The organism is Catenulispora sp. MAP12-49, from assembly GCF_041262705.1.
Taxonomy (GTDB): Bacteria; Actinomycetota; Actinomycetes; order Streptomycetales; family Catenulisporaceae; genus Catenulispora.
Map to the genome: position 1 here is coordinate 1 of NZ_JBGCCP010000045.1, position 56,493 is coordinate 56,493.

Here is a 56,493-nt window from a genome sequence, read left to right on the forward strand (position 1 = left end):
AAGAAACCGGCCGCACCATCAAGCCTGACAGCACCCTCACACCCACACCACCCCAACAACACAATGGGCAACAGGATCAACGGATCCCGCAAACCCTGCGCGAAGCCGTCAACAAACGCCTGTGACTGTCAACCCACCAACAAACCGCAACCAGCCACACCCACCCACACACACAAAAGTCAGGGGCGCCGAAAAACCGCGCGGAGGACGAGCGCCGACGACTTAGGCCAGCATCTCCCGCGCGACCCCGCGCAGCAGCCGCACCAGTTCGCGCGGTGCCGCGGCCTTCGCGTCGGCGCGCGTGGCCACGCTGACGATGCGGCGCGTCGGGGCGTGGGGGCCGAGGCTCTCCACCGTCACGCCGGCGACCGGGCCGGTGACGGTCAGGCGGGGCAGGATCGCCATGCCGACGCCTTGCGCGATCATCGACAGGACCACGCCGTCGTCGGCGACCTCCAGCGTCGCTTTGGGCAGGAAGTCCTGGGTGCGCCACCAGTCGCGGGTGTACGAGGAGCAGTTCTCCGGCCAGTCGATCAGCGGCAGGCCCTGCGGTTTTCTGCGCGTGGCGGGGTAGGCCAGCACATAGGGCTCGCGCAGCAGCTCGCCGACCACCAGGCCGTCGGGGGCTGCGGTGTCTTCGTCGAGGGTGGCGATGGCCAGGTCCGCGCGGCCTTCCTCGACCTCGCCGACGGTGCCCGCGCCGAGTTCGGGCACGACCAGCACGCGCGGCGTGACGCCCGGATACCGTGCGCCGAGCCCGATGATCGCCGGCGGCAGCAGTACCGCCGCGGCGCTGCGGAACGCCGCGACCCGCAGCGTGCCGCTGACCGTGCCCTCCTCCGCGCCGCGCGCCTCGGCGCCCAGAAGCTCCAGCTGGCGCAGCACCTGCCGGGCCCGCACCACGGCCCGCTCCCCCGCCGGGGTCGGCCGCGCACCGGCGCGGCCGCGCTCGAACAGCACGGCTCCGACCTTGCGCTCCACGCCGCGGATCGCGTGCGACACCGCGGACTGCGACGTCCCGCTGACCTCCGCGGCGGCGGTGAAGCTCCCCATGCGCGCCACGGCGACCAGCAGGCGCAGCTCCGAGGGAGCGAGGTCGGTCATGCGATCACTGTAAACCGAGCTACGCGATCATGAAAGCCGCTCATGGAAACGGGTTATCCACAAACGCGCGCATCTGCTTCTGAGCTGCACGGTTCCCTACTGTCATGGCCATGCCAGTCAACGCGACCTACCAAGCCATCCGCCAAGCCCGCCGCCCGCAGGGCCGCCCCGCGGCCGCCGATTTCGAGTTCGTCTCCGGGCCGATCCCGGACCTCGCGCCGGGCCGGATCCTGGTGCGGAACCTGGCCCAGTCTGTCGACCCGTACATGCGCGAGGCGATGCACTGGGGCGACTGGGAGAAGGGCTTCGGGCTCGAGGGCCGGGTGCTGGGCCGGGTCCTGGCCTCGAAGGACCCGGGGGTCGCCGAGGGCAGCGTCGTCTTCCACCGGCACAGCTGGGCCACGCACGCGGTCGTCACCGCGGCCGACATCAGGGTCCTGACCGTCCCCGAAGGCGTCCCGCTCACCGCCTACCTCGGCATCCTCGGCGGCACCGGCCTGACCGCCTACGTCGGGCTGAAGCGGATCGCGAAGCTCCAGCCCGGCGAGGACCTGTTCATCTCGGCCGCCGGCGGCGGTGTCGGGACGGCGGCCGCGCGCATCGCCCGGGTGCTGGGCGCCGGCCGGCTCATCGGCAGCACCGGCTCCCCGGCGAAGGCGAAGCACCTGGTCGAGCACGTCGGCTTCGACGCCGCCGTGGACTACCGGTCCGCGACGCCACTGGCCGACCAGCTCAGCGCCGCCGCGCCGCACGGCATCGACGTCTACTTCGACAACGTCGGAGGCACGCACCTGGAGGCCGCCATCAGCGTCCTGCGACACCACGGACGCATCGCCTGGTGCGGCGCCGTCGCGCAGTACGACGACCTGGACAACCCGCCCGCCGCGCCGGCCAACCTCTACGACATCGTCGGCAACGCGCTGCGCCTGGAGGGGTTCCTGGTGCGCGACCACCTCGACGCCCGCGAGGAGTTCGAGGATTTCCTGATCCCGCACATCGTCTCCGGCGCCGTACCGGTCGACGAGACCGTGGTGCACGGCTTCGCCAACACGGTCGACGCCTTCGTGTCCATGCTCGGCGGCGGCAACACCGGGAAGATGGTCGTCACCTTCGAAGAGGACTGATTCAAAGTGGGCTGATTCAGAGTGGGATGAGGCTCAGGCCACCCGCTCCAGATCCGACCGCACCACCTGATGCCGCAACGGAAATCCGCTCACCAGCCGCTCGACCTCGTCCACCACCGCATCGCCGATCCGCGACAGCTCGTTGCCGACGGAACCGGCGATGTGCGGGGTGAGGAAGACGTTCGCAAGCCCGTACAGCGGCGAATCCGCAGGCAGCGGCTCGGGATCGGTGACGTCCAGGACCGCGCTGAGCCGGCCGGAGACCAGCTCGGCGGTCAGCGCCTCGGCCTCGATCAACGCGCCCCGTGCCGTGTTGATCAGGGTCGCGCCGTCGGGGATCAGCGCGAGCCGGCGCCGGTCGAGCATCCCGCGAGTGGCCGGCAGGTCCGGCGCGTGCACCGTGACGACGTCGCTGCTGCGCAGGAGATCGTCCAGCGACAGCAGCACGGCGCCGAGCTCGGCGGCCTCGGTCGGCCCGACGTAGGGATCGCTCAGGAAGACCTCGAAGTCCAGCGGCCGCAACAACTCCAGCAACCGCCGCCCGACCCGCGAGGCGCCGATGACGCCGACCCGCCGGCGGTGGTTGCCGAGCGTGTCCCGCCGCCGTTCCCGATCGGGATCGGGCGCGCCGCGCGAGCCGGTGAACGACTCGCGCAGCACGAAGGCGTTCTTGCCCGCCAACAGGATCGCGGCCAGCGTGTACTCGGCGACCGGGATCGCGTTGGCCTCCGCCGCCGAGGACACCAGCAGCCCGCGCTCCCAGCACGCGTCCGTGACGTAGCCGCGCACCGTCCCGGCCGCGTGCAGGATGGCGCGCAACCGCGGTGCGCCGTCCAGCACGCTCTGCCCGATCGGCGGCGCGCCCCAGCCGGTGATCAGGACCTCGGCCGAGGCCAGCGCACGCGCCGCCTCGGGCTGCCGGAAGTCGTCGACCACCAGACAGGCGTCGATCTCGGTCAGCTCGCGCAGCCGGTCCATGGCCTGGGGCGAGAACAGCCGGGGCAGGTTCTCGTGGAGCATGGCGAACAGCGTCGTGGGGCGCGCGGTCAAAGCTCCTTCTCCTGCTCCTGATCCTCGGGCCGGGCCCCGGCCGGAACCGCCGCGGGACGCTCGCAGGTGCTGCCGATCCGCACCGAGTCCCCGCTCTTCGCGGCGGCGAGCAGCGATTCCATGACGTCCAGCACGTGGTAGGCCAGCTGACCGTTCGCCCGGTGCGGAACCCCCTCGCCGAGCGCCCGTGCCAGGTCCGAGACGCCGTAACCGCGTGAGGCGTCGCGGTATCCGCCGCGCTCGGGGACCTGTTCCCACTCCTTGGCCTCGGCTCGGAAAATGCGCACCTCCCCGTCGAACCCGTTGGGATCGGGCACCTCCAGCGATCCCCCGGACCCGTAGACCTCGATCCGCGGCAGCTGCCCGGCCCACACATCGAAGCTCATCAGCAGCGTGGACAGCGCGCCGTCCTCGTGCTCCAGCACGCCGGTGACATGTGTCTCCACCTCCACCGCGAACTCGGTGCCGGCCCGGGGTCCGCTGCCGATGACCCGTGTGGGGCGCGGAGTGGAGCTCATCCCCACCACGCGCTTCACCGGGCCGAGCAGCGTGACCAGCGCCGTGAGGTAGTACGGGCCCATGTCCAGGAGCGGACCCCCACCGGGGCGGTAGTAGAACTCCGGGGCCGGATGCCAGCGTTCGTGGCCCGGCGTGACCATGAACGCGGTCGCGGCCACCGGGACGCCGACGTCCCCGGCGTCCAGGACGGCCCGCGCCGTCTGGATCCCGGTGCCGAGCACGGTGTCCGGCGCGCAGCCGACGCGCACCCCGGCGCGCTCGGCCGCTTCCAGCACCGAGCGGGCCTCGGCGGTGGTGGCCGCGAGCGGCTTCTCGCCGTAGACGTGCTTGCCGCCGGCGATCGCGGCGTGCGCGACCTCGGCGTGCGCGGCCGGGATGGTCAGGTTCAGGACGAGGTCGACGTCCTCGGCCGTGTACAGCTCGTTCGGCTTGGCGGCGCGTGCCCCGGGGATCCGGGACGCGGCCGCAGCGGCGCGGTCCGCGTCCAGGTCGGCGACCGCCGTGATGCGCAGGTTCGGCAATCGCGGCACCGCCTCGAAGTACTGGCCGCTGATGTTGCCCGCACCGACCACGCCGACGCGCAGCGCCGGTGTCGCCGATGTCGCCGATGTCGTCGGTGTCGTCGGTGTCATCGTGTCGCCCATGCCATTCCCCTCCTGATCATCGCATCGACTTCGGGTACTTCCACGTCGGCCATCCGGTGGCCGACCGCGGTGACGAAGACCCGGCCGGCTCCCCACTCCCGGGTCCAGGTGATCGGCACGACGGCACCGGCGAGCTCGTGGGTGTCCGGGTCCTCGGCGTAGTCGGTGACCGCCAGGACCTCGACCTGCGGATCCATGTGCAGGTAGTACTGCTCGGTGGTCACGGTGAACCGCTCGATCCCGGTCATGATCGGGTGTTCGGCGACGGTCCGTACCTCGTAGGTGGTGAACTCCCGCGGGTGGTGCACGAACTGCCCGCCGGTCATGAGCTGATAACGGGTCTCGCTCCGGAAGGCATCGATGACGCCGCCGTGCCAGCCGGCGAACCCCGTCCCGGCTCGCACCGCATTGATCAGACCACTGACCTGGTCACCGCTGATCTGGCCCATGGTCCAGCACTGGACGATCAGATCGGTGCCGGCCAACAGGTCCTCGTCGAGGTAGCTGTCCAGGGTGTCGGAAACCGTGACGTCGTAACCGTCGTCCTTGAGGACGGCCGCGTACTTGTCGCTCGTGGGGACCGGGACGTGGCCGTCCCAGCCGCCCCGGACCACCAAAGCGTGCTTGGTCTGTGAAGTCATGAGATCTCCTCCGGGTTCTGTGTCACTGCCACGCCTCCACTGCCGGCCGCCGCACCGCCGGCGACGCCCTCGACCAGGTTGCGTTGCAGGAGCGCGAAGACGGCCAGGATCGGCAGCGCCACGATGATCGTCGCCGCCGCGACCAGCGGCCACTGCGAGGAGTACTGCCCGAAGAACGAGAACAGGCCGCGGGTCACCGGCCACAGGCTCTGGTCGTTGAGCATGACCAGGGGCAGGATCAGGTTGTTCCAGCCGGCGACGAAGCCGAAGATGCCGAAGGTGGCCAGCGCCGGCTTCATCTGCGGGACGACCATCGTGAAGATGTAGCGGATGTACCCGCAGCCGTCCAAAGCGGCGGCCTCGTCCATCTCGCGCGGGATGGTCTTGATGTACCCGACGAAGAAGAAGAACCCCGCGCCGGTCAGCGAGGTCATGATCAGGTAGCCGATCCGGCTGTTGTAGGTGCCGATCTTCTGGGCCTCGATGAACAGCGGGATCAGGCCGGCCGGCAGGAACCCGGAGAACACGAAGAAGCCGTACAGCAGGTTGGAGTGCTTGAACCAGCCGCGGGAGATCGGGAAGGCCAGGAACACACCGAGAATCAGGGTGATGATGTCGGGGATGACGGCGTACAGCAGGCTGTTCACCATCTCGTTCGAGAAGTCGCCCTGGCTCCAGGCGTCGCTGAAGTTGGAGAACGTCCACGAGTGCGGCAGCCCGGTCGGGTCGTTCAGGAACTCGTTGTTGGTCTTGAACGCCTGCAGCGCCAGGTAGACCAGCGGCAGGGCGAAGAATCCGACCGAGATGACCAGGCAGACCAGTTGCAGCCCGCCGGTGCGTGTCATCTCGCGCAGTCGCAGGCTCACAGCGTCACCTCCCGCCGGCGCAGGAAGACCAGCAGAGCGCTGCCGATCACCAGGGTGATCACGAACTGCGCCACCGCCAGCATCGAGCCGTAGCCCAGCGACGGGTTCACGCCGAACGCGGTGTCGAACATGTACATGCCGAGCGTCTTGGTGCCGTAGTGGCCGTCCGTCAGGACCCTGATGAGCGCGAACTCGCCGACGCACCCCATCGCGGTCAGGAAGACGTTCACCGTGGTGGCGTTCGCCAGCAGCGGCCAGGTGATGTGGCGGAACGTCCGCAGGCGCCCGGCGCCGTCGAGCGAGGCGGCCTCGTACAGCTCCGGCGGGATCCGCCGCAGCGCGGCGATGTAGACCAGCATCGTGTAGCCGCTGAACATCCAGACGTTGATCATGATGACCAGCCACAGGGCCCAGCTCTGGTCGCCCAGGAAGGCGCTCGTCGAGCCGAACAGCCCGTGGTACACCGGCTCGGCCGGGCCGTTCTGCGGGTCGAAGACCAGCGAGAACAGCACGCCCACGATGGTCACGGAGAAGACCTGCGGCATGAAGATCAGGGCGCGGTAGAGCCCGAATCCGTGCCGTCGGTGGCGCAGCAGCAGCGCGAGTCCAAGGCCGATCGCGATCTGCAGGACCGTGACCCCGGCCACGTACTTGAGCGTCACGACCACCGAGGCCGAGAAGTCGGACCAGGAGCTGTTGAACGCGTTGCTGTAGTTGCACAACCCGCAGAAGTGCAGCGGGGTGCCCGGGAAGCCGGAGTACTCGGTGAAGGAGAAGAAGACCGTCGACACCGACGGGAACAACCCGAAGACCAGCCAGCCGATGGAGGGCACGGCGATGGAGGCCCAGGGCAGCCACCGCCGTGTCCGCTTTGTGCCGAAGGGGATGGTGCTCACAGGTCAGTGCCCCACTGCCGACTTGTAAGCGTCCGCCGATTCCTTGAGCGCCTGGGCCGGGGTCTGCGAACCGAACGGCTGCATCTTGGTCCGGTCCTGGTCGCCGGCCGCCGTCGGGAACTTGGTCGACGTCCAGGGCTGCTCGGCGTTGACGAAGCCCTGCGAGGCGTGCGTGGACAGCCAGTCGGTCCAGGACAGCGCGGGCGTCGGCACCGCCGGCTCGGTGGAGATCGATCCGGTGGCCTTCAGCCACGCCGCGTAGTTGTCCGGCTGGGTGAACAGGTCCAGCCACTCCATCGCCAGCTGCTGATGCTTGGACCAGGTCGGGACCACCCAGGACAGGTCCGGCGCCAGGACGGCGCGGTTCGCGGCGGCGTCGTCGGCGCCGGGCAGCGCCATGAAGCCGAAGTTCAGGCCCGGGTTGGACTGTGCGATGGTGTTGCCGTCGTAGGAGCCGTCGAAGAAGAACGGGAAGTCGTTGGTCTTGGCGGCCCAGACTCCCGGAGCCGACTGCGCAGGCACACCCGCGGCGTTCGGCTCCATGTAGGACAGGACCTTCTCGTACCGGTTCGCGGTGTCGGCGTAGACCGGATCGGTCCAGCTCTGGGCACCGTTCCAGAAGTCCTGCGCGCGCTTCTCCCACACCGCCGGGGCGTCGGTGCTCGGCTTGTCCTGCATCAGCAGCTGGTTCATGATGCCGAACCACGCGATGCTCTGGTAGCCGTCCTTACCGGCCACATACAGCGGCGTGATGCCCTTCGACTTCAGGACGTCCATGTCGTTGATGAACTCGCTGTAGGTCGTCGGGACCGACAGGCCGTACTTGGTCAGCAGGTCCTTCTTGTAGAACATGCCGGAGTTGTTGACGTATTCAGCCGTCATCACGCCGTAGGTGCCGTTGTTGTAGCCCATGGCGTACTTCTGCGCGGCCGGGTCGAAGCGCTTCATGAACGGCTGGTTCGACAGGTCCACGAACTGGCCGGACTGGATCAGCGCCGGGGTGCCCTGCGGGATGATGCCGGTCGAGGCCGGCGGATAGGCGTGCGGGGTCGGCGGGAACTGCGCGAGCACGTCCACGCTCTTGGCCGAGACCAGGCTCTGCCACAGCGTCGGCCACGCGTTGCCGGCCGTCGGCGCGGTCTGCATCTTGATCTTGACGCCGGGGTGCTGCTTCTCGAACTCGGCGTTCACCTTCTCGGTCTGGGCGACCGCGGCCGGGTTCGTCCACATCGCGATGGTCAGCGTCTGCGACGAGCCCGAACCGCTTCCGCTGCTGCTGCCACAGGCGGCCAGACCTGCGGCGAGCGGCACGGCGGCGAGCGCCGCGAAAGCACGGCGGAAACCCACTGATTGCAAAGGTGTTGTTCTGGCCATGACGGCTCCTCGAAGAAGAGTTGGGAGGTCACGGCCGACGGGCTTCACACCGCGTTCACAGCGGTGTGACGAAGTCCTGGAGGTGTCCCGAAGTATCGGAGCGGATCGGCGGCGGGGTCAAGGTTTGTCGGCGTCAAAAGACTTCTCTGACAAGGAAAACCGCTAAAGCAATGATCTTCAACTGGCATCTGTGCAGATCAGCGCGGTTCACAACGGGGCTTCAGTGAGAAGCCTTGTCGGACTAACACTCTTGGAGTTACATACCCCTCACGTCGCCGACGGCGCGTGTCCTGGAGGAAACCAAACCACCCGCCATCTGCAAACCCCTGAAGGGGGAACTGATGCTGCGCACGGTTCGACGCGGAGCGATTCCGCTGCTGTGCGGCCTCGCCGCCAGTGTGTTCGTCGCGCAATATGCGACCGCCGACCCCGCACCAGCACACGCAACGGCACCGCGAACGGCAACGACAACACACGCCACCCCCACTTCCGACTACTGGGCCTCGCAGTTCCAGTTCGACAACAACGGAACACCGTGGTCCACGGCGGACTTCACCGCCGTCAAGGCCAAGGGCATCGACCGCGCCGAGCTCAACATGCCGTGGTCCAAGCTGGAGCCGGCGCGCGGCACCTTCGACTTCTCCGAGCTGGACACCGAACTCGCCAACGCCAAGGCCGCCGGCGTGAAGCTGGTGCCGATCTTCTGGCAGTCCGGCTGGGGCGGCAGCCCGGCGACGTTCGAGACGGACCACGAGGTGACCAGCACCGGCGCCACCGGCGTCGCCCTGGCCTGGTGGGACCAGACCGAGCAGAACGACTACTTCGCCTACGTCACCGCCACGGTCGCGCACATCACGCACAACCCGGCCTATGGCGGCTCGTTCATGGACTACGGCCACCTGGACGCCCAGTGGCTGGACGGTCCCGGCGTGGGCGGCTGGGCGCCGGCGGACATCGCGTACTTCCAGAACACCTGGCTGCCGGCCACCTACAAGACCATCAATGCCTTCAACACCAAGTACGGGACCACGTACACGTCGTTCAGCCAGGTGCCGGCCGCGCTCCCCGGCGCCCCTCTGGACAGCGTCTACCAGGCCTTCCGCCAGTGGAGTGTGCAGGACACGTACGACCGCCTCACCGCGGCCGTGCGCAAGGTCAGCGACGGGCCGCTGTTCTACTACTTCGGCGGGCACATCGCCAACGCCCCGCAGCTGGGCAACCTGCCCGACATCTTCTTCAACCTGGCCAGGAAGTACCACGCCACGGTCGTGGAGGACGCCGCCAACTCCGCGGGCCTGAGCCTGCTGTTCGGCAGCCTGGGCCGGGCGTACCACGTCCCGGTCGCGCAGGAGTGGACCGTGTTCGGCACCGACGACCAGATCCCCGCCGAGGCCACGAACTGGCTGTCGATGTACGCGATGACGCTGCCGTACGGCGGCGGCGAGGACTTCTTCATCCACGACGGCACCAGCAAGGACGTGATCGGCTACCCGATCTACACCTCCTGGCTGCCGCAGCTGAAGAAGCTGTCCGGCTCGTTCCCGACGCAGCCGGTGGCGGTCTACATCGACTACTCGCAGGCCCGCGGCAACGACAGCGGCGGCAGCCTGAACAACGTCGAGAACGACATGACCGCTCTGTGGGACGGCTACCAGGCCGGCTCCTCCGTGGTCACCAGCGAGGAGATCGCCAACCACGCCGACAGCCTGTCGCACTACCGCGCCGTGCTGCCGATGAACGGCTCCGACGCGAACATCGCCGCGTACCAGAAGGCAGGCGGAACGGTACTCAGCAACGGATCCCAGCTCGCCTCCTACGCGCCGGCCTACGCCGACCTCACCAGCCAGCACGCGCTCCAGGTCGTCCCGGCCACCGCCGCGGACCATCGCAGTGCCCAGATCACGCTGGGCGAGGTGAGCCCGAGCTTCGGCTACACCGGCTCGGTCACCCTGCACCCGAAGGGTCTGAACCTCGTCGCCGGCACCTACCACGTGGTGGACGCGCTGACCGGCCAGGCTCCGGCGCAGAAGGTGCTGGCCGACGGCAGCCTGTGCGTTCCGGTCGCGATGAAGTCGGCGCAGCTCGACCAGTGGTCGATGCTGCCGGGCGCGGCGCCGGCCGGCACCCCGGTCCCGGACCAGTGCCCGTCGTCCAGCGGCGGCGCGACGTCCGTCACCGGCACCGCCGGGCAGGGCGGCGGCGGCCTGCTGTTCCTGTCGGTCGGCGCGACCGGCCTGGGCGGCGACGGCAACCTCACCCAGGTGACGCAGGACGGCCAGACCGCTTATGAGACCTGGACCTCCGCGCAGAGCGGCGTCACGCCGGCCAACGTCTACCTGCAGCTCGATCCGTCCAGCCAGGTCGCCAAGGCCTCGACGGTGACGGCGAACGTCACCTACTGGTCGGTCGCCGGTCAGGGATTCCAGGTGCAGTACGACTCCCCCGGCGCCCCGTACTTCGGCGGGCCGACCGTGGCCGGCAGCGGCACCGGCAGCTGGCAGACCGCGACGGTGACGCTGACCAACGTGCAGTTCGCCGAGTTGCAGAACCTGTCGGCCGACCTGCGCCTGGCGGTCACCGACCCGACCAAGCCCCTGTATGTCAGCAGCGTGACTTTGTCCACGGCCGGCTGACGCACCGGGCCTGACGCACCTGACGCACTTCCGCACCACCGCTTCGAAGGGACCGCCCCACCGTGCACGACGACCGCAAACTGGTGGAAGACCGCATCACGCGGTATCTCAGCCACGTCCTCCATCCCGCTCTGCACCCCGAGCGCACCGCGCTGACCGTCAGCGCCTGGCACGTCCCCGGCGAACCCGTGCCGGTGGCCGAGGCGCTCGCCGTCCCGCCGGCCGACTACCGGCCGTTCGCGATCGGCGAGACGTGGGGCGGTCCCTGGTCCACCACCTGGTTCCGGATCGAAGGCACCGTTCCGGCTGAATGGGCCGGACGGCGCGTGGAGGCCGTGTTCGACCTCGGATTCGACCCGAACCGGGGACCCGGCGGCCAGGCCGAGGGCCTGGTCCACACCCCCGACGGCCGCGCGCTGCACGGCCTGCACCCGATGAACCGCGACGTGTTGGTCAGCACGAGCGCCGAGGCCGGCGCGAGCGTCGAGTTCCTCGTCGAGGCCGCCGCCAATCCCGGCATCGAGAGCGCGCACGGCCGCCACACCCACTTCGGCGACCGCGCCACGGCCGGCGAGGACCCGCTGTACACGCTGGTCTCCGCCGACCTCGCGGTGCGCGACGAGGAGGTCTGGCACCTGATCCACGACGTGGAGGTGCTCGACGAGCTGATGCGCGAGCTGCCGCCGGACAGCCCGCGCCGCCACGAGATCATGCGGGCCCTGGTCCGGGCCGCGGACGCCACGGATCCGCGCGACGTGTCCGGCACGGCCGCCGACGCGCGCGGCGAACTCGTCGAGGTCCTGGCCCGGCCCGCGTATGCCTCGGCGCACAAGATCAGCGGTGTCGGCCACGCGCACATCGACTCGGCGTGGCTGTGGCCGCAGCGCGAGACGATGCGCAAGTGCGTCCGCACCTTCAGCAATGTGCTGTCACTCGCCGAGGAATACCCCGAGCTGATCTTCGCCTGCTCCTCGGCGCAGCAGTACGCCTGGGTCAAGCAGTCCCGGCCCGAGCTGTTCGAGCGCATCCGCAAGGCCGTCGGCGAGGGCACGTTCGTCCCGGTCGGCGGCATGTGGGTGGAGGCCGACGGGAACATGCCCGGCGGCGAGGCGCTGGCCCGCCAGCTGGTGTACGGACGCCGGTTCTTCGCCGAGGAGTTCGGCATCGAGCAGGACGGCGTCTGGCTGCCGGACTCCTTCGGCTACACCGCCGCCTACCCGCAGCTGGCCCGCCTCGCCGGCGCCAAGTGGTTCCTGTCGCAGAAGCTGCACTGGAGCGAGACCAACGAGCTGCCGCACCACACCTTCGCCTGGGAGGGCATCGACGGAACCAGGATCCTGACCCACTTCCCCCCGATCGACAGCTACAACGCCCAACTCACCGGCCGCGAACTGGCGCACGCGCAGGCCAACTTCCGGGACAAGGGCGCCGCGACCGTGTCGCTGGCCCCCTTCGGCCACGGCGACGGCGGCGGCGGCCCCACCCGCGAGATGCTCGAGCGCGCCCGCCGGCTGCGCGACCTGGAGGGGTCGCCGCGGGTGGAGGTGCGGAACCCGTCGGCGTTCTTCCAGGAGGCCGCCGCGGAGTACCCGGACGCCCCGGTGTGGCGCGGCGAGCTGTACCTGGAGTACCACCGCGGCACGTACACCAGCCAGGCGCGCACCAAGCGCGGCAACCGGCGCTCGGAGGCGCTGCTGCGGGAGGCGGAGCTGTGGTCGGCGACGGCCGCGGTGCGGGCCGGAGCGGCTTATCCGCACGAGGAACTGGACGATCTGTGGCAGCAGGTGCTGCTGCATCAGTTCCATGACATCCTGCCCGGGACGTCGATCGCCTGGGTGCACCGGGAGGCCGAAGCCGTCTACGGCCGGATCCACGAGCGGCTGGAGGCGGTGATCGCGAAGGCTTCCGAAGCTCTCACCGCGGGTGATTCGACTGCCGTGCTCAATGCGGCGGCCCATGCTCGCCGCGAGGCGGTCGTACTGGCTTGCGCGCCGTCCACCGAGGTGGCTTCCCAGGTTCTGGCCGATGGCCGGTTCGCCGCTCTCGCCGACGTCCCGGCGCTCGGTGCCGGCGGTCTGCTGCCTGACCTCGCCGATCTCGCGCCGGTCACCGTCGCCGCCGGCGCCGACGGCGGCTACATCCTGGCCAACGGCCTCATCGAGGCGCACCTCGACGCCGACGGCGTGCTGCGCTCCGTCCGCGACCTCGCCCTCGGGCGCGACGCCATCGCGCCGGGCGGCGCGGGCAACCTGCTGCAGCTGCACCGCGACCAGCCGAACCTGTGGCCGGCGTGGAACCTGGAGCGGCACTATCGCAACGTCCGGACAGACTTGACCGAGGAGAACGGCGCCCCGGCGACGGTCACGCTGCTCGACGAGGGACCGCTGCTGGCGACGGTGCGCGTCGAGCGGTCGTTCGGGGAGTCCGCCATCGTGCAGGACATCCGGCTCGGTGCCGGGGCGCACCGGCTCGACGTCGTCACCGACATCGACTGGCGCGAGCGGGACGCGGTGCTGAAGTCCGCGTGGGAGTTGGACGTGCACGCCGAGCACACCGCGGCCGAGATCCAGTTCGGCCACGTCACCCGCCCCACGCACGAGAACACCTCGTGGGACGCGGCGCGCTTCGAGGTGTGGGCGCACCGGTGGATCCACGTCGGGGAGCACGGCTGGGGCACGGCGCTGATCACCGATTCGACGTACGGCTACGATGCTTCGCGTCTGACCCGGCCGGAGGGGGGAAGCACCACGACAGTGCGGCTGACCCTGTTGCGCGCGCCGAACTCGCCGGATCCGCAGGCCGATCTGGGGCGGCACCGGTTCGCCTACGCCGTCGTGCCCGGCGCCGACACCCGCGCGGCTTTGGCCGGGGCGCACGCGCTGAACCTGCCGTTGCGGGCGGTTCCGGCGGGCGGCGGCGCCGGCGAGCCTTTGGTGACGGTCGACAACCCCGATGTGGTCGTGGAGTGCGTCAAGCTCGCCGACGACCGTTCCGGCGACGTGGTGGTCCGGCTCTACGAGTCCCGGGGCGGCCGGGCGTCGACCCGGATCGACGTCGGCTTCCCGGTGGCCGGGGCGGCGGTGACCGATCTGCTGGAACGGCCGGAGACCCCGCTGGCGATCCCGCTGGAGTTGACGCTGCGTCCCTTCCAGATCGTCACCTTGCGCCTGTCGCCCGGTCATTCGGATGGGTGACCTGCCCGAGCACTCGGTGCTGCGCCGGTGGGCCGACGGCGACGGCCAGCAGGCGCTGCGCGCTTCGATCGTGCTGCTGGCCGCCGAGGGCCTGCGCAACGCGGACATCGCGCGGCGCCTGGGCGTCTCGCGGCAGACGGTGAGCACGTGGCGCAAGCGATACGCGGCCGAGGGCCTGGACGGGCTGCTGGACCGGGCCCGCACCGGGCGTCCGTCGGCGGTGGACGAGGGCGAGATCGTGGCGAGCATCCTGACGTCCACGCCGGACGCCAGGACCTCGCGGATGGTGGCCCGGCGCCTGGGCTGTTCGCACACCGTCGTCGCCGAGACGCGGCACCGCTGGAACCTGACCGGGAGCCGGCTGACCGTCCCGCAGATCCCGGTGGTGCCCGCGCTGGAGCCCAGCGACCTGTGGCCGGTCGGACTGCATCTGGACGCGGGCTGCACGGTGCTGGTGTTGGCGGGGCGCTCGGTCGCCAGCGTCCCGCCGCCCTCGGCCGAACCGGCGGTGGATCCGTACGCGCTGGCCGCTGTCGGGAACGCGCTCGTCGAGGCGACGGCCGCCGCGCAGACTGAGGCGGCGGCGCCCACAGCCGGTTCCGGTCCGAACCCGGAACTCGACTCCGTCGGCCCGTTCCTGGACGCGGTACGCCGAACGCATCCGCTGCCGGAACTGCACGCCGTAATCCTGCGCGCCGAGCCCTCGACCACACGGCCGTTACAGATCCAGATCGCAGAACGCTGCTCCCATCTGGGGATCACAGTCCACCAACCGCCGGAACGGACCACCAGCCTGTCGTTCACGCGCGCCGTCTTAGCCCTGGACGCCGCCCGGCATCCGGAGTCCTCCACGCGCGTACTGCTCGACGTGGCCTCGGTTCTGTCACGCTACGTCGACAGCCCGGATCCGGCCCGCGTGCGGTGGATCCGCGAACCTCTGCCGGCACCGTCGGCCGCGCCGCCGACGCTTCCGCTCCCCGCGCCGGGCCATTCGGGTCCGGCGACCGGCGGCGGGGCCAACCAGATCGACCTGGGCTCGTTCAACGAGTGCGTCGTGATCGAGACGGTGCGGCTGGCCGGGCGGATCACGCGCGGCGAGATCGCCGAGCGGACGAGGCTGACGCAGCAGTCGGTGTCGCGGATCGCGCGCTCGCTGATCCAGCGCGGCCTGCTGGTCGAGGAGCGGCAGCGGCATTCGGCCGTGGGCAAGCCGAGCAGCCCGGTGCGGCTGCGGGACGGCGCCGCGCACGCGCTGGGCATCCACATCGACCCGCACGTGCTCACGGCGGTCCTGGTCGATCTGTCCGGACGGGTCGTCGCCAGGCGGTCCGAGCCGATCACCTCCGACCCGCGGCCGGGCGCGGTCGTGACGCAGATCGCCGATCTGGGCGAGACAGTGCTCGAACAAGCCGGGCACGGCCGGTGGGAGGAGGGCTTCCTCGGCATCGGCGTGGCCACCCCCGGTCCGGTGGACACCGTCTCCGGGACGGTGCTCGATCCGCCGCTGATGTCGGTGCTGCGGGACGTACCGCTGCGCACCTTGCTGGAACGCCGTTTCTCCTGCCGCATCGTGATCGAGAAGGACTGCTCGGCGGCGGCGGTCGGCGAACGCTGGATCGGGCGCGACAGCCGGGCCTGCGATTTCGTGTACCTGTATCTGGGGACCGGCGTCGGGACCGGGCTGTTCCTCAACGGCGACCTGTACCGCGGGCTGACGGCCAACGCCGGCGAGTTCGGCCAGCTCTGCGCGGTCACGCTGGGCCGGTTCGACGCGTCGGGGCGGCCCGAGATCCTCCCGGAGTGCAACCCGGGGAGCTACGCCCCGAGCTACGCCCCGAGCCACGCGCCCTCGGACCAGCAGCCGCGCACGCTCGGGCGGCAGCGCTCGCGGCTGACCGTGCAGCAGGCGGCGAAGGCCGTCAGCCGGGGCGTGCTGTCGGTGATCGACCTGCTGGACGTCGGGCTGGTGGTGGTCGGCGGGCCGTTCTTCACCGGAGAGGTGGCGGACGTGTGGCTCACCGAGATCGAGCACGCGGTCAACGCCTACCCGACCGCGCGCCGGCTGCGCCGCATCCGCGTCGAGCGCTCGGTGAACAGCAGCGAGGCGGTCGCGGTCGGCGCCGCGTCGACCATCTTCCACTCCACCTTCACCCCGCGGCTGCGCCGCACGCCCTGAGGACCACCGCTCTCATGAACGACCCGCGCCTGCCGCCGGAAGACCGTGTCCTGTCCCCCTTCACCGGCTGGACGCGAGCGCACTGGGAGGCGGTGGCCGACCACTGGCTGCTGACCGCCCGCCGCCACGCCTCCCCCGGCGGCGGCCTGATCACGCCGCCGGGCCGGCCGTCGGCGGCCGGGATCCGGAGCGACGGGATCGAGGGCTTCGCCCGCAGCTTCCTGACAGCCGCGCCGCTGCTGGCCGGACGGCTCGACGACCCGCACGACCACGCGGGGTGGTACGCGCGCGGCCTGGCCGCCGCGATGGCGCCCGACGGGCCCGACCGGTGGGGCCGGGCGATCGGGGTCGACGAGATCCGGCAGTGGAACGGCACCCCGCAGCCGATCGTGGAGGCCGCGAACCTCGCCTTCGGGCTGGCCGTGTGCCGCACGCAGGTGTGGGACCGGCTGGACGAGAAGCTGCGCGAGCAGACCGCCGAGTGGCTGGCGCATCACGCGGCCAAGCACGGATCGGACAACAACTGGCTGTTGTTCACGGCGGTCATCGAGGCGTTCCTGCGGTCGGCGGGGTACGAGGTGCCGGGCGGGCACGCCCAGGAGGACGTGGACCTGTTCGAGTCCTGGTATCTGGGGGACGGCTGGTTCAACGACGGGCCGGTCAGTCCGACGACGCGGCACGGGAACCGGGTCGATCACTACAACTCGTGGGTCATCCACCCGTTTCTGTGGCAGTGGTATCAGCTTTCTGAGCAGCCTGCGGAGCGGCGGGAGCGGTACCTCGGGCGGTTGGGCCAGTTCGCCGACTCGTACGCGTTGCTGTTCGCCGCCGACGGATCGCCGCTGTTTCAGGGGCGTTCGCTGACGTATCGGCAGGCGATGCTGGCCGGGTTGTGGACCGCGGCGCTGGCCGGTGTCGGGGGTGAGACGGCGGGGGCCAGGCGGCGGCTGGCCAGCGGTGTGTTGCGGCGGTTCACGGTGGATTCGGGGGTCGGCGGTGGCGGCGCCGCGCCGTCGTTGGGGTGGGGCGCCGCGGAGTTCCTGCCGATGTGCCAGGTCTACAGCGGTCCCGGTTCGCCGTACTTCGCGGGGATGGGGTTTCTGGGACTGGCCGCCCCGGCCGACCACGCGTTGTGGACCGAGGCCGAGGAGCCGCAGCCTTCGGAGCGCGGCGACTGTGTCAGGACTCTGCATGGCGTCGGCTGGGTGATCCGTTCCGGCGACGGCGTGGTGCAGATCGCGAACCACGCCAGTGACCACGTCGTCGATCCGGACACCGGAAGCGGCGATCCGCATTACGCCTCGATCGGCTCCTCCACGCACACCGCGCCCGGCGTCGGCGATGCCTGGACCGCCGGGGTGGACGGGCGGGTGGCGCTGGTCGACGAGTGGGGGCGCGCGACCCGCCGGGAGGGGTTGCGGGGCACCGCGACCGGCGAGGGGGTGCGGGGCAGCGCGGGCGGCGAGGGCTGGGCCGCGTCGTGGTACCGGCCGCGCATGGGTGGCGTCGATGTGCCGGGGGCTCGGGTGGTGTCGGTGTCGGTGCTGCATCAGGGTATTGAGCTGCGTGCGCATCTGGTGACGGCGCCGCCCGGCTGGACTGTCCGCGAGGGATCGTTCGCGGTCGCGGGCGCCACCGAACCCGTCGCGGAGGGGACATCGGTGCACGGCGACGAGGTGGCGGTCCGGCTCGTACCGCTGCACGGCTGGACCGGCTCCGGCATCGCCCGCTTCCACGGCGCCAACGCCCTCGGCGAGCACAGTGCCGCGCCGTATCTCACGGCCGAGCCGGTGCCCGGACTGCCGACGGTCTACGTCTCGGCGCACTGGCTGGGGCGGAGCGCGCCGGCGGGCCCCGTCCCCGTCACCATCCCAGTCACCGTCGCAGTGGCCGGCGAATGTCTGGTCGCAACATGGGGCGACGGCCGACGTGACGAATTCGTGCTCGGCGAACTGTTCGGCTGAACGGCCGGGCTGAGTGGTGGGTGCGGGTTGGTCCCGATCTGATCAGGCCCAGTCGATACTGCTGTCCACCGTGAGCTCGCGCAGCTCCGCCGACCCGTCGTCCTCGTCGTCGTCGGCACCGTCGGCGGCGAGGACGCCCTCGTCCTCGTCCGGGTCCGCCTCCTGATCGAGCACCAGGTCGAAGATCCCGGGCAGCCAGCCCAGCGCCTGCTCGACCGCCTTCAGCGCCACCATGTTGGGCGGGTTGCCGGCCTCGACCCGCGCGATCACCACCTCGGTGACGTACGCCAGATTGGCGAGGTCGGACCGGCTCCAGCCCCTCGCCTCCCGGGCCTTGACGATCATCGCGGCCAGGCGATCGTATTTCCCGCTCACCCTCCCATCCTGGGGTATAGCAAGGCTCGGTGGTGAGGGGTTCGATCAGAGAATTGTGTGCGGGATCTTCAGAATCTCCAGAAACGCCGCAGCCGCCGGCGTCCGCGTCTCGCGACCCCAGATCGCGCACTCCACCCGCTGCGGCGCGTCGAGGACCGGGATGACCGTCACGCCGTTCAGGGACGGCGCCCACGCGGCCGGCAGCAGGGCGATCGCCAGGCCCGGGGCGACGAGGCGTGCCGTGTAGTCGGCGGTGGTCACCTCGTAGGCCACGTCGCGGGTCAGGCCGGCGGCCTCGAAGGCCTCGTCGGACTGCAAGCGGCCCGCGGTCCCGGCCGGGAGGTCCACAACGAGGTCGTCGCTGGCGCCGACGCGCAGGCTGATCCGCACCCGCGGGTAGCGCTCGTGGAAGTCGCGCAGGGCGCCTGGGATGTCGACGGCGGTGACGGTCGGGATCAGGCCGACGGCGAGCCGGCCGCGCACCTCGCCGACGGCGGCGGCCACCTCGGCCGCGGCCCGGTCGGCGGCCTCCAGGCACTGCCGGGCGGCCGGGAGGAAGGCGGCGCCGGCCGGGGTCAGGCTCACGCGGCGGCTGGTGCGCTCGAAGAGCCTGGCCCCCAGCTCGCGCTCCAGGCGGGCGATCTGGTGGCTCAGCGCGGACTGCACGACCAGGCATCGCTCGGCGGCCCGGGTGAAGCCGCCGGTCTCGGCGACGGCTATGACGTAGCGCAGTTGCTGGAGTTCCATACCGTCCATCGTGAATCACGATCGATGGCGCTGGTGGGGCTCGGCCACTCGCGCGGCGGCGCGCTGGTCGCGGCGGCGGTGTGGGGCCTGGCGTTCGGCGCGTCGAACCTGTGCCAGATCAACCTGGTGCTCTCCTCGGCGCCGGACCGGTTCGAGGCCGCGATGTCCATCAACACCCTGGGATTCAACGTCTCGATCGCGCTCGGCGCGCTGATCGGCGGGGTGTTCGCGGACCAGTCGGGGGTCTCCAGCGCGGTCTGGTTCGGCGTCGTGCTGACGGCCTGTTCGTTGCTGGTCTCGCTGGTCACCCGGCGCGAGGCGCCGAGCGACGCCCCCGAGGAGGCGCTAGCCGCGGTCGGCTGAGGGCCTGGTCGCGACGCCGAGGATGTGCGTCTGGATCGGCAGCGGGATCCGGGTCTGCGGGAACTCGAAGTAGTCCAGTTCGGTGACGGTGAAGCCGGCGGCGGCGATCGCGGCGGCGGTGTCGCGGGCGGTGTGGCAGCCGCCGGCGGCCAGCGGCCAGATCGTGGCGTCCAGGACGCGCTGCAGGCCGCGCATCCCGCCGTTGTCGGACCGCACATGCTCGAAGAAGCGCAGGATGCCGCCAGGTCGCAGAACCCTGCTGATCTCGGCCAACGCGATTCTCTGGTCCGTCACCGAGCACAGCACGAGACACGCCACCGCGGCGTCGAAGGAGCCGTCGGGGAACGGCAGCGCCTCGGCGCGGCCCTCGACGACCGCCACCGGCACGGACGCGGACCGCGCCGCCGCCTCGGCCAGAGCGCGCAGGTCCGGCTCCGGTTCGACGGCGGTCACCTGCCCGACCGTCCCCGGATAGCGGGTGAAGTTCAGGCCGTTGCCCGCCCCGACCTCGACGACGTCACCGCTCAGCCCGGCCAGCAGCCGGTCCCGGTGCACGCCGATGCCGGCCTTCTCCAAAGAGGGACCAGCGCACTTCGCATAGATCCGGGCGAAGACCGGGTGCTTGATCCTGCCGCTCATCGCCGCTACCTCCTTCTGGGTCCGGGTTCCCGTCACCTCTCATTGTGCGAGGTGACGGGAGTCCGGCGCACGGAGGCGGTCCGGGAAGGGCTCAGCCGGCGGCGGGCAGCGCGGCGAGGATCTCCGCCGTGGTCCCGTTCTCGGCCAGGCGCGGGAAGATGCGCTCCACGCTGTTCTGGTGCGCGTCGGCGTCGGAGTCGGTGACCGCGTCGGTGGCGACCGTGACGTGGTAGCCGTGCTCGTGCGCGACGCGCGCCGTGGACTCCACGCCGATGCTGGTCGCGATGCCGGTCAGGACGATCTGCGTGACGCCGCGGCGGCGCAGCTGCAGGTCGAGGTTCGTGCCGTAGAAGGCGGACCAGTTGCGCTTGGTGACCCGGATGTCGGCCTCGTGGCCGTCGAGGTCGGCGATGATCCGGTCCCAGCCCTCGGGGAACTGCCGGCCGCCCGCGCCCTGGTCGGTGCGGCCGGGCATCACGTCCGCGCCGTCCGCGGCGAAGGTGACGTTGACCAGCACGACCGGCAGGCCGCGCTCGCGGAAGGCCTGCGCCAGCTCCACGGAGTTCTTGATGACCTCGGCGGTCGGGACCGGCGCGCCGGGCATGGCGGTGATGCCGTTCTGCAGGTCGATGACGACCAGCGCGGTCTTGGGGTCGATGGTGGTGATGGCCACGGGGAGTGCCTTTCCTTGGGGACTTCAGGGTGTGTCGGAGACCTTGCCGAGCAACTCGGCCGCGATGAGGACCGCGCGGATCTGCTCCGGGGTGCCGTGCTCGGCCAGCGCGCGGGCCATCCACTCCTGCCGCGCCTGCCGCGCACCGAAAGCGCGCGTCCGGCCGGTGTCGGTGAGGCTGATGAGCTGGCGGCGGCCGTCGTCCGGGTCGGGGTCCCGGCGGACAAGGCCGGCCTGCTCGAGCGCGGCGACGGTCTTGACCGTCGCCTGGTGCGAGACCTGCTCGGCGCCGGCCAGCTCGCCGACCGTCGCGGAGGGCACCTTGGTCAACCGGGTGAGCACCGAGGCCTGCGCCGGCGTCAGACCGGCGTCGCCGGGGAGCGCGCCGAGGCGTCGGCGCAGGCGGCCGACTACGACGAAGATCTCCATGGCCGCGCGCAGCGCCTCGCCATGAAGGTCGTCATGAAGGTCCTCGGCAGGCTCGGGCACGGCCCCCACGATAGATAGAAAGGCTGGACTTCGCAACCATGGGTGCGCAGTCCAGCCTGAACAAAGGAGGGCCGCCGGGATCCTTGGATGATCCCGGCGGCCCGCTGTCCCCGAACGTCCGGCGGAGCTACTTGCCGTTGCCGGACTTGGTAGGGATCGGGGTCTCCCTGTCCGCGTGCTGGGCGAGCACCTTGCCGGACGCGTCGTAGGCCACGAGGCCCGGGGAACCGGTCATGTCCGCCGGCTCGGGCGGCAGGAGCGCGTACAGCGCGATCCAGTCCTTCATCCCCGGTGTCGAGACCAGCGTCGCGGGATACCGCTTGCCGAGCATCAGGACTTCGGCACGCACCGGGATCCCAGGGCCCTGGAACACCGCCAGGAGGCCTCCGCCTCGGGGCAGCGTCACGGCGCTGAGGTTCGCCGGGGCGCCGGGCCGCCGCCGGACGTTCGGGTCGGTGGTGTCGATGCAGCCCGGTGTGTCCGGGGTGGTGGCCGGTAGACCTATGAACGTCCGGGAAGCGGTGTAGCAGGCCTCGGTGTCCGTCACCCGGACCGAGAAGCCGTCCGTCACCGTGATCGTCGTCCCCGACGCCACCCGGACCGTCGTGCCGGGCTGCGGCGCGGTCGGGCTCGCACTCGTGCTCGTGCCTGTGCCTGTACCCGTGACCGGCGGACTGGACACCGCCGCCGGCGTCACTCCGCCTCCGACCCCGGCCGACAGACCCGGCCCGGCAGCGGCCCCGTGTCCGCCCGAGCCGTTGAGTGTCGCGACGCCGATGCCGACCGCCGCGACGGCCAGTGCGCTGCCGGCCGTGCCGATCGCGCGCATCCGGCCGCGGCGGCGGGCCGCGATCCGCGCCCCGGCCGCCGATACCGGTGCCGACGGGTCGGTGCGATAGTCCATCATCCCGGCGAGGTGTTCCTCGAAACCGTCTTCCATTCCTGATTCTCCTTCCTCATCGATCGGTGCCCTTCGTTGCGCCGCCGCGTCAGTCGACACGCGCCAGCGCCAGCCCGGGCATGCTTCTCAGGCGGGTCAGGGCCCGTGCCAAGGTGCTCTTCACGGTCCCGACCGCGATCCCGGCCTCGGCCGCGATGGCCGGCTCGGTCAGGTCGCAGTAGAACCGCAGCACCACCACCTGCCGCTCGCGGCGGGTCAGCCCGGACAGCGCGGCGAGCACGAGGTCGCGCCGGGCCTGCTCGCCGGCCAGGTCCCCGCCGGCCGCGCGGTCGGGCAGCCCGCCGGCCGACAGGCTGACCTCCTTGTGCCGCTTGCGCCGCCACCAGTCGTTCTGCTGGTTGATCATCACGCGGCGGATATAGCCGGTGGGGTCGTCGGCCTCGATCCGCGACCAGCGCGGATACACCTTGATCAGCGCCGACTGCACCAGGTCGGGAGCGTCCTGCGGGCTGCCGGTCAGCAGCTCCGCCAGGTGCACCAGGCGGGCCGTGTTGGCGGCCACGAACTCCGCGAAGCCGGCGTCGTCGCTTTCCTTGTCCGAATGCCTCACACCCCTGCCAGACGGGTCCGGGGCGCCCGATGGTTCTGTTCCCGTTCGGAGCAACGGATTGGCCGCCGGGTGTCAGGACCCTGCCCAATGAAGTCCGTGGTCGAGAAGGCGAAGAACGAAGACAGCTGGGGAGGCCCCGGGCACACCGTGGTGCTGGCGGTGGTCCTGGTGTTCCCGATCCTGAAGGTGGCCTGGACCGTCGGCGGCGGCGACGCGGCCTGGGACGTGCTGGTCGCCCTGGAGCCGAAGAACTGGCTCGACGTGCTGATGGGCATGGTGCGCAGCAGCGCTGTGCTGGCCATGATCCTGGCGCTGGTGACCGCGCGCATGACGTTCCTGGCCATGGCCGCGCGCGGCGGCCTGCCCCGCGGCACGGACCGGCGCACCCTGCTGATCGCCACCGCCATGTCGCTGATCAGCCCGCTGGCCTTCGGCCTGCTGATGACGGTGTTCTTCGACTGGCGCTGGGGCGCGGCCACCGCCGTGCTGGCCTGGCTGCTGCGGCAGGGGGTGGTGATCGAGTACCGGACCGGCCACCGCGGCCACCGGGAGCGCTCGCAGGCGCTGGCGCCGTGGCAGCACCGGCTCATCACGGCCGAGCGCGTCGCCGCGACCCTGCTGGCCGTGGTGGCGCTGCCGGTCGCGGCGTTCGCGGTGGCCCTGGACGGCCGGTCCTGGTCCTCGCTGGTGACGTGCCAGGTGCAGCTCGGCACGACCGAGCAGTCGAACACGCTCATCGAGCTGACCCGGATGGGGAACGGGATCGTCGGCTGGGACCTGGACCACAACCAGGTCGCCAACGCCCAGGGCTGTGTACCGCTGGAGAACCTCGTGATCCGTGAACCGTGGTGGCGGTCCTGATCCGCGGGACGTCCGGTCAGGAGACCGCCCGGAACGCCGGGAAGCCCGGCGCGTGCGTCACGAACGCCGGATTCCCCGACCCGTCGGCGGCGACGGACACGACGCCGGAGGACGTGGAGAACGCGACGGTCCTGCCGTCCGGGGAGATGGCCGGCTCGGTGCAGTCGGTGGTGGCGTGCGGGGTCAGGTCGCGCGCCGGCGCGGGAGCGCCGCCGGTGCTGTTCTGGATGGCCTCCACGAACACGTGCTTGTACGCGCCGACCTGTCGGACGAACACGACCTCCGGGGTGCCCTGGCTGTCCGCGGACGTCCCGACCAGCACGTATTCCGGCTCGGACGCGTTCTTGATCGCGATCCCGCCCTGCTGGCGCAGGTAGTTGTCACGGACGTAGACGTCGGCGGACGAACCGTTGTCGTGCTCATACACCGCGCTGCCGAAGCGGCCGCCGCCGGCGGGCCAGAGGTTGTCGGCCGCGGGCGGCGGGGTGTTCCCCTGCCCGGAGTAGCCGTTGAGGCTGAGCTGCGTGGGCTTCGCGTTGTGGGCGTCCGTCGGGACCTCCCACAAGGTGCCGCCGCCGGCGGTCGAGGCGAAGAAGATGTTGTTCCGCGCCGCCATGCCGTCCTGCGGATCGGCCTGCGTGGTCTGCCAGGTCGGGTGCGACCACTTCTGGCCGCCGGGGTTGTGGGCGGCCACGGTCTGGCCGCTGCCGTCGGCGTTCGCCACGACCAGGTCGCCGGCGCCGTCGATGAAGACCACCCGGCTGCCGTCCGGGGACCAGGCCGGATCGGTCACCTGCGTACCGAAGTCGACGGCCTTGCCGTTCATCAGGACTTTGCCGCTGCCGTCGGAGATGGTCAGGCCGGTGCCGCCGGTCGCGTTCAGCGCTGCGGGAGCGGAGGACGAGGACCCCGCCGCCGGGCTCGAAGCGGACGAGCCGCCGCCCTGCGCGCCCGCGCCCGCGGAGCCTCCCGATGCCTGGCTGCTCGAGGTGCCGGCCACGGCCGCCGGGCCCGAGCCCGCCGCGCTCGTCGAGCTCTGACATCCGCTCACCGCCAGCGGGGTCGCCAGCGCCGCCGCGCACAGGGCGGCCCGAGCCCACGTCTTACGTCCACGACCGGCCATCTCAATGTCCTCCCGTAACCATTGTCGCCTCTGCTAAGGAGACGCGCGGGCCCGTGTCCGGTTCCATCCCGTGACCCATCCGTTACCGGTCCCGTGCGACCATCGAGATCGTGGACCACGACGAACTCGCGGCAGCCGGGCTGCCGTCCCTGAAGAACGCGCAGCTGCGGCACATGCGCCAGCTGTTCCTGACGGTCGTCACCGCCGGGTTCGTGGTGCTCGTCCCGTGGATCGTCTACCTGGCGCTGGAGTTGCCCGACCACCATCCGGAGAACGCCTGGAACGCCGCCTGGGTCGGCTTCGACAGCCTGCTGCTGCTCGGGCTCCTCGCCACGTGCTGGGGTGCCTGGCGCCGGCGCCAGTACACGGTGATCGCCTGCGTCTTCACCGCGACCCTGCTGCTGTGCGACGCGTGGTTCGACATCTCGCTGGACTGGGGCACCCCGGACGAGACCGCCTCGGTGCTCTCCGCGGTGTTCGTCGAGATCCCGCTGGCCTTCTACCTGTTCTTCGCGGCGATGCGGATAGTGCGGATGACCGTCCGGTCAGCCCTCATGCTCGCCGGCCACCCCGGTCCCGTCCCCCAGTTCCACAAGCTCTCCATCGGCGGGCTGAACGAGCTGCTGAAGTCCGTCGACGCCCGCCGCGAGCAGTCCTGAGCCGATCATGTCCAGCAGCGTGACGGCGTCGAGGTCGGGGCTGCCGGGCATCGGGTAGTAGGCGATCATGCGCTGGCCCCCGGTGTTGGCCAGCTCCATCGCCTCGTAGTCCAGCGTCATCGGGCCGACGTCGGGGTGCTGGAAGGCCTTCGTGCCCTGGCCGATGTTCTTCACCTCGTAGCGTTCCCAGAGCCGGGCGAACTCCTTGCTCTTCACCACGAGCTCACCGATGAGGCGCACCAGCTCCGGGTCGTCGGGATCGGCGCCGGCCCGGGCCCGCAGGTAGGCAACGGAGTTCGGGACGAGCTTGTCCCACTCCGGATACAGCTGCTTGGCGACCGGGTTCAGGAACAGGTAGCGGGTGATGTTGCGCTGCCCGGCCGGCCAGCCCGCCAGGCCCGGGAACAGCGCCAGCCCCGCGGGGTTGGCGGCCAGCACGTCGTTGGTCCGGCTGACGATGTACGCCGGGTAGGGACGGATCTGCTCCATCAGGATCAACGCGCCCTGGCGCACGGTCCGTGTCCGGGACTGGCGCTGCTCGGCCTGCCGGGCCGGCCGGGCCGCGATCTCCCCGAGGTTGCGCAGATGCTGGTGCTCGTCCGGGCTCAGGCGCAGGATGCGGGCCAGCGCGTCCACCACGGCCGGGCTCGGGTTGCTCTCCTTGCCGCGCTCCAGACGGGTGTAGTAGTCGACGCTGACGCCGGCCAGGATCGCCACCTCTTCGCGGCGCAGGCCCGGCGTGCGGCGGACGCTCGTCCCGGTGGGCAGGCCCACTTCCTCCGGCCGGACCGCCGCGCGCCGTGCCTTCAGGAAGATCCCCAGCTCCGTGCCATTCGTCATACTGCCAGCGTAGAGGCAGCGCGCGAGATGTGAGGGGGTGTGTCGCACCCCGGCACCGCGCTCCCCGGCTCGGCACGGTCTGTATGGCGGTGCGGCGGACCGCGATCGTTACCGGCATGACAGCTCTCACCGCCGCCCGGCCGCGGACCGCCGGCCCCGACGCCGCCACGGCCGACGCCACCGCCAACGCCACGGCCGCCACCGCACCTGCCGCCGACGCCGCGCCCTCGGCCGCCGGCTCCAAGCGCCTCCTCGCGGCGTCCGTCTTCGGCTTCTTCCTCGTCGGCCTGGACGCCATGGTCGTCAACGTGGCGCTGCCTGCCATCAACCGCAGCCTGGCCGGCGGGATGGCCGGCGCGCAGTGGGTGATCGACGGCTACACCCTGGCCTTCGCAGCCCTCATGCTCTCCGCCGGCGCGCTGAGCGACCGGTTCGGTGCCAAGGCCGCCTACGGCCTCGGGCTGATCGGGTTCACGCTCTCCTCCGTGGCGTGCGGTCTGGCCCCGTCGCTGGGGCTGCTGATCACCGCGCGGCTGATCCAGGGCGCCGCCGCCTCGCTGATGCTGCCGGCCTCGCTGGCGCTGATCCGCCAGGGGTTCCCGGAGCCGGCGGCACGCAACCGGGCGATCGCGCTGTGGACCGCGGCCGGCTCCGCCGCCGCGGCTGCCGGACCGGTGGCCGGCGGCCTGATCACCGCCGCCGTGAACTGGCGCTGGATCTTCTTCCTGAACCTGCCGGCCGGGGCCGCGGCGCTGGCCCTGCTGGCCGGCACGCCCAAGCTCGCCCAGGCCGCGACCGCCGCACGCGCCCACTTCGACGTCATCGGGCTGGTGTCCTCGGTGGTGGCGCTGGCCGGTGTCACCTACGGCTTCATCGAGGGCGGCTCGAAGGGCTTCGGCACCGCCGGGGTGCCGGCCTCGTTCGCGGCGGCGGCGCTGGCCTCGGTGGTCTTCGCGGTGGCCGAGTCCCGGCAGGAGCGGCCGATGGTGCCGCTGGCGCTGTTCAAGTCCCGCGCCATGTCCCTGACCGCGGCCGCCGGGTTCACCGTCAACGCCGCCTTCTACGGCGTGATCTTCCTGCTCAGCCTGTACTTCCAGCAGGTGGCCCACAAGTCCCCGACGGTCACCGGCCTGCTGTTCGCCCCGATCACCGCGGTGGTGTCGGTGGTGAACGTGACCGTGGCGGCCCGGATGGTGGCCCGGATCGGCGCCCGGGCGTCGATGACGATCGGCCTGACCGGCACCGCCGGCGCGATGCTCCTGCTGCTGGCGGTCCGCCCCGACCAGCCGGCCTGGCTGCTGGTCCTGCTGCTGATCCCGGTCTCCTTCGCCGGATCGTTCGTGGTCCCGGCCCTGACCATCATGGTGATGGGCAGCGTCCCGGCCGAGCGCGCGGGCACCGCGGCCGGCATCGTGAACACCTCGCGGCAGGTCGGCGGCGCGCTGTCGGTGGCCGTGGCCGGCGCGCTGGTGGCCGGCGGCGACTTCGTCCGCGGGATGCACCAGACGCTGATCGGGCTCGCGGTGGTGCTGGCGGTCGCCGCGGTGGCGGTGCAGCTGCTGGCCCCGGGCCGCGAGCGGTAGCCGGTCCGGCCGTTACCAATCCGTGGTGGGAGCAGCGGAACCCGTCTCCCGGCGAGGGCGTCCAAGCCTGGCCGGGAGACGGTTGCTTTTCAGGGCTTTTCGGGAGGGGAATCAGGATGCGCAGGTGGGTGGCCAAGACTCTGACACTGGCGCTGGCGGCGGGCGGGCTGCAGGCGGTGTGGGTGGCCGATCCGGCGTGGGCGTGCGAATGCGGGGCGATGATCCCGGGTTCGGGCGGCACGATGAGCGTCGCGCGCGAACAGGCGGTGGTGCGGTTCGACGGGACGACGGAGGACGTCGTCATGCGGTTCTCCACGCGCAGCGACGTGACGGACGCGGCGTGGGTGATGCCGGTGCCGAACCAGGCCACGGTGAAGCTGGCCGACCGGGATCTGTTCGACGAGCTGGAGGCCGCCCAGGCTCCGGTGGCCGTGGTGCACCACTACTTCTGGCCGCACGGATCGTCCGCCAAGTACTCGGGAGCCGGCGGCGCCATGGCCGCGGCACCTCCGCCGGCCGTGCAGGTGCTCAGCGACCAGCGGATCGGCGAGTTCGAGGTGGCTAACCTGGCCTCGGCCGACCCGGCGGCGCTGGGCGCCTGGCTGAACCAGCACCAGTTCACCCTGAAGGACAGCACGGCGGCCCGGCTGGCCGCGTACACGAGTCAGGGCTGGAAGTTCGTGGCCGTCCGGCTGGCGACCGGGAGCACCGCCGATCTGAACGGGGTCCTGGACCCGATCAGCCTGTCGTTCCCGGCCAAGTCGGCCGTGTACCCGATGCGGCTGTCGGCCGGCGCGACGACGGCGCAGAACGTGCAGGTCTCCGTGCTGGCGCCGCACCGGATGGACGTGGCGAGCTCGCCGGTCCCCGACCAGGCGGCACCCTCGGCGTTCGGGGACTGGATCGACCCCTCGGACGTCGGGCCGGCGCTGGCGACCCTGGCGGCGGGGAAGATGTTCCTGACCGTGTACGACGCGACCTTCGCGGACCCGTCACTGATCACGCAGGACTACGCGTTCACTCCGGCGCGTTCGGACTGGGTTCAGCACAGTACCTACGACCAGGAGGAGCTGCTGAAAGTCGCCGGCATCCCGGCGTATCTGATCGTGCTGGCCGCGGTACTGCTGGTACTGGCGTTGTTCGCCGGGTGGTTCTGGCGGCACCGGGCTTCGAGGAACCTCAGCGTGCGTACTCAGTAGCGCGGGACTCGCGCACGACCGTGATCCGGATCTGCCCCGGGTAGGTCAGCTCCTCCTCGACCTGCTTGGCGATGTCCCTGGCGATGACCTGCGCCTGGATGTCGTCGACCGCGTCGGGGACGACCATCACCCGGATCTCGCGGCCGGCCTGCATGGCGAAGACCTTCTCCACGCCCTCCTGCTCGGCGGCGATCTGCTCCAGCCGCTCCAGGCGCTTGACGTAGGCCTCCAGCGACTCCCGGCGCGCGCCGGGGCGGCCGCCGCTGATGGCGTCGGCGGCCTGCGTCAGCACCGCCTCCACGGTGCGGACCTCGACCTCGTTGTGGTGCGCCTCGATGGCGTGGACGACGTCGTCGTGCTCGCCGTACTTGCGGGCGATCTCGGCGCCGATCAGCGCGTGGCTGCCCTCGACCTCGTGGGTCAGCGCCTTGCCGATGTCGTGCAGCACCGTGCACCGCTTGAGCAGCACCGGGTCCAGCCGCAGCTCGGAGGCCATGATCGAGGCCAGGTGCGCGGACTCCACGAGGTGCTTCAGGACGTTCTGCCCGTAGGAGGTGCGGTAGCGCAGCTTGCCGAGCAGGGCGATCAGCTCGGGGTGCATGTCGGTGATGCCGAGCTCCATCAGGGCGTCCTCGCCGGCGCGCACGCACAGCGTCTCGACCTTGGCCTTGGAGCGCTCGTAGATCTCCTCGATGCGGTGCGGGTGGATCCGGCCGTCCAGGACCAGCTCCTCCAGCGTCAGCCGGCCGACCTCCCGGCGCACCGGGTCGAAGCAGGACAGCAGCACCGCCTCGGGCGAGTCGTCGATGATCAGGTTGACGCCGGTGATCGACTCGTAGGCCCGGATGTTGCGGCCCTCGCGGCCGATGATCCGGCCCTTCATGTCGTCGCTGGGCAGGTGCAGCACGGAGACCACGGACTCGGCGGTCTGCTCGCTGGCCACCCGCTGGATGGCCAGGGCCACGGTCTTGCGGGCCCGCTTGTCGCCCTCGTCCCGGGCCTCCTGCTCGATCTGCCGGATGAGCACCGCGGCCTCGCGCTTGGCCTGGTTCTCGATCGACTTCACCAGCTCGGACTTGGCCTCGGCGGCGGACAGCGCGGCGGCCCGCTCCAGGACGGCGCGGCGCTCGTCCTCCAGCGTGGCCAGCTCGGCCTTCTTGCGCTCCAGCTCGGCGTCGGCCGCGGACAGCTCGCGTTCCTTGTCGGAGGTGCGGCGCAGGTCGGCGTCCAGCCGCTCCTCGCGCTCGGCCTGCCGGGCCTCGCGGCGCTCCAGGTCCAGCCGCAGCTCGCGGATGTCGTCCTTGAGCACCCGGGTCTCGGCCTCGGCCTCGTCCCGGATCCGGCGCGCCCGGTCCATCTCGACGCCTGCCGAGGCGGCGGCCTGCTCCCGGATCTGCACGGCCTGGGCGTCGGCCTGCTTGCGCGACTCGGCGGCCTCCCGGTGCACGGCGGCCAGGTCGCGCTGGGCGGCCACGACCGCGGCGGCGTGCTCGCCCTCCCGCGCCTGGGCGCGCTGGGCCAGCTCGGCGACCTGCTTGTCGAAGTCCTGGTACGCGCTCTTCTTGAGATTGTTGATCCGGCGGGTGCCGCCGACGTTCAGACCCACGAGCAGGCCGACACACGCCGCGACCACCGCTGCGATCGCGATCAACAGGCCGACCATTTAGTTCGCTCCCAGCGCGCTTGAGTGATCCTTCGATGATCCCTCACTGAGTGCGAGGTTAGGGCGAGGTAACAATACGGTCAAGGAGGAGTGTGGTCGACAACCGTTGGTGTCGCCGGGAAAAGCCGATGAAAACACCGGATGGGGTGGTGTTCGGGCGAACCCTTGCGCGGGCCGGCGCGCCAGGGGTACGCAGGGCCTCAGTCGAAGCCGGGGTCCCCGAGGTCGACGTCCAGCCCCTCCTCGGCCAGCGCCTCCTTGACCACCCGGAAAGCGACCGAGGAGGAGTAGCCCTTGCGCGCGAGCATGCCGACCAGCCGCCGGGTCCGCACCTGCGGGTCCAGCCCCCGGGTGGCGCGCAGCCGCGAGTCGACAAGTCGCCGCGCCGTGGCGGCCTCCTGGTCCTCGTCGAGCGTGGACAGGGCCTCGGCGGCGGTCTCGTCGTCGATCCCGCGCTTGCGCAGCTCGTAGCCCAGGGCCCGCTTGGCCAGCCCGCGCTCGGTGTGCCGGGAGCGCACGAAGGTCTCGGCGTAGTCGCCGTCGTTGAGCAGGTGCAGCTCCTCGAACCGGTCGAGCGCCGCCTCGGCGATGTCGTCCGGGATCTCCTTCTTGCGGAGCCGGTCGGCCAACTGCGAGCGGGTCTGCATCTGCCGGCCGAGGTGGTACATCAGGATGTTCTTCGCGCGCTGCTCCAGCTTCTCGCGCGAGAGCGGCGGCTTGGGCTTGTCGGCGTCGGCGTCGGCCGGATCGCGGTCCTTGCGGCGCGAGGACCAGCCGCCGGAGGACTTCTTGGCGGCGCTCGCGCTCTTTTTCGCCTTTGCCGGGGTGGCAGAGCCGCCGCGCCGGTCGTCACGCCGATCGTCGCCGAAGCCGCCCGAGGACTTCCGTTGCTGGCCGGAACGCTTCGGCGCCGCGCTCCGGCTGCCCGCCGCGTCGGCCAACGAAGCCCAGCCGCTCGGCGCGGAATCCGCACCCGGCTCGGCAGCCGCGGCCCAACCTGGCGCGCCATCGGCGGATTCACCCGGCGCGGCCCATCCCGGCGAGCCCGCTCCGGACTTCCCCTCCGGAGCGTCCCCGCCCGGCGCGGCCCAACCCGGCGCCGCGTTTTCCCCAGCCGCGTCCTCCCCCGCCGCGGCCAACCAGTCGGGACCGGCTTCCTCGTCCTGGAACCGGCCCCAACCGGCGCTCACCTACTACTCCTCCGCACCGGCCGCGGCCGCGGCGGTCTTGCGCGCGCGGGTGGTCTTGGCCGGCTTGGCCGCCGCCTCCTCGGCCGGGGCCGCGCCGTCGACCGCGGTGAGCGGGGCCACCGCCGGGCTGCCGTCGGCCGGCTCGTCGACCTTCGGGCCGATGCCCAGCTTCTCCTTGATCAGCTTCTCCAGGCCGTCGGCGACGTCCGGGTTCTCCTTCAGGAACCGGCGGGCGTTCTCGCGGCCCTGGCCCAGCTGCCCCTCGGAGTAGGTGAACCAGGCGCCGGCCTTCTTCACGAAGCCGTGCTCGACGCCCATGTCGATCAGCGAGCCCTCGCGGGAGATGCCGACGCCGAAGACCACGTCGAACTCCGCCTGCTTGAACGGCGGGGCGACCTTGTTCTTCACGACCTTGACGCGGGTGCGGTTCGCGACCGCCTCCGTGCCGTCCTTCAGCGTCTCGATGCGCCGGATGTCCAGGCGGACCGAGGCGTAGAACTTCAGCGCGCGCCCGCCGGTGGTGGTCTCCGGCGAGCCGAACATCACGCCGACCTTCTCGCGCAGCTGGTTGATGAAGATCACCGTGGTGTTGGTCTGGCTGATCACCCCGGTCAGCTTGCGCAGCGCCTGGCTCATCAGGCGGGCCTGCAGACCGACGTGCGAGTCGCCCATCTCGCCCTCGATCTCGGCCTTGGGCACCAGGGCCGCGACCGAGTCGATGACGATGATGTCCAGCGCGCCGGAGCGGATCAGGGTGTCGGCGATCTCCAGCGCCTGCTCGCCGGTGTCCGGCTGGGAGATCAGCAGCGCGTCGGTGTCCACGCCGATGTTCTTGGCGTACTCCGGGTCCAGCGCGTGCTCGGCGTCGATGAACGCGGCCTGCCCGCCGTTCTTCTGGGCGTTGGCGACCACGTGCAGCGCGACCGTCGTCTTGCCGGAGGACTCCGGGCCGTAGATCTCCACGACCCGGCCGCGCGGCAGCCCGCCGATGCCCAGGGCCACGTCCAGGGCGATCGAGCCGGTGGGGATGATGTCGATCGGCTGCGCCGAGCGCGCGCCCAGGCGCATCACCGAGCCCTTGCCGAAGTTCCGCTCGATCTGGGCGAGGGCGGCGTCGAGCGCCTTCTCGCGGTCGGTGGTCGTTGCCGCCATGGGTGCCTGCCTCTATTTCTCCGGTACTTCACGTCTGACGGTCTTGAACGTAGAGGACGCCACTGACAAAAACTGACTCGGCCCGCGTCCCGCGGCCCTGACCGTCTCTCACGGTACCTGGGGCGCCGCGTCTTCCTGTACGGAACGCCCCGGAATGTTGTCCGGCGCCGCTCCCCCGGCGCCGGCCCCGGCCCCGGCCCCGGCACCGGGCCGCCGCACCGCCGTCACCGCCACGAGCACCGCGACCGGAGCCAGCAGCGCGACCGCCAGCCCGGCCAGCCACGAGTACCCCAGCGTCCCGACCACCAGCCCGGCCAGCGCCGCGCCCCCGGCCGAAGAACCCTGCATCACGAAGTCGCTGGCCCCCTGCACCGACGGCCGCACCCGGTCGGGCGTGGACTCGGTGAGCAGCGTCGAGCCGGCCACCACGCCGCAGGACCAGCCGATCCCCAGCAGCAGCAACCCGGTGATCAGGTACGCCCGCGATCCCATCGGCGCCGCCCCGACCACCAGGCACGCCACCGCCAGCACCGCCAACCCCGTACTGAGTACCGGGATCCGTCCGATCCGGTCCACCGCGTACCCGACCAGCGGCGAGAACGCGTACATCCCGGTGATGTGGACCGACAACACCAGCCCGATCACCGTCACGGACATCCCGTCGGAGTTCATGTGCACCGGCGTCATCGACATCACCGAGACCATGACGGTGTGCGAGACCGCCACCACAGCGATCGCCAGCACCGCCCGCGGCGATTCGCCGATCACGGCGAAGGACTCCTTCAGCGTCAGCCGCTTCGGCGCTGCGACGTCCTCCCCGCGCAGCTCCCGCGCCACCAGCAGCGGATCAGGACGCAGTAAGAGTCCGAGCACGAGCGCCGCCCCGCACAGCGCGACCCCCGACCACAGGAACGCCCCGGCCAGCGGCGGCAGCCCGAGCGCCCGCGCCGTCCCCTCCGCCGGATGCCCGAGGTTGGGACCGAGGATCGACCCGACGGTCACCGCCCAGATCACCAGCGACAGCGACCGGCCGCGCCGCTCGGCCGGCGCCAGATCGGTGCCGGCGTACCGGGCCTGCAGGTTGACCGCCGACGCCGACCCGAATAGCGCCATGCCGCCGAGCAGCAGCGGATAGAAGTGCAGCCGGGCGGCAAGGACGATGACCAGGGTCCCGGCGATCGCGGCGCCGTAGCCGAGCACCAGCCCCGGCCGCCGGCCCCGGGCCGCCATGACGCGCGAGAGCGGGACGGAGGCACAGGCCGCGCCGAGCGAGGAGAAGGTACCGGTCAGCCCGGCGAGCCCGGCGTTCCCGGTGATCTCCTTGGCCAGCAGCGTGGACAGCGAGAACCCGGTCGAGGACCCGATGCCGCCGAGGATCTGGCTGCCGATGAGGACGCGGACGGTGCGGCGCTGGACGGCCGCCGCGCGCCCGGCGGCGTCGACGAGGCCGGGCGATATTCGGGAGTCGGCTGCGGTCACATGTGGAACGTAGCGGGGATCCTTACCCGGCCGGAAGTGGCGTTCCGGCTGCGGAGCTGACGATTCCGGCCTCGGGTCGGACGCCGGTTCCGGGAACCGGATCTAGAAATACGGAATACCCCGGTCCTTGGCCACGGCACCCCAGATGTCCTTCACGTCCATGCCGTCCCGCAGCGCCTCCATCACGCTGCGGCCGCCCAGGTCGCTCATCACATGATCGCGGGCAAAGGAGTCGGCCAGCGGCCCGAACTCCGCCCGCATCCGCTCCCAGAAATCCTGAAGCCGCATCGTCCCTGACCGCATGGCCTCCAGTCTGTCAGACGGCCCGGACACTTCTGTCAGACGGCCAAGGCACTATGGAACGTATGGCAGCGTCACACCGGAATGCAGGGTCGGCGGCCTTGGAGCATTTCCACCCGGCCACCCGGGCCTGGTTCACGGCTGCCTTCGCCGAGCCCACGACCGCCCAGGCCGGGGCCTGGAACGCGCTGGCCGAGGAGAAGAACGCCCTGGTCGTGGCGCCGACCGGGTCCGGCAAGACGCTCGCGGCCTTCCTGGCCGCCCTGGACCGGCTGGCCTTCGGCCCGCCGCCGAGCGAGCCCAAGCGCCGCTGCCGCGTCCTGTATGTCTCGCCGCTGAAGGCCCTGGCCGTGGACGTCGAGCGCAACCTGCGCGCGCCGCTGGCCGGCCTGAAGCAGGCCGCCGCGCGCCTGGGCCTGCCCGAGCCGGACGTCGACATCGCGGTGCGCTCCGGCGACACCCCGGCCGACCAGCGGCGCAAGTTCATGACCAAGCCCTCGGACATCCTGATCACCACCCCCGAGTCGCTGTTCCTGATCCTCACCTCCGCCGCGCGCGAGTCGCTGCGCGGCGTCGAGACCGTGATCATCGACGAGGTGCACGCGGTCGCCGGGACCAAGCGCGGCTCGCACCTGGCCGTCTCCCTGGAGCGGCTGGACGCGCTGCTGGAGCGGCCGGCGCGGCGGATCGGCCTGTCGGCGACGGTGCGCCCGGCCGAGACCGTGGCGCAGTTCCTCGGCGGACCGCATCCGGTGCAGATCGTGGCGCCCAAGATCGTCAAGAACTTCGACATCCGGGTGTCGGTGCCGGTGGAGGACATGGGCGCGCTGGACACCGACGACGGCGAGCTGGTCGCCGCCGACCAGACCGGCCGGCGGCAGGCGTCGGTGTGGCCGCACGTCGAGGCGGCCGTGGCGGACCTGATCGAGCAGCACCGCTCGACCATCGTCTTCACCAACTCCCGGCGGCTGGCCGAGCGGCTGACCGGCAAGCTGAACGAGGCGCACTGGGAGCGGGTCACCGGCGGGGTGGCCGGCGAACGCGACTCCCTCGACGAGCCGCTGAGCGCCAAGCAGGTGCTCGCCACCTCGGCCCCCGCCGAAATGATGGCGCAGGCCGGCCAGGTCTCCGGCGCCCCGCCGGTCCTGGCCCGGGCGCACCACGGCTCGGTCTCCAAGGAGCAGCGCGCCGACATCGAGGAGGCGCTGAAGGCCGGGAACCTGCCGGCCGTGGTCGCCACCTCCAGCCTGGAGCTGGGCATCGACATGGGCGCGGTGGACCTGGTGGTGCAGGTGGAGTCCCCGCCCTCGGTGGCCGCCGGCCTGCAGCGCGTCGGCCGCGCCGGGCACCAGGTCGGGGCGGTCTCGCGCGGCGTGATCTTCCCCAAGTACCGGGGCGACCTGGTGCAGTCGGCGGTGGTGGCCGAACGGATGCTGGCCGGGTCGATCGAGTCGCTGAAGGTGGTGCGCAACCCGCTGGACGTGCTGGCCCAGCACATCATCGCGATGGTCGCGGTCGAGGACTGGCCGGCGGCCGACCTCATCGCCCTGATCCGCCGCGCGATGCCGTTCGCCGCACTGCCGGACTCGGCCTACGAATCAGTGCTCGACCTGCTCTCCGGCCGCTATCCGTCGGACGAGTTCGCCGAGCTGAAGCCGCGCATCGTCTGGGACCGCGTCGAGGGCAAGCTCTCGGCCCGCCCGGGCGCGCAGCGGCTGGCCGTCACCTCCGGCGGCACCATCCCGGACCGCGGCTACTTCGGCGTCTTCCTGGCCGGCGCCAAGGAGGGCGCCAAGCGGGTCGGCGAGCTGGACGAGGAGATGGTCTACGAGTCGCGGGTCGGCGACGTGTTCACACTGGGCTCGTCCTCCTGGCGGATCGAGGACATCACGCACGACCGCGTCCTGGTCTCCCCGGCGCCCGGGATGCCGGGCAAGCTGCCGTTCTGGCACGGCGACGCGCTGGGCCGCCCGCTGGAGCTGGGCCGCGCCCTCGGCGGCTTCCTGCGCGAGCTGGGCAAGGCCGACGAGGAGTCCTCGAGGACCCGGCTGAAGGAGTCCGGCCTGGACGAGTGGGCCGCCGACAACCTGCTGTCCTACCTGCGCGAGCAGAAGCAGGCCACCGGCCGCGTCCCGGACGACCGGACCATCGTGGTCGAGCGCACCCGCGACGAGCTCGGCGACTGGAAGATCCTGGTCCACTCCCCGTTCGGCGCGCAGGTCCACGCCCCCTGGGCCCTGGCCATCGGCACCCGGCTGCGCGAACGCTACGGCCTGGACGCGCAGGTGATGCACGCCGACGACGGCATCGTCCTGCGTCTGCCCGACACCGACGCCGCCGACCCCAGCACCGAGACCCTGGGCCTGCTGTTCGCCTCGGACGAGATCGAGGAGATCGTCACCGGCGAGATCGGCGGCTCGGCCCTGTTCGCCTCCCGCTTCCGCGAATGCGCCGGGCGCGCGCTCCTTCTGCCGCGCACGCGCCCCGGCAAGCGCACGCCCCTGTGGCAGCAGCGGCAGCGCTCGGCGCAGCTGCTGGCGGTGGCGTCCAAGCACGCGAGCTTCCCGATCGTGCTGGAGGCGGTGCGCGAGGTGCTGCAGGACGTGTACGACGTGCCGGGGCTGATCGAGCTGTGCCGGGACATCGAGGCCCGCAAGGTCCGCATCGTCGAGGTGGAGACCGCGCAGCCCTCCCCCTTCGCGCGCTCCCTGCTGTTCGGCTACATCGCGCAGTTCATGTACGAGGGCGACTCCCCGCTGGCCGAGCGCCGCGCCGCCGCGCTGTCCCTGGACCCGGCGCTGCTGGCCGAGCTGCTGGGCCAGACCGGCCTGCGGGACCTGCTGGACCCCGAGATCCTCACCGCCCTGGAAGAAGAGCTCCAGTACCTGACTCCTTCCCGCCATGCCCGCGACGCCGAGGACGCCGCCGACCTCCTGCGCCTGCTCGGGCCGCTCTCGACAGCCGAGGCCGCCGCGCGCGGCGTCGAGGCGTCGTGGCTGGTCGGCCTGGAGGGCGCGCGCCGGGTCATCAGGGTCCGGATGGCCGGCGAGGAGCGCTGGGCCGCGATCGAGGACGCGGGGCGTCTGCAGGACGCCTTGGGCGTGCCGCTGCCGGTGGGGATCCCGGAGGCGTTCACGGCCGTCGTGGCCGACCCGCTCGGCGACCTGGTGGCCCGCTACGCCCGCACCCACGGCCCGTTCAACGCCATCGAACCGGCCACCCGCTTCGGCATCCCGGCCTCCTCGGTGATCGCCGCCCTCGAACGGCTGGCGGCGGCCGGCCGCGTCCTGTCCGGCGAGTTCCGTCCCGGCGGCAGCGGGACCGAGTGGTGCGACTCCGAGGTGCTGCGCCGGGTGCGGCGCCGGACGATGGCCGCGCTGCGCAAGGAGGCCGAGCCGGTCCCGCCGCGCACGCTGGCGATGCTGCTGCCGGCCTGGCAGTCGGTCGGCCGGGCCGCGGCCTCGCCGCTGCGCGGGACGGACGGCGTGCTGCGCGTCGTGGAGCAGCTGGCCGGCGCCGTGGTCCCGGCCTCCGCCCTGGAACGCCTGATCCTGCCCTCCCGGATCGCGGACTACTCCCCGACCATGCTCGACGAGCTGACCTCCTCCGGCGAGGTGGTCTGGGCCGGCGCCGGCTCCCTGGCCGGCGACGACGGCTGGGTGACCCTCTGCCCAGCGGAGTTGGCGCCGCTGCTGCTCCCCGAACCCTCGGAAGCCCTGGACCCGGGCCCGGTGCACGAGGCGATCCTGGACGCGCTCGGCGAGGACGCGGCCCTGTTCCTGCGCGGCATCGTGGCCCGGGTCGGCGACGGGTTCTCCTCCTCCGAGGTCCTGTCAGGCCTGTGGGACCTCTTGTGGGCCGGCTACATCACCAACGACACCCTGGCTCCCCTGCGCGGTCTCCTGAACTCGGGCAAGAGCGCCCACAAAGCCCGCCGCCCGACCCCCCGCGGCCGCTACGCACGCTTCGGCGTGGCCGCCGTCGCGGCGGACCAGAACGCCTCAGCCGCGGTCAGCCCGTCCGCCGCCGGCCGCTGGTCCCGCCTGTCCCCCCGCCTGGTCGACCCGACCCGCCGCGCGCACCTGCTCGGCGAGGTCCTGATGGACCGCTACGGCGTGGTGACGCGCGGCTCGGTGATGGCCGAGCGCATCCCCGGCGGCTACGCGGGCGTGTACTCGGTGCTGTCGGCGTACGAGGAGGCGGGCCGGGCCCGCCGCGGCTACTTCGTCGAGGGCCTCGGAGCAGCCCAGTTCGCCGCCGACGGCGCGGTGGACCGCCTCCGCTCCCTGGCGGCGGCCCTGGAAGCACTGGAGAACCGCGACCACGAAACCACCGGCGCGGCCATCGACGACAGCGTGCACAAACTGATGGGCACGCCCCACGAGTACACCCCGCGCCGCCCGAAGAAGAAGGACTCCGAACGCATCGGAGCCCTGGTCCTGGCGGCCACCGACCCGGCCAACGCCTACGGCGCCGCGCTCCCCTGGCCCCCACGCCCCGTCGGCGACGACGGCGCCCCCGCCACCGGCCACAAACCGGGCCGCAAGGCAGGCGCCCTCGTGGTCCTGGTCGACGGCGAACTGGTCCTGTACGTCGAACGCGGCGGCCGCACCCTCCTGTCCTGGACCGAGGACCTCACAGTCCTGCAGCCCGCGGTGGACGCCCTGGCCCTGACGGTCCGCGACGGCTGGCTCGGCAAGCTGACGGTGTCCAAGACCGACGGCGAGGACGTGCTGTACGCGGGCCGGGACTCGGCGCTGGCCCAGGCCCTGGCGGCCGCCGGATTCCGCTCGACGCCCTCGGGCCTGCGGCTGCGGAGCTGACGCCGGGGCCCCCGCCCACCGGCGGCTATCCGAACTGGTCGAAGCCCATCTTCACCACCATCGCCACGACCACCACCAGCAGCACCACCCGCACGAACCCCGCGCCCCGCTTGATCGCCAGCCTCGCACCGATGCGCGCGCCGGCGAGGTTGCACACGCCCATGCCCGCGCCGAGCAGCCACATCACGTGGCCCTGCGTCGCGAACACCACCAGGGCGCCGAAGTTCGTGCCGACGTTGACCACCTTGGCCATCGCCGAGCCGGCGACGAACTCCGTGCCGATGCCCACCGCGAAGCAGATGATCAGGAAGGTTCCCGTGCCGGGGCCGAAGATGCCGTCGTAGAAGCCGATGCCCACGCCGGCCACCAGCGTCGTGGTCAGGCGGCGGCGCCGCGACACCACCAGGTCCGCCTGCTCCGCCCCGAACGTGGGCCGGAACACCACGAACGCCGCGACGCAGACCAGCAGCACCATGACGATCGGGCGGAACACGCTCGTCGGCAGCCGGGACGCCGACACCGCGCCGAAGCCCGCGCACACCACCGCCAGCGCGGCGGCCGGCAGCATCACGCGGCGGTCCACCTTCGTCCGGCGCAGGTAGGTGGCCGCGGCCGTGCTGGTGCCGGATATCGCCGCGAACTTGTTCGTGCCGAGCGCGACCGCCGCGGGCAACGCCGGGTACGCCAACAGCAGCGCGGGCAGCTGGATCAGCCCTCCGCCGCCGACGATCGCATCCACCCCGCCGGCCCCCGCCGCCGCGCCGAGCAGGCCCACCCCGTGCGCCATGTCCATGGGCCCGGACCCTAGCGAGCGCGGGTCACACGGTGATCACGCCGCTGGTCGCCGGATTCTCACCCGGGCGCCCGCGCGAGCCGGCGAACCGGAGTAGGGTGGCCCCAGGAATCCGGGACGCCTCACAGGCCCCACCAGTAGCCGGGCGCGCCGAAAGAACGGGTGCCGCCGGGCCGGCGGGAACGTCGGGATCGACACCTGGCGAAGCGGGGTCGTCCCGCGAAAAACGGCAGCGCGTCATCGCCTCTCGGCCGATATCAGATCGATGACCGGTCGAGCCCTGCGATTCCTCACCGCCTCCCAGCCGAGGCGATCCGGCCGGGCGTCAGAGACCTCCGCGCGGCGTCAGCTCGCGGCCGGCTGCTCCCCCGTCCCCAACGGCAGCCCGTCCTGGAAAGCCAGCCCCAGCAGCTGCGCGACCACTCCGAGGTACACCTCGGCCTCGCGCGCCAGCTCCGCGGCCTCGGCGTCGGTCACCGCGTTCGGCAGGCCGGCCTGGGCGGCGGCGCGGCGGGTGGCGCCGGAGGCGAAGTACGCCGCCCAGTCCGCCAGCTCCGGCGCCTCGCGGTAGAGGAGGTCCCAGACGCTGCGCGGCCTGCGGCGGGTCGGGGCGGCCGGCACCGCGCGGGCCGTCACCACGGCCGCGGAGGCGTGCAGGGCCGCCATGTGCGCGCCGCAGTAGCGGTCGTAGGGGTGCGAGGAGGTCACGGCCTCGGCCAGTTCGTGCACGGCCTGCTCGAACAGGTCGCGGGCGCTGCGCGAGGCCGGGCCGCGGCGGTGGCCGCCGGAGCCCATCGGGGGCAGCGGCGGCGGGTGGGCTCGGGAGCCTGCTATCGGTCCCGTGTCCGGGCTTGTGAGAGCGGCGGGCATAGTTCCCTCCCTGTACTAGTCAGGGTCCACTGATGACATGTCGGACACTCGCAGCATGTCTCTTCCACAGTGACAGGCCCCACTGACAAAAACAGGTGTTGAAGCCGGGAAATCCCCGTGAACGGCTGTCTCGGTCAGTTCTCCGGGAATCTCAGCACCCTGCCGATGTGCTCCGGCAGGCAGCTCAGGGATTCGGCGACCAGCAGCCAGCCGCCGGAGGCGGAGTCGTGGCACAGCTGGAACACCTCCACGTCGCCGTCCCGGCCGACGCTGGCGCGCACGCTCCACAACTCGCGCTCTATCTCCCGGTCGCGGCCGAAGACCAGCGTCTCGAACGTGCCCAGGCGCCGGTCGGTGCGCAACAGCACGGAGGGGATCTCGCCGGAGTCGGCACCGACCTGGATCCAGTGCGACAGGACCTGGCGCACGCGGTAGAGCTTGCCGCGCCAGATGAAATGCGCCGGCTCGCCGTGGCGGCGCAGTACGTCGATCAGCTCGTCATCGGTGCTCACTCCGGCACCCGTCCCATTCGCACTCATCGCAGCCTCCATAGCCGCCACCTCACTCGTCCGCACGCCCGGACCGGCCAACGGGCGGCCACGGGCTTCCCCTCCCGCGACCGCCCGGCGGGGAGGCCGTTCCGGGCGCCGGACCCATCATCGAATCTTTGTTCGACTCGAACCAGGCTACCCCCGAGGGCCACCCGCCCTCAACGGAATCGGGTCAAGACTCGCTCAAATGAGTGAATTGAAGGTCGCCGGCCTGCGGAGACGACGACGGCGGCGGAGGGAATCCCTCAACGCCGCCGCGCTCTCGACAAGCGGCCGGCTGTCCGCCGGCCGCCGCGGGTGCCCGATCCGGTCCCGTTTCACGGAGCTCTGGCCGCCCCGTGTCGGCAGTGCCCCATCAAACGGGACCGGGTCTTCCCCCATGCGACACGCGGCCGGCCAGTGCCTCCCCGACACTCCCCACCGTGGCGCGGCCATCGCGTGCCGTCATCAGTGTGGCGCATGGCACCGACATCCTCATGGGTATTAGTACTCAGGTCCGGCATGAGTACCTGCACATACGTCGGACGACGGAGGCCGCGCGCGGCGTTACTAAATCGCAACATACAGAATGCTGTGACGCTGCAACCCAACCCACCACCTCGAACGTCTATATGGGTGATCGGATGTGCTGCTTCCATGCGGCCTCCGACGCACCCGGTGGGGGTGCCAGTGGGGGTAGGGAAGGCCACACGGCCTTGGCGGGATCCGCGTCTGTGGGGGCGTGGGTCCCGCCCCTTTCGGCTCGTTTAGCCTCCCGGCGGTCACCCTCACGGCCCACCCGACATTCCGTCACGCTGCGATCACGGCCCGCGGTGGGGATGCTGTAGCGCGTGGGACGAAATCGACACCTGGCAGCCTCCTCACCCGAACTGCCCGCGCCGTCTGTGCCGTCCGCCCTGTCCGCCGATCCGCCCCCGGCCGCCGAGACCGTCTCGGTCCTCGTCCCGCTCCTGAACGACGAACGCCGCGTCCTGCGGTGCGTGCGGGCCCTGCTGAGCCAGATCCGGGTGCCGAAGCTGGACGTCGTCTTCCTGGACGCGGGCTCCACGGACCTCACCCGCCGCCTGGTCCTGCAGGCCGCGATGGACGACCCCCGCCTGCGCCTGCTGATGGGCGCCCCGACGCCACCGGGCTGGTGCGCCCACGCGCACGCCTGCGAACAACTCGCCGTCGCCGCGCGCGGCAAGTCGATGGTGTTCGCCGACCCCGGCCTGGCCCTGGCCCCCGGCGCGATCGCGGCGGCGGTGGCGGCGCTGCGCGGTCCGTACCGGATGGACCTTGTCGTCGCCGAGGCCCACCGGCGCACCCCGGCCGAGCGCGTCCCGGCCACCGGCCCCCGGCCGTCCACCTCGGCCCGGCTGCTGGCCGTCGACAGCGAGACCTATTGGCGCGTCGGCGGCCACTGCAACGCCGCCCACGACGCGCACGGCGAGTCGGGCCTGCTGCGCGCGGTCCGGCGCTCGGGCGGCCGCGTGGCGACGCTGGACGGACGCCACGCAATAGAGTTCCTGGACGGTTCGCTGTGGCCGCGCGAACGCGCCGGCGCCGCGACCGCGGCAGGGAGCGGCGGACGCCACTCGCTGAGCGACACGGAGAACTCGATCCTGCACTCGTTCACGGACACCGCACGCCGGCTGCTGGCGGCGTTCACGACTGCTACCGCGCCGACACAGGTGCGGCCCGCCCCCAGCCGGCCGCTGCCGGTACGGCGCGCGCCGCTCCGCCCCACTCCGGAGTCGGCGGGACCGGTCGCGGACGCGGCGGCGAACCGGGCAGCGGGGTTCGCGGCGAAGGCGATGGCCGAGGCGGCCGCGTCAGTCGCCTCGGTCGCCTCAGTCGCCTCAGTCGGGTCGGCGAAGTCCGGGAGCTGACGCGGCGGGAGCCGGACGTCATCGTCCGTACCGACTCCCATCACGCGCGGCACGCCGCCTCCGGCTACGCTCGGGGACATGTCTGAGCTGATCTTGCTCCGCCACGGCGAGACCGAGTGGAGCCGCTCCGGTCGCCACACCGGGCTGACCGACCTGCCGCTGACCACCGTCGGCGAGGACCAGGCCCGCGCCGCCGGCAAACTCCTGGCCGGCCACACCTTCGGCGCCGTCTACACCAGTCCCCTGACGCGTGCGGTGCGCACCGCCGAACTCGCCGGGCTGACCGGCGCGGTCGAGGACCCCGATCTGCTGGAGTGGGACTACGGCGGCTACGAGGGGGTGACGACCGACGAGATCCACCGGACGCGGCCCGGCTGGTACCTGTGGGACGACGGCATCGTGCCCGGCGACCACGAGCACCCCGGCGAGAGCATCGAGCACGTCGGCACGCGGGTGGACCGGGTGCTGGAGCGGGCGCGGCCGATGCTGGCCGACGGCGACGGCGAGGACGTGTGTCTGGTCGCGCACGGCCACGTGCTGCGGATCCTGTGCGCGCGCTGGCTCGGGCTGCCGCCGGCGGACGGGCGGTTCTTCCGGCTGGACACCGCGACGGTGACGCGGCTGGGCTTCGAGCACGCGCGGCCGGTGATCGACGGGCTGAACCAGCAGGGCTAGCCAGTTCTTCAGGGCCGGCTGCTACTTCGCCTACTTCGCGGCCGGCTAGATCTTCAGGGCCGGCGAGTTCTTCTCAGCCGGCTACTTCTTGCGGGCGGTCGCCATGACCGCCAGCTCCCCCAGGACGGTCTTGGCCTCCGCGTCGATCGACGCGGCGTCCAGGGCCGCCCGCGCCTCCTCGGTCAGCGCGGTGATCCGCGTCTCGACGTCGTCCAGCGCGCCGGTGGAGCGGATGATGTCCTGCAGCTCGGCGACCCCGGCGGCGTCCAGGCCGGGGTTCCCCAGCTCGCCTCGCAGCGTCTTGATCGCCGCCGGGCTGTCGGCGCGCGCCGCGGCCAGGGCCACCAGCAGCGTCTGCTTGCCCTCGCGCAGGTCGTCGCCGGCGGGCTTGCCGGTGGCCGCCGGGTCGCCGAACACGCCCAGCACGTCGTCGCGCAGCTGGAAGGCCTCGCCGAGCGGCAGGCCGTAGGCGGAGTAGGCGGCGATCACGTCCGGGCCGCCGCCGGCCAGCATCGCGCCGACGTGCAGCGGCCGCTCGATGGTGTACTTGGCGGACTTGAAGCGGATGACGGTCTGGGCCCGGTGGGCGGCGCGCTCGGGCTCGTCCAGGCCGTGGGCCTGCGCGAGCACGTCCAGGTACTGGCCGGCCATCACCTCGGTGCGCATGACGTCGAAGTACCGGCGGGCGGCGGCGGTGCGCTCGGCGGGCAGGCCGTTGCCCGCGAACATCTCGTCGCACCAGGTCAGGCAGACGTCGCCGAGCAGGATCGCGGCCGCTGCGCCGAACCGCGCGTCGGAGCCCTCCCAGGCGGCCTCGCGGTGCGCGGCGGCGAAGCGGCGGTGGATGGCCGGCATGCCGCGGCGGGTGTCGGAGTCGTCCATGTAGTCGTCGTGGATCAGCGCCGACGCCTGGAGCAGTTCCAGGGAGGCGGCGGCGTGGACTATGCCGCCCTCCTCCTGCGCGGTCGCGCTGTCGCCGAGCACCCCGCGCCAGCCCCAGTAGCAGAACCCCGGGCGCATCAGCTTGCCGCCGTCCAGGAACTCGCGCAGCGCGGTCGGCAGCGGCGCCAGTTCGGGCGACATCGCGATCAGGTCCGCGCCCTGGCGGTCCAGGAACGCCGACAGGGCGGCGTCAACACGGGTACGCAGGGAGTGGCGGTCCAGGGGGTTCACGGGAACAACCATACGGCCGGTCCTGCGAGGCCCGTGTCTCGCGTCTCGGGACGTGCGCCTTCCCTGCCTTACAAAGAGCCACATGCTCAGTACGGTGGATTCATGGCACTGGGACTCCCGTCTGTGCGGCCGGACCGGGCCGCCACCGTCCGCGAGCTGCTGGCCCGCGGCGAGCGCTCCTACTCCTTCGAGTTCTTCCCGCCCCGGGACGACACCCAGGAGCAGCAGCTCTGGCGCGCTTTGCGGCGGCTGGAGGGGTACTCGCCGACGTTCGTGTCGGTGACGTACGGCGCGGGCGGATCCACGCGGATGAAGACGGTGGAGACCACCGAGCGCATCGCCACCGAGACCACGCTCACCCCTGTGGGGCACCTCACAGCGGTGAACCACTCCGTGGCCGAGCTGCGGCACGTGATCGGACAGTACGCGGACGCCGGCGTGCGCAACATCCTGGCGCTGCGGGGCGACCCGCCGGGCGACCCGCTCGGCGACTGGGAGGCCCATCCGGAGGGCCTGAGCTACGCCAGCGAACTTGTGGATCTGGTGAGGGAATCGGGCGAGTTCTGTGTGGGCGTCGCGGCGTTCCCGGAAATGCACCCGCGCTCCCCGGACTGGGACTCGGAGGTGGAGCACTTCGTGGCGAAGTGCCGCCGGGGCGCGGACTTCGCGATCACGCAGATGTTCTTCCTCACCGACGACTATCTGCGGCTGCGCGACCGGGTCGCGGCCACGGGCTGCGACGTGCCGATCCTGCCGGGCGTGATGCCGGTGACCAACGTCGCGCAGATCAAGCGGATCACCGGGCTGACCGGGCAGGCGTTCCCGGCCGAGCTGGAGCGCGCGCTGACGGCGGTGGACGGGGACAAGGCCGCGGTGCGCGAGGTCGGCGTCGAGTGGACGACCCGGATGTGCGAGCGGCTGCTGGCCGAGGGCGTGCCGGGGCTGCACTTCATCACGCTGAACATGTCCACGGCGACGCTGGAGATCTACCGGAACCTCGGGCTGGACCGGCGGCACGAGCAGGCTGCGGGGGCAGCGGGGTCTGCGGGTGCGGGATCTGCGGGTTCGGCGGGGGCAGCGGGGTCCGCGGAGGTACGCCTGCCGGCCTGACGCCGCGCCCTCCGGTCCACTCACCAGCACTGTCACCTTGTCTGATTAACGACGCCCGATCTGGCCACCCGGCCTGGGCCGCGTGTGCCAGCCTGCGATGAACAGTCGAGGGGCGGGAGAAGGAGAGGCACGAAGATGCAGCCGCTGGGAGTCCGATACGCGGTGCCGGTGGACCTCGCGGCGGTCCACGCCGTCACCCACTCGGCCTACCGTCACTACGTCGACCGGATCGGCTCCCGGCCCGCCGCGATGGACGCCGACTACCCGCACCTGATGCGCCGCGGCTGCCTGTTCGTGGTCGGCAGCCCCGCCATCGCCACCGTGACCCTCATCCCGGAGGACGGCTGGCTGCACGTGGACAACTTCGCCGTCGCCCCGGACCTGCAGGGCCGCGGCATCGGCCGCCGCGTCCTGGCCTTCGCCGAGGAGCACGCCCGCCAGCTCTGGCTGCCCGAGCTCAGGCTCCTGACCCACGCGATGATGTGGGAGAACCAGCGCCTGTGCACCGCCGCCGGCTACCGCGAATACGCGCGCACCAGGACGGCGCCGGATCAAGAGCTGTTCCACTACCGCAAGGTGATCGCCGGGTGGGACTTCTCCGGAACGACGTATCTGCCCGCGGCGGCAGGAGTCGCGCTGGCCGGGGCGCGGTAGAGGCCTGATCCACCCCCGCGCGCGCCCCTGGCGCCCCGGGTGGCGTGTGCCGACCGCCCATTGACCCGGGGCAGATCTCCCTTTTGACTGGAAACCGGCGGCATTGGCGGCTTGTGGCGGATCCCCGCCGCGCCACCCGGCCCGCCGCCAGCGAAGGAGGCGCTATGGCAAAGCAGTCATTGTCGGAAGTCCCTCAGAGCCCGTCGGACGGCACGCCGCCGACGCCCGCCGAGAGCCGGGCGCTGCCGATCGTCGTCCTGGAACCGGAGGCCGGAAGCTGCAGCTGCGGCGGCGGTTGCAAGTGCGGCTGTCAGAGCGGCGGCTCCTGCGCCTGTGGCGGAGCCTGCGGCTGCTGACGGATCACCCCGCGCAGTAGAGCGGACCCGAGGACGGGTCGGCCGGAGAACGTCTCCGGTCGGCCCGTTCCCTTGTCGCGGGATTGCTGTTAGGTTCACCAAAACTAGAACCTGTATCAGTTTCGCCCCGGCAGGAGGCCGTCATGTCCGAAGCCGTCATCATCGAGGCGGTGCGCACCCCGATCGGCAAGCGCAACGGCGACCTGGCGAATCTCCACCCGGCGTACCTGCTCGGCGAGACCTACCGGGAGCTGCTGAAGCGGACCGGCGTACCGGCCGACGCGGTGGAGCAGATCGTCGGGGGCTGCGTCACCCAGGCCGGGGAGCAGGGGTTCAACGTCGCGCGCACCGCGTGGCTGGCGATGGGCCTGCCGTACTCGACCGCCGCCACCACCATCGACTGCCAGTGCGGCTCCTCGCAGCAGGCGAACAACATGGTGGCCACGATGGTCGCCGGCGGCACCGTGGACGTCGGCATCGGCTGCGGGGTCGAGGCGATGTCGCGGGTCCCGCTCGGCGCGAACGCCAAGTCCGGCTTCGGCCGTCCGCAGCCGGACGAGTGGAACCTGGACATGCCCAACCAGTTCGAGGCCGCCGAGCGGATCGCGCGCAAGCACGGGATCACCCGCGACGACGTGGACGAACTCGGCGTGCTGTCCCAGGCCCGGGCCAAGCAGGCCTGGGCCGAGGGCCGCTTCGACCGCGAGGTGTTCGAGGTCCAGGTCCCCACCCGCGAGGAGGAGCGCGACGAGCACGGCATGTGGCGCGCCGTCGACCGCGACCAGGGCCTGCGCGACACCACCCGCGAAGGCCTGGCCGGCCTGAAACCGGTTCTGCCCGACGGCATCCACACCGCCGGCACCGCCTCCCAGATCTCCGACGGCGCCGCCGCGGTCCTGTGGGCCTCCCGGGACACGGCGCGCGCCCTGGGCCTGCGCCCGCGGGCCCGCATCGTGGCGCAGGTGATGGTCGGCTCCGACCCCTACTTCCACCTCGACGGCCCGATCCCGGCCACCACCGCGGTCCTGGCCAAGGCCGGCATGACCGCCGGCGACATCGACCTGTTCGAGATCAACGAGGCCTTCGCCTCGGTGGTGCTGTCCTGGGCCCGCACGCACCGCGTCGACCTGGCCAAGGTGAACGTGAACGGCGGCGCGCTGGCGATCGGGCACCCGGTCGGGGCCACCGGCGCGCGCCTGTTCACCACGGCGCTGCACGAGCTGGAGCGGGCCGACAAGGAGTACGCGCTGCTCACCATGTGCCAGGGCGGGGCGCTGGGGATCGCGACGATCATTCAGCGGATATGAGGCGGTGGGCCCGGGCTACCGGCGCCGAGCGCTCGAACCTGAGCGGGCGGACCTGAGCAGGCGAACCTGAGCGGGCGGATCCCGGTGCGCGGGACCCGCCGGGCCTCAGCGTTCCAGCCGATACCTCAATGCGCGTATCCGCAGGCGCGCGAGCGCGTGTAGTTCTGCGCGTACTCCGGCATCGCTATGCCCTCCAGCAGGTCCGGAGCGGGCTGGGCGACGCCGGCGGTCACCGCGAGCGGGATCGTCCCGGCCCAGTACGGCAGCGCCAGGTCCTCCTCGTCGTCCGCGACCTGGCCGCCGCGCGCCTTCAGCGAGACCTGCTCGAGGTCCAGCGCCAGGATCGCGGTCTGCGCCAGCTCCTTGCGGGTGGGCTCGCGCGACTCGGCGGTGCGGCCGGGGGCGATGTGGTCGATCAGGGCCCGCATGGCGTCCAGGCGTTCGGCGGGGTCGGCGACGACCCGGGCCGTGCCGTGGATCACGACGCTGCGGAACGCCATCGAGTGGTGCATCCAGCTGCGGGCCAGGACCAGGCCGTCGAAGAGGGTGACGGTCACGCCCACTTGCCGGCCGTCCAGGCGCGCGAAGCGGCCGCCGGTCGAGCCGTGCACGTACAGCCGGTCGCCAGAGCGGGCGTGGACGGTCGGCAGGGCCACCGGCGCGCCCTCGTGGACGTAGGCCAGGTGACAGACCAGCGCCTCGTCCAGGACGGCGTGGACGGCGGCACGGTCGTAGCCGACGCGGCTCTGGTAGCGCGTGGCGGTGGTGCGCGGGGTCTGCTCGTAGGCACCCTCGGCGCCGTGGCCGAACAGGCAGGCCTCGGTCTCGGCGTCGCGCGCCGGGGCGGCGGGGCTCTGGCTCTGGCTCTGAATCTGGCTCGGGCTCTGGCTCTGGCTCGGGCTCGGGCTCGGGCTCGGGCTCGGGCTCGGGCTGGAAGTCTGGCTGGGGGCCGCTTGCGTCATTTTTCGTCCTAGTGCAAACTAGTCACTGTGGTAGTTCAAACACCCTCCCCGGCAGCGTACAAAATCTCCGGCCGGGGCGCCAGCCAGATCGCGGCGTCCATCGAGGCCGGCATCGCCGCCGGCGACCTGCCGCCCGGCCAGGCCCTGCCGCCGATCCGGGACCTCGCGGCCGACCTCGGGGTGAACCCCAACACCGTCTCAGCCGCCTACCGCCTGCTGCGCGACCGCGGCGCGGTGGAGACCGCCGGCCGGCGCGGCACCCGGGTGCGCGCGCAGCCGGCCACCGCCCCGCGCAACCTCAGCTTCCCGATCCCGGCCGGCGCGAAGGACCTGGTCACCGGCGACCCGGACCGCCGCCTGCTGCCGGACCTTGTCTTCCCCGATGGCCCGTCGCAGCGCCCCTATGCCGCCGACGCGATGCTGCCGGAGCTGCTCGCCACCGCGCGCGCCCGTCTCGGCGCCGACGGCGTCCCGGTCGGCGACCTGCTGCTGGCCTTCGGCGCCGGCGACGCCATCGACCGCGCCCTGTCCGCCCACCTGCGCACCGGCGACACGGTGGCCGTCGAGGACCCGGGCTGGGGCGCCGTCTACCGGCTGCTGCCGGCGATGAACCTGACCGCCGTCCCGGTCCCGGTCGACATCGAGGGCATGACGCCGGCGGGCCTGGCCGCGGCCCTCAAGCGCGGCGTGCGCGCGGTGATCATCACCAGCCGCGCGCAGAACCCGACCGGCGCCGCGGTGTCCGCCGGCCGCGCCGAAGCCCTGCGCGCGCTGCTGGCCCGGCACCCGGACGTCCTGGTGATCGAGGACGACCACGGCGCCGACATCACCCGGCACCGCCGGCTGCACACCCTGGCCGGGGCCACCGAGCACTGGGCCCATATCCGTTCCCTGTCCAAGGCCTACGGCCCGGACCTGCGCTGCGCGGTGGTCGCCGCCGACGGCACCACCGGCGGCCGGATGGCCGGCCGGCTCCGCCTCGGCGCGGGCTGGGTCAGCCAGCTGATCCAGGCGCAGGTCCACCGGCTGTGGACGGACGAGGCGGTCGAGGCGCAGATCGCCGAAGCGGCGCGCGCCTACACCGAGCGCCGCGACACCCTCGTCGCCGCCCTGGCCGCGCGCGGCATCGAGGCCTGGGGCACCACCGGAATCAATGTATGGATCCCGGTCCCCGAGGAGGCGGTCGTGGTCAGCGGCCTGCTCGCGGCCGGCTGGGCGGTGGCGCCCGGCGCCTGGTTCCGCGTCGACAGCCCGCCCGGCATCCGCATCACCGTCGCGCAGCTGGACCTGGCCGACGTCGAACCGCTCGCCGACGCCCTCGCCGCGGTCCTCACCGCCTCCGGCTCGAACGGCTCAGTATAGGAATTTCGTACAATCTGTTCGCCCGTGGCGAACGCCGCGGAGGAAGTCCGCCAAGCCCTTCTTTCCCCCGCACGAGCGGCATACCGTGGCCGGGTGGGCGAATGGTGGTCGATCGAAGTCGCGGACGGCGAGTTCTCCGCGGCCTCTTGGAAGGACACGCACGGCCGTGACCTGATCCGCACCGCGCTGGAGTACGGCGCGGAGGACTGGGCCTGGGTCGAACGTCCCTGGGGCGTGGTGCTCGAACTCTGCTTCCCCGAGGACACCCCCGTCGGCGGCTGGTCCGCCTTCCGGGACGCGACCCTGGTGAAGGCGGCCCTGGACGCGGTCCCCGATCCGGTGAACGGACTGGTGATGTACCCGGGCCGCGGCGGCTCCTCCGGCGCGCGTGTCCCGCGCAAACCCAAACCGGCCCCCGCCGCGGCAGCCGCGGCCCTCCCGGAGCCGGACATCAGCGACGAGGTCGTCCGCATCGCCTCCTCGGCGGCGACGGAACAGGTGCAGGCCGAGCGCGGACGGTACGTGTACCCGGCGTCGGCCTAAGCCCTACCGGATCTGCTCTACCGGCTCGCGGCGCGGCGCCTGAGCAACGCCGCCGCCGACAGCGCGAACCCGGTGGCGGCGACCAGCTCGTGCGAGACGAAGCGCCCCGGAGCCTCGTCCTGGATCCGGCTGTGGAACCGGTTGACCACGTCCGGCCACAGCTTGCGCTGGAAGATGATGTGCGCCGGCTTGTCCAGATCGGGCAGCGCCGCACCAGCCATCCCGAGCACGACGGACACGGCGAGCTTGGCCCGCCCGTTCGCCGGCGTCCGCATCGCCGCCCGCGTGATGACCCCCATGGCGGCCAGCCCGATCAACCCGTCCGCCACCGCGACCCGCATGAAGTGCTGCTTGCTCTCCCAGTCGCCCCAGTGCGGCACCGCATCCAGCGCGAAGTGCGACGCGACCCCGATCGCGAGCGCCGGCAGCGGACGCCGCACAGCCGCGCCGATGACCGCACCGGACAGGACGTGATTGGTCACCAGCATGCGTCCACCGTAGACGAGCGAAGATCCGGACGCAGGGAAGGCTCGAACCCGACAGGTCAGAAACGACAGAAGACGGCGGTCACGTCGTCATGAAGCTTGCCGCGATAGGTACCCGGCGGCACCGCGAGCTCCTCAGCGCGCACATCGGCGACCAGCTGCCCCGGCCCCTGCTTGTCGAGGCGATCGAGCAGATCAAGCCACGACCGGCCGTAGCGCTCCACCAGGCGCGTGATGCCATCGGTCATGAGCGCGGCGCGGGTGACGTCCCGCAGAGGCACGCTCCCGGCCAGGGCCTTGTCGGCGGCGTCGGGGCGGTTGGAGGCGATCCAGAAACCCTCGTCCGTGTTACGCAGACGGCTGACACCGGCGAGGGTGTAGTCGTCGAGGACGGCGGTGCGGTCGTCATGTGCGACAAGCAGTTCGCCATCACCGTGCTCGATGACGACAGCCGAATCGCCGAGCACGATGTAGTCCACCTCATCCGCACCACAACGCAGAATCGCGACAGTACTGGAAGGACTGTCGCGATTCGCGAGATCGCACCGCCCCGCGTGATCACGCATCGTCGCGGCGATGCCCTCGCGCAGGACGTCCACCAGCTCTGCCCGCGGCTCACGCACAAGCAACCCGGCGAGATTCGCAGCGAGGTGCGCGACCAGCCAGGGGACATCATGGACGCAGCCGGAGTCGACACCAGCGGGCTCGGTGGCACCGTCCAGGACGATGACGAAGTTCTCGGCGGCCAGGACGAAGTCGTCATTGGGACGCAGCGCGGAAGCCGCCTCGCAGATATAGCCGACATCCATGGTGTGGGCACAGACAGGTTCGAACTGCCGACCGCTCGGGTGTAAGCCGAGTGCTCTTCCGCTGAGCTATGCGCCCTCCAGAAGGCCGCCAGAGCGGCCCTCAAGAGGGAAAGAGTACCCGACCGGACCCGGTCTCGCGGCCCGAGATTCCGGTGCGGCAGCACGGCTCAGGCGGCCGGGCCGATGCGAACCCCAGTAGCGCCCCGCGCCGAGCCTGGGAGGCGCCGCTAGCCCAGCCCCTTGGGCTGGCCGTCCTGCCAGCGCATGCCCCAGCCGTACATGCGGTCCAGCTCCGACTGGAAGCCGGTCGTGAACTGGACTTCGCGCTGGACCACCAGGTCCGGGCCGTGGCGCAGGAGCATGGCCACCGCGCACGACTTCGCCTGCGCGATGGGGTTCTCCAGTTTGATCTCCAGCGGGTTGCCGATCGCGGGGTGCAGGGTCACCTTGGCGTTCGCGCCGTCGAAGGCGCCCTGGTAGGCGAAGACGAAGATCAGGACGCGGTTCATCTCGTCCGCGTGGTCCAGGTTGATGAACAGGTTCTCGCCGATGGCGCTGCCGCTGCGGTCGTCCTGGTCCAGGCGGATGTAGGGCGGGCGCTCGAAGTCGCCTCGGCGGTGTCCCAGGGCTTGGACCACGCCTCTTTGGCCCGCCGTGAACTCGTAGAGGCAGCCCAGGTCCAGGTCGACGAGGCGGCCGTGGCTGATCGGCGGGGGTTCCAGGCGGCGGGAGGACAGTTTCAGGCCTCCGGTGGGGCGCGGGGTGGGGATCATCGGGAGCTGGTCCCAGATCAGGTTCACGCGCAGTGTGCCGGCGGCGGCGCCGCGGCTGGTGAGTGACTGGACCGGTCTGGCCGCCGTCATCCTCTCGACGCGGCCGCCCCCCTCGCCGTCGTCGGACGCCCTGATGATCATCCGGTTCAGGCGCATAGCGGTTCCCCCTGCTCTGATGAAGTTGTCTGACATCCCTATGCATCTGACTACAGTTTGCTACCCCGTGGTGGCAAGCCGGAACGCTCAGTCCGTTCTCTGGCCGAAATGCCGCTCCAGGGCCGCGTGGACGTCTTCGGACAAGGTGGTGACACCGGAGCGCGACTCGGTGGCCTGTTCGGGGGCCGCGGGGGCCTCGGCGGTCACGCTGTCCTGGGCTCCGCAGTCCTTGCACTGCGTGCTGCCCAGGGCGCGGACCAGGCGGGGCGAGCCGCAGGCGGCGCAGTGGGCCAGGTCGGCGGTCCAGTCGCGGCCGCGCTGGCAGTCCGGGCAGACCAGGACCTGCTCCCCCGCGCGCACGCCCCGCCGCCACGGTGACGCGCCGCGGACCGGGTCGGTCTGGCGGGCGCCGCAGCGGTGGCAGGGCATGGCGTGATGGTTTCCTATGCGGGTGAGTCGCCGGCGCCGATGCGCCGGCGAGTCGGATGGTTGTCGTGCTGTCGTGCTGTCTTGCTGTCGTGCCTGTGCCTTACACGCCAGCTGCGGCCAGCGCGGCCCGGTAGTCGTCCGGCGAGCGGGCGTCCGCCAGACCGTTGACCACGGTCCAGCGGATCACACCCTCCTGGTCGATCAGGAAGGTCCCTCGGACGGCGCAACCGCGCTCGGCGTCGAAGACCCCGTACGCGCGCGCCGCCCCGCCGTGCGGCCAGTGGTCGGCCAGCAGCGGGAAGCCGAAGCCGGCCTCGTCGGCGTACGCGCGCAGCGAGTAGAGCGCGTCGCACGACGCCGCCAGCACCTGGACCCGCTCGTTCTGGAAGTCGCCGACGCTCTCGTGGATCGCCTGCAGCTCCGAGCCGCAGACCCGGGAGAAGGCGAAGGGGTAGAAGACCAGCAGCACGGCCTGCCTGCCCCGGAAATCGTCCAGGGAGACGCTCCGGCCGTGCTGGTCGGTCAAGGTGAAGGCCGGCGCCCGATCGCCGACCGCGGGCACCGGCGGCTGCTCGGCCGCGACCTGCGAAGCCGCCCCGGGTCCGGAGCCGGTGCCGGCACCGGACCCGGGGGCGGGCACGCCTGTCGAGCCGGCCGGCGCCGGACTGCTCGAGGGATGGGTGGAAGGACCGCCGTCAGGCGGCCCGTTCGGGGAGGACATCGCCGCTAGGTCCCCGCGCTGTCGTCGGCCTTGGCTCGAACCGTGGACTTCGCCACCTTGGCGCCGACCTTCGGGCTCACCAGCCGGGTGCCGGACCAGTCCGGGCCGGCGCTGATGCTGGAGGTCGCCGACAGGCCGGCCGTGGGGGCCGCCTCGCCGATCTCGCTGGGCTCCACGTGCCCCGGACGCCCGGCCTTGGGCGTCAGGAGCCAGATCGGCCCGCCGTCGGCCAGCGCGGTCAGGGCGTCGACCAGGTTGTCCACCAGGTCGCCGTCGTCCGTGCGGTGCCACAGCACCACGGCGTCGACCACGTCCTCGAAGTCCACGTCGACCAGATCCGCGCCGATCGTGTCCATGATGGCCTGACGCAGTTCCTCGTCGCAGTCCTCGTCCCAGCCGAGTTCCTGCACCACTTCGCCTGCCTGGAAGCCCAGGCGCACCGCCAGCGGATTGGCGGCGGCCGGAACCGTGTCCGCGACCGCGCCCACGGAACTGTCCTCCTTCATGTCGTTCTGCATTCCCCTAGTCCATACGCCGGAAGCCCAAGACGCAACTACCCGTCGGACGGCGAGTCCGGCGCGGTGTCGCCGCCGGCCCGCACGGAGGCTCCCGGCTCGATGACCGCATCGGGCCCGGGGAACACCAGTCCCTGGTGTCCGTCGTCGAACCTGACCAGGTAGGGAGGGGTGCCGGAGTCCCCCTTGACCTCGATGATCTCGCCGGTGCGGTCCACCTCGCCGACATGGGCGGCGTGGACGTGAAGCCGGTCTCCCACTGTTGCTCGCATGTCTTCAGTTCACACCGTACTGGCGGCGAAGACCACCCGTCGGCACGCATTTATACCGTTCTATACCGGTTACCATCGAGTAGATGTGACGTCCACGGCATGCGCGTTAGACGATGGTGGACGATGTAACCGAGAAGATCTCCAAGATCTGTGTCTAGGTTGAAGGACGACAGTGGCACCCGGACAAGAGCGATTCCCCATCATCAGTGACGGCCTGCCCACTCAGCTGCCGGACGTGGATCCGAACGAGAC

Annotated in this window: 52 protein-coding genes and 1 tRNA gene (1 of these 53 only partly in view); 19 read left to right on the forward strand and 34 right to left on the reverse strand. The window is 71.7% G+C overall.

The genetic code is table 11. From position 1 onward, the window contains the following. Nucleotides 1–222: 222 nt before the first annotated feature. Nucleotides 223–1,104, reverse strand: coding sequence for a LysR family transcriptional regulator (locus ABIA35_RS43545; RefSeq protein ID WP_370339781.1), 882 nt, complete (start codon nt 1,102–1,104; stop codon nt 223–225). Between the two features lie 110 nt (nt 1,105–1,214). Between ABIA35_RS43545 and ABIA35_RS43550 the strand changes: the two genes are divergently transcribed. Beyond that, the gene (locus ABIA35_RS43550; RefSeq protein ID WP_370361921.1) at nt 1,215–2,228 is read left to right on the forward strand and encodes a zinc-binding dehydrogenase; all 1,014 of its coding nucleotides are present in this window, start codon (nt 1,215–1,217) and stop codon (nt 2,226–2,228) included. A gap of 33 nt (nt 2,229–2,261) precedes the next feature. Here ABIA35_RS43550 and ABIA35_RS43555 read toward each other — a convergent pair whose 3' ends face one another. From ABIA35_RS43555 to ABIA35_RS43580, 6 genes are read right to left on the reverse strand one after another with little or no spacing between them, the layout of a single operon-like run. Next, a complete protein-coding gene (locus ABIA35_RS43555) occupies nt 2,262–3,278 on the reverse strand; it encodes a hydroxyacid dehydrogenase (RefSeq protein ID WP_370361922.1) in 1,017 nt (338 codons plus the stop codon). After that, nucleotides 3,275–4,441 carry a Gfo/Idh/MocA family protein gene (locus tag ABIA35_RS43560; protein WP_370361923.1) on the reverse strand — a complete coding sequence of 389 codons (1,167 nt, stop codon included), beginning with the start codon at nt 4,439–4,441 and terminating at the stop codon, nt 3,275–3,277. The genes ABIA35_RS43555 and ABIA35_RS43560 overlap by 4 nt, the downstream gene beginning before the upstream one ends. Then, nucleotides 4,426–5,082, reverse strand: a complete 657-nt coding sequence (locus ABIA35_RS43565) for a ThuA domain-containing protein (protein WP_370361924.1) — start codon at nt 5,080–5,082, stop codon at nt 4,426–4,428. The genes ABIA35_RS43560 and ABIA35_RS43565 overlap by 16 nt, the downstream gene beginning before the upstream one ends. Then, nucleotides 5,079–5,948 carry a carbohydrate ABC transporter permease gene (locus ABIA35_RS43570; RefSeq protein ID WP_370361925.1) on the reverse strand — a complete coding sequence of 290 codons (870 nt, stop codon included), beginning with the start codon at nt 5,946–5,948 and terminating at the stop codon, nt 5,079–5,081. The genes ABIA35_RS43565 and ABIA35_RS43570 overlap by 4 nt, the downstream gene beginning before the upstream one ends. After that, entirely contained in the window at nt 5,945–6,844 is a 900-nt protein-coding gene (locus tag ABIA35_RS43575) for a carbohydrate ABC transporter permease (RefSeq protein WP_370339771.1), read from the reverse strand. The genes ABIA35_RS43570 and ABIA35_RS43575 overlap by 4 nt, the downstream gene beginning before the upstream one ends. Before the next feature lie 3 nt (nt 6,845–6,847). Beyond that, nucleotides 6,848–8,218, reverse strand: coding sequence for an ABC transporter substrate-binding protein (locus tag ABIA35_RS43580; RefSeq protein WP_370361927.1), 1,371 nt, complete (start codon nt 8,216–8,218; stop codon nt 6,848–6,850). A 341-nt stretch (nt 8,219–8,559) separates the two neighbouring features. Here ABIA35_RS43580 and ABIA35_RS43585 point away from each other — a divergent pair, with 341 nt between their 5' ends. The 4 genes from ABIA35_RS43585 to ABIA35_RS43600 all read left to right on the forward strand — a co-directional run bounded on the left by ABIA35_RS43585 (nt 8,560) and on the right by ABIA35_RS43600 (nt 18,185). Next, nucleotides 8,560–10,851, forward strand: coding sequence for a glycoside hydrolase family 42 (locus tag ABIA35_RS43585; protein WP_370361928.1), 2,292 nt, complete (start codon nt 8,560–8,562; stop codon nt 10,849–10,851). Between the two features lie 62 nt (nt 10,852–10,913). Then, complete coding sequence (locus ABIA35_RS43590) at nt 10,914–14,045, forward strand: alpha-mannosidase (RefSeq protein WP_370361929.1); 3,132 nt, start codon at nt 10,914–10,916, stop codon at nt 14,043–14,045. Then, the gene (locus ABIA35_RS43595) at nt 14,038–16,221 is read left to right on the forward strand and encodes an ROK family protein (protein ID WP_370339763.1); all 2,184 of its coding nucleotides are present in this window, start codon (nt 14,038–14,040) and stop codon (nt 16,219–16,221) included. The genes ABIA35_RS43590 and ABIA35_RS43595 overlap by 8 nt, the downstream gene beginning before the upstream one ends. A gap of 14 nt (nt 16,222–16,235) precedes the next feature. Then, nucleotides 16,236–18,185, forward strand: coding sequence for a DUF2264 domain-containing protein (locus ABIA35_RS43600; RefSeq protein WP_370361930.1), 1,950 nt, complete (start codon nt 16,236–16,238; stop codon nt 18,183–18,185). 42 nt (nt 18,186–18,227) lie between these two features. Here ABIA35_RS43600 and ABIA35_RS43605 read toward each other — a convergent pair whose 3' ends face one another. Next, nucleotides 18,228–18,560, reverse strand: a complete 333-nt coding sequence (locus ABIA35_RS43605; RefSeq protein WP_370339759.1) for a multiprotein-bridging factor 1 family protein — start codon at nt 18,558–18,560, stop codon at nt 18,228–18,230. Between the two features lie 45 nt (nt 18,561–18,605). Beyond that, entirely contained in the window at nt 18,606–19,307 is a 702-nt protein-coding gene (locus tag ABIA35_RS43610) for a LysR family transcriptional regulator (RefSeq protein ID WP_370361931.1), read from the reverse strand. Nucleotides 19,308–19,331: 24 nt separating this feature from the next. On the opposite strand from ABIA35_RS43610, the gene ABIA35_RS43615 reads away from it, so the two are divergent. Then, complete coding sequence (locus ABIA35_RS43615) at nt 19,332–19,670, forward strand: MFS transporter (RefSeq protein WP_370339755.1); 339 nt, start codon at nt 19,332–19,334, stop codon at nt 19,668–19,670. Here ABIA35_RS43615 and ABIA35_RS43620 read toward each other — a convergent pair. The 5 genes from ABIA35_RS43620 to ABIA35_RS43640 form a co-directional block, all read right to left on the reverse strand. Continuing rightward, the gene (locus tag ABIA35_RS43620; RefSeq protein ID WP_370361932.1) at nt 19,653–20,309 is read right to left on the reverse strand and encodes a class I SAM-dependent methyltransferase; all 657 of its coding nucleotides are present in this window, start codon (nt 20,307–20,309) and stop codon (nt 19,653–19,655) included. The genes ABIA35_RS43615 and ABIA35_RS43620 overlap by 18 nt on opposite strands. 91 nt (nt 20,310–20,400) lie before the next feature. Further along, complete coding sequence (locus ABIA35_RS43625) at nt 20,401–20,982, reverse strand: hydrolase (protein WP_370361933.1); 582 nt, start codon at nt 20,980–20,982, stop codon at nt 20,401–20,403. A gap of 24 nt (nt 20,983–21,006) precedes the next feature. Continuing rightward, on the reverse strand, nt 21,007–21,471 hold the full coding sequence (locus tag ABIA35_RS43630; RefSeq protein WP_370361934.1) for a MarR family winged helix-turn-helix transcriptional regulator: 465 nt from the start codon (nt 21,469–21,471) through the stop codon (nt 21,007–21,009). Nucleotides 21,472–21,598: 127 nt separating this feature from the next. Further along, nucleotides 21,599–22,411 (reverse strand): hypothetical protein, encoded by an 813-nt coding sequence (locus ABIA35_RS43635; RefSeq protein ID WP_370361935.1) that lies wholly within the window; start codon nt 22,409–22,411, stop codon nt 21,599–21,601. Between the two features lie 49 nt (nt 22,412–22,460). Beyond that, nucleotides 22,461–22,982: a SigE family RNA polymerase sigma factor gene (locus ABIA35_RS43640; protein ID WP_370339745.1), complete on the reverse strand. Its 522-nt coding sequence runs from the start codon at nt 22,980–22,982 to the stop codon at nt 22,461–22,463. 87 nt (nt 22,983–23,069) lie between these two features. Here ABIA35_RS43640 and ABIA35_RS43645 point away from each other — a divergent pair, with 87 nt between their 5' ends. Further along, complete coding sequence (locus tag ABIA35_RS43645) at nt 23,070–23,843, forward strand: hypothetical protein (RefSeq protein ID WP_370361936.1); 774 nt, start codon at nt 23,070–23,072, stop codon at nt 23,841–23,843. Between the two features lie 16 nt (nt 23,844–23,859). Here the strand turns inward: ABIA35_RS43645 and ABIA35_RS43650 are convergent, their stop codons facing one another. Beyond that, complete coding sequence (locus tag ABIA35_RS43650; protein WP_370339742.1) at nt 23,860–24,966, reverse strand: hypothetical protein; 1,107 nt, start codon at nt 24,964–24,966, stop codon at nt 23,860–23,862. A 110-nt stretch (nt 24,967–25,076) separates the two neighbouring features. Here ABIA35_RS43650 and ABIA35_RS43655 point away from each other — a divergent pair, with 110 nt between their 5' ends. Further along, nucleotides 25,077–25,625 (forward strand): hypothetical protein, encoded by a 549-nt coding sequence (locus ABIA35_RS43655; protein ID WP_370361937.1) that lies wholly within the window; start codon nt 25,077–25,079, stop codon nt 25,623–25,625. On the opposite strand, the gene ABIA35_RS43660 is transcribed toward ABIA35_RS43655, so the two are convergent. Next, nucleotides 25,512–26,465: a helix-turn-helix transcriptional regulator gene (locus ABIA35_RS43660; RefSeq protein ID WP_370361938.1), complete on the reverse strand. Its 954-nt coding sequence runs from the start codon at nt 26,463–26,465 to the stop codon at nt 25,512–25,514. The genes ABIA35_RS43655 and ABIA35_RS43660 overlap by 114 nt on opposite strands. A gap of 116 nt (nt 26,466–26,581) precedes the next feature. Between ABIA35_RS43660 and ABIA35_RS43665 the strand changes: the two genes are divergently transcribed. Next, nucleotides 26,582–28,048: an MFS transporter gene (locus tag ABIA35_RS43665; protein ID WP_370361939.1), complete on the forward strand. Its 1,467-nt coding sequence runs from the start codon at nt 26,582–26,584 to the stop codon at nt 28,046–28,048. A gap of 128 nt (nt 28,049–28,176) precedes the next feature. After that, nucleotides 28,177–29,247, forward strand: coding sequence for a DUF2330 domain-containing protein (locus ABIA35_RS43670; RefSeq protein WP_370361940.1), 1,071 nt, complete (start codon nt 28,177–28,179; stop codon nt 29,245–29,247). On the opposite strand, the gene rny is transcribed toward ABIA35_RS43670, so the two are convergent. The 5 genes from rny to ABIA35_RS43695 form a co-directional block, all read right to left on the reverse strand. Beyond that, nucleotides 29,228–30,910, reverse strand: a complete 1,683-nt coding sequence (rny, locus tag ABIA35_RS43675) for a ribonuclease Y (RefSeq protein ID WP_370339732.1) — start codon at nt 30,908–30,910, stop codon at nt 29,228–29,230. The two genes, ABIA35_RS43670 and rny, sit on opposite strands and share 20 nt — an antisense overlap. Nucleotides 30,911–31,110: 200 nt before the next feature. Next, complete coding sequence (locus tag ABIA35_RS43680) at nt 31,111–32,100, reverse strand: RecX family transcriptional regulator (protein WP_370339730.1); 990 nt, start codon at nt 32,098–32,100, stop codon at nt 31,111–31,113. Between the two features lie 3 nt (nt 32,101–32,103). Beyond that, the gene (gene recA, locus ABIA35_RS43685; RefSeq protein ID WP_370339728.1) at nt 32,104–33,252 is read right to left on the reverse strand and encodes a recombinase RecA; all 1,149 of its coding nucleotides are present in this window, start codon (nt 33,250–33,252) and stop codon (nt 32,104–32,106) included. Nucleotides 33,253–33,360: 108 nt separating this feature from the next. Then, nucleotides 33,361–34,731, reverse strand: a complete 1,371-nt coding sequence (locus ABIA35_RS43690; RefSeq protein WP_370361941.1) for an MFS transporter — start codon at nt 34,729–34,731, stop codon at nt 33,361–33,363. A 102-nt stretch (nt 34,732–34,833) separates the two neighbouring features. Next, a complete protein-coding gene (locus ABIA35_RS43695) occupies nt 34,834–35,019 on the reverse strand; it encodes a DUF3046 domain-containing protein (protein WP_370361955.1) in 186 nt (61 codons plus the stop codon). 68 nt (nt 35,020–35,087) lie between these two features. On the opposite strand from ABIA35_RS43695, the gene ABIA35_RS43700 reads away from it, so the two are divergent. Continuing rightward, nucleotides 35,088–39,854 carry an ATP-dependent helicase gene (locus ABIA35_RS43700; RefSeq protein ID WP_370361942.1) on the forward strand — a complete coding sequence of 1,589 codons (4,767 nt, stop codon included), beginning with the start codon at nt 35,088–35,090 and terminating at the stop codon, nt 39,852–39,854. 25 nt (nt 39,855–39,879) lie between these two features. Here the strand turns inward: ABIA35_RS43700 and ABIA35_RS43705 are convergent, their stop codons facing one another. The 3 genes from ABIA35_RS43705 to ABIA35_RS43715 form a co-directional block, all read right to left on the reverse strand. Next, nucleotides 39,880–40,647 carry a TSUP family transporter gene (locus ABIA35_RS43705; protein WP_370361943.1) on the reverse strand — a complete coding sequence of 256 codons (768 nt, stop codon included), beginning with the start codon at nt 40,645–40,647 and terminating at the stop codon, nt 39,880–39,882. Nucleotides 40,648–40,992: 345 nt separating this feature from the next. Continuing rightward, complete coding sequence (locus ABIA35_RS43710; RefSeq protein WP_370339720.1) at nt 40,993–41,517, reverse strand: SAV_6107 family HEPN domain-containing protein; 525 nt, start codon at nt 41,515–41,517, stop codon at nt 40,993–40,995. A 134-nt stretch (nt 41,518–41,651) separates the two neighbouring features. Continuing rightward, nucleotides 41,652–42,056: a DUF6504 family protein gene (locus ABIA35_RS43715; RefSeq protein WP_370339718.1), complete on the reverse strand. Its 405-nt coding sequence runs from the start codon at nt 42,054–42,056 to the stop codon at nt 41,652–41,654. A gap of 842 nt (nt 42,057–42,898) precedes the next feature. Between ABIA35_RS43715 and ABIA35_RS43720 the strand changes: the two genes are divergently transcribed. Further along, nucleotides 42,899–43,939: a glycosyltransferase family 2 protein gene (locus tag ABIA35_RS43720; RefSeq protein WP_370361944.1), complete on the forward strand. Its 1,041-nt coding sequence runs from the start codon at nt 42,899–42,901 to the stop codon at nt 43,937–43,939. Between the two features lie 78 nt (nt 43,940–44,017). Beyond that, nucleotides 44,018–44,614, forward strand: a complete 597-nt coding sequence (locus ABIA35_RS43725) for a histidine phosphatase family protein (RefSeq protein ID WP_370339714.1) — start codon at nt 44,018–44,020, stop codon at nt 44,612–44,614. An 81-nt stretch (nt 44,615–44,695) separates the two neighbouring features. Here ABIA35_RS43725 and ABIA35_RS43730 read toward each other — a convergent pair whose 3' ends face one another. Continuing rightward, nucleotides 44,696–45,799 (reverse strand): polyprenyl synthetase family protein, encoded by a 1,104-nt coding sequence (locus ABIA35_RS43730; RefSeq protein ID WP_370339712.1) that lies wholly within the window; start codon nt 45,797–45,799, stop codon nt 44,696–44,698. A 90-nt stretch (nt 45,800–45,889) separates the two neighbouring features. Between ABIA35_RS43730 and metF the strand changes: the two genes are divergently transcribed. From metF to ABIA35_RS43745, 3 genes are all read left to right on the forward strand, one after another. Beyond that, nucleotides 45,890–46,897, forward strand: a complete 1,008-nt coding sequence (gene metF, locus ABIA35_RS43735; RefSeq protein WP_370339710.1) for a methylenetetrahydrofolate reductase [NAD(P)H] — start codon at nt 45,890–45,892, stop codon at nt 46,895–46,897. A gap of 135 nt (nt 46,898–47,032) precedes the next feature. Beyond that, nucleotides 47,033–47,551, forward strand: coding sequence for a GNAT family N-acetyltransferase (locus ABIA35_RS43740; protein ID WP_370361945.1), 519 nt, complete (start codon nt 47,033–47,035; stop codon nt 47,549–47,551). A 499-nt stretch (nt 47,552–48,050) separates the two neighbouring features. Then, a complete protein-coding gene (locus tag ABIA35_RS43745) occupies nt 48,051–49,214 on the forward strand; it encodes a steroid 3-ketoacyl-CoA thiolase (RefSeq protein WP_370361946.1) in 1,164 nt (387 codons plus the stop codon). A gap of 125 nt (nt 49,215–49,339) precedes the next feature. Here ABIA35_RS43745 and ABIA35_RS43750 read toward each other — a convergent pair whose 3' ends face one another. After that, entirely contained in the window at nt 49,340–50,176 is an 837-nt protein-coding gene (locus ABIA35_RS43750) for a pyridoxamine 5'-phosphate oxidase family protein (RefSeq protein WP_370361947.1), read from the reverse strand. A gap of 27 nt (nt 50,177–50,203) precedes the next feature. Between ABIA35_RS43750 and ABIA35_RS43755 the strand changes: the two genes are divergently transcribed. Then, on the forward strand, nt 50,204–51,538 hold the full coding sequence (locus ABIA35_RS43755; protein ID WP_370361948.1) for an aminotransferase class I/II-fold pyridoxal phosphate-dependent enzyme: 1,335 nt from the start codon (nt 50,204–50,206) through the stop codon (nt 51,536–51,538). Nucleotides 51,539–51,631: 93 nt separating this feature from the next. Then, nucleotides 51,632–52,081, forward strand: a complete 450-nt coding sequence (locus ABIA35_RS43760) for a hypothetical protein (protein WP_370339700.1) — start codon at nt 51,632–51,634, stop codon at nt 52,079–52,081. A 17-nt stretch (nt 52,082–52,098) separates the two neighbouring features. Here ABIA35_RS43760 and ABIA35_RS43765 read toward each other — a convergent pair whose 3' ends face one another. The 8 genes from ABIA35_RS43765 to ABIA35_RS43800 form a co-directional block, all read right to left on the reverse strand. Beyond that, nucleotides 52,099–52,569 (reverse strand): hypothetical protein, encoded by a 471-nt coding sequence (locus ABIA35_RS43765; protein WP_370339698.1) that lies wholly within the window; start codon nt 52,567–52,569, stop codon nt 52,099–52,101. 56 nt (nt 52,570–52,625) lie between these two features. Beyond that, entirely contained in the window at nt 52,626–53,375 is a 750-nt protein-coding gene (locus ABIA35_RS43770) for a protein phosphatase 2C domain-containing protein (RefSeq protein ID WP_370339696.1), read from the reverse strand. A gap of 4 nt (nt 53,376–53,379) precedes the next feature. Further along, nucleotides 53,380–53,451, reverse strand: a tRNA-Val gene (locus ABIA35_RS43775). 151 nt (nt 53,452–53,602) lie between these two features. Next, the gene (locus ABIA35_RS43780) at nt 53,603–54,304 is read right to left on the reverse strand and encodes a Tellurium resistance (RefSeq protein ID WP_370339694.1); all 702 of its coding nucleotides are present in this window, start codon (nt 54,302–54,304) and stop codon (nt 53,603–53,605) included. 87 nt (nt 54,305–54,391) lie between these two features. Then, nucleotides 54,392–54,733: a hypothetical protein gene (locus ABIA35_RS43785; protein ID WP_370361949.1), complete on the reverse strand. Its 342-nt coding sequence runs from the start codon at nt 54,731–54,733 to the stop codon at nt 54,392–54,394. 100 nt (nt 54,734–54,833) lie between these two features. Beyond that, nucleotides 54,834–55,295, reverse strand: coding sequence for a peroxiredoxin (locus ABIA35_RS43790; protein ID WP_370339854.1), 462 nt, complete (start codon nt 55,293–55,295; stop codon nt 54,834–54,836). Nucleotides 55,296–55,459: 164 nt separating this feature from the next. Further along, nucleotides 55,460–55,972, reverse strand: a complete 513-nt coding sequence (locus tag ABIA35_RS43795) for a DUF3052 domain-containing protein (RefSeq protein WP_370339690.1) — start codon at nt 55,970–55,972, stop codon at nt 55,460–55,462. A 35-nt stretch (nt 55,973–56,007) separates the two neighbouring features. Continuing rightward, nucleotides 56,008–56,241, reverse strand: a complete 234-nt coding sequence (locus tag ABIA35_RS43800) for a DUF1918 domain-containing protein (protein WP_370339688.1) — start codon at nt 56,239–56,241, stop codon at nt 56,008–56,010. Nucleotides 56,242–56,413: 172 nt separating this feature from the next. Between ABIA35_RS43800 and aceE the strand changes: the two genes are divergently transcribed. Further along, nucleotides 56,414–56,493, forward strand: partial view of a pyruvate dehydrogenase (acetyl-transferring), homodimeric type gene (gene aceE / locus ABIA35_RS43805; RefSeq protein ID WP_370339686.1) — the start only. Its footprint extends 2,695 nt past the window's final position; only the first 80 of its 2,775 coding nucleotides appear in the window; it begins with the start codon at nt 56,414–56,416; its stop codon lies off the right edge, out of view.

Bases quoted from the DNA above. Each gene is read 5' to 3' on its own strand.
- ABIA35_RS43545 (WP_370339781.1), bottom strand. From the start codon at position 1,104: ATGACCGACCTCGCTCCCTCGGAGCTGCGCCTGCTGGTCGCCGTGGCG.
- ABIA35_RS43550 (WP_370361921.1), top strand. From the start codon at position 1,215: ATGCCAGTCAACGCGACCTACCAAGCCATCCGCCAAGCCCGCCGCCCG.
- ABIA35_RS43560 (WP_370361923.1), bottom strand. From the start codon at position 4,441: ATGGGCGACACGATGACACCGACGACACCGACGACATCGGCGACATCG.
- ABIA35_RS43565 (WP_370361924.1), bottom strand. From the start codon at position 5,082: ATGACTTCACAGACCAAGCACGCTTTGGTGGTCCGGGGCGGCTGGGAC.
- ABIA35_RS43580 (WP_370361927.1), bottom strand. From the start codon at position 8,218: ATGGCCAGAACAACACCTTTGCAATCAGTGGGTTTCCGCCGTGCTTTC.
- ABIA35_RS43585 (WP_370361928.1), top strand. From the start codon at position 8,560: ATGCTGCGCACGGTTCGACGCGGAGCGATTCCGCTGCTGTGCGGCCTC.
- ABIA35_RS43595 (WP_370339763.1), top strand. From the start codon at position 14,038: ATGGGTGACCTGCCCGAGCACTCGGTGCTGCGCCGGTGGGCCGACGGC.
- ABIA35_RS43600 (WP_370361930.1), top strand. From the start codon at position 16,236: ATGAACGACCCGCGCCTGCCGCCGGAAGACCGTGTCCTGTCCCCCTTC.
- ABIA35_RS43610 (WP_370361931.1), bottom strand. From the start codon at position 19,307: ATGGAACTCCAGCAACTGCGCTACGTCATAGCCGTCGCCGAGACCGGC.
- ABIA35_RS43615 (WP_370339755.1), top strand. From the start codon at position 19,332: ATGGCGCTGGTGGGGCTCGGCCACTCGCGCGGCGGCGCGCTGGTCGCG.
- ABIA35_RS43620 (WP_370361932.1), bottom strand. From the start codon at position 20,309: ATGAGCGGCAGGATCAAGCACCCGGTCTTCGCCCGGATCTATGCGAAG.
- ABIA35_RS43635 (WP_370361935.1), bottom strand. From the start codon at position 22,411: ATGGAAGACGGTTTCGAGGAACACCTCGCCGGGATGATGGACTATCGC.
- ABIA35_RS43645 (WP_370361936.1), top strand. From the start codon at position 23,070: ATGAAGTCCGTGGTCGAGAAGGCGAAGAACGAAGACAGCTGGGGAGGC.
- ABIA35_RS43650 (WP_370339742.1), bottom strand. From the start codon at position 24,966: ATGGCCGGTCGTGGACGTAAGACGTGGGCTCGGGCCGCCCTGTGCGCG.
- ABIA35_RS43660 (WP_370361938.1), bottom strand. From the start codon at position 26,465: ATGACGAATGGCACGGAGCTGGGGATCTTCCTGAAGGCACGGCGCGCG.
- ABIA35_RS43665 (WP_370361939.1), top strand. From the start codon at position 26,582: ATGACAGCTCTCACCGCCGCCCGGCCGCGGACCGCCGGCCCCGACGCC.
- rny (WP_370339732.1), bottom strand. From the start codon at position 30,910: ATGGTCGGCCTGTTGATCGCGATCGCAGCGGTGGTCGCGGCGTGTGTC.
- recA (WP_370339728.1), bottom strand. From the start codon at position 33,252: ATGGCGGCAACGACCACCGACCGCGAGAAGGCGCTCGACGCCGCCCTC.
- ABIA35_RS43695 (WP_370361955.1), bottom strand. From the start codon at position 35,019: ATGCGGCTTCAGGATTTCTGGGAGCGGATGCGGGCGGAGTTCGGGCCG.
- ABIA35_RS43700 (WP_370361942.1), top strand. From the start codon at position 35,088: ATGGAACGTATGGCAGCGTCACACCGGAATGCAGGGTCGGCGGCCTTG.
- ABIA35_RS43705 (WP_370361943.1), bottom strand. From the start codon at position 40,647: ATGGACATGGCGCACGGGGTGGGCCTGCTCGGCGCGGCGGCGGGGGCC.
- ABIA35_RS43710 (WP_370339720.1), bottom strand. From the start codon at position 41,517: ATGCCCGCCGCTCTCACAAGCCCGGACACGGGACCGATAGCAGGCTCC.
- ABIA35_RS43715 (WP_370339718.1), bottom strand. From the start codon at position 42,056: ATGAGTGCGAATGGGACGGGTGCCGGAGTGAGCACCGATGACGAGCTG.
- ABIA35_RS43725 (WP_370339714.1), top strand. From the start codon at position 44,018: ATGTCTGAGCTGATCTTGCTCCGCCACGGCGAGACCGAGTGGAGCCGC.
- ABIA35_RS43730 (WP_370339712.1), bottom strand. From the start codon at position 45,799: ATGGTTGTTCCCGTGAACCCCCTGGACCGCCACTCCCTGCGTACCCGT.
- metF (WP_370339710.1), top strand. From the start codon at position 45,890: ATGGCACTGGGACTCCCGTCTGTGCGGCCGGACCGGGCCGCCACCGTC.
- ABIA35_RS43740 (WP_370361945.1), top strand. From the start codon at position 47,033: ATGCAGCCGCTGGGAGTCCGATACGCGGTGCCGGTGGACCTCGCGGCG.
- ABIA35_RS43745 (WP_370361946.1), top strand. From the start codon at position 48,051: ATGTCCGAAGCCGTCATCATCGAGGCGGTGCGCACCCCGATCGGCAAG.
- ABIA35_RS43750 (WP_370361947.1), bottom strand. From the start codon at position 50,176: ATGACGCAAGCGGCCCCCAGCCAGACTTCCAGCCCGAGCCCGAGCCCG.
- ABIA35_RS43765 (WP_370339698.1), bottom strand. From the start codon at position 52,569: ATGCTGGTGACCAATCACGTCCTGTCCGGTGCGGTCATCGGCGCGGCT.
- ABIA35_RS43770 (WP_370339696.1), bottom strand. From the start codon at position 53,375: ATGGATGTCGGCTATATCTGCGAGGCGGCTTCCGCGCTGCGTCCCAAT.
- ABIA35_RS43780 (WP_370339694.1), bottom strand. From the start codon at position 54,304: ATGCGCCTGAACCGGATGATCATCAGGGCGTCCGACGACGGCGAGGGG.
- ABIA35_RS43785 (WP_370361949.1), bottom strand. From the start codon at position 54,733: ATGCCCTGCCACCGCTGCGGCGCCCGCCAGACCGACCCGGTCCGCGGC.
- ABIA35_RS43795 (WP_370339690.1), bottom strand. From the start codon at position 55,972: ATGCAGAACGACATGAAGGAGGACAGTTCCGTGGGCGCGGTCGCGGAC.
- ABIA35_RS43800 (WP_370339688.1), bottom strand. From the start codon at position 56,241: ATGCGAGCAACAGTGGGAGACCGGCTTCACGTCCACGCCGCCCATGTC.